The following is a 57,671-nucleotide window of genomic DNA, read 5'->3' on the forward strand; positions in this document are numbered from 1 at the left end:
GGCCCCCCCCCGCCCGCCCGCGCCCCCCCCGGCCGCAGCGGAGCCGAGCCGCGCGACGGTCCCGCACCACAGCGGCCCGCGGCGCAGCCCGCACCGCCCGCGGCGCAGCCGCCGAGCCCCGAACCCGGAATTGTCAGACCCCCGTGGGACCGTAGAGGTCGCAGGGGGAAAGCAGCAAAGGACAGGGGAGGACCCATGGCGTGGCACGCCGGCCGTCTCATCGGCTTCGATCTGGAGACCACGGGCACCGATCCGCGGACAGCGCGGATCGTGACCGCCGCGGTCGTCGAGGCCGTCGCGGGCACGCCGACGAGGCGCCGCGAATGGCTGGCGAACCCGGGCGTGCCCATCCCGGAGGAGACCGTCGCGATCCACGGGATCAGCGACGCCCGCGCCGGGGCGGAGGGCCGCCCCGCCGCCGAGGTCGCGGACGAGGTCGCCGACGAGCTGGCCCGCGCCTGGCGCACGGGCGCCCCGGTCGTCGCGTACAACGCCTCCTTCGACCTCAGCCTGCTCGCCGCCGAACTCGGCCGGCACGGCCTGCCCTCGCTCGCCGAGCGGATGGCGGGCGGCGAACCCGGCCCGGTGATCGACCCGCTGACGATAGACCGCGCGGTGGACCGCTACCGAAAGGGCAAGCGCACGCTGGAGGCGGTGTGCGTGGAGTACGGCGTGGTCCTGGACTCCGCACACGACGCCGGCGCGGACGCCCTGGCCGCGGTACAGGTCGCGCACGCGCTCGCGGAGCGCCACGAGCAGGTGGGCCGGGCCACGGCCTGGGAGCTGCACCGCTGGCAGGTCACGTGGTACGCCGACTGGGCCGCGGGTTACCGCCACTGGCTGCGCTCCCAGGGCCGCCCGGGCGACGACATCGACGCGATATGGCCGCTGCGGGAGCCGGTCGCCGAACGCTGAGCACACAAGCAGCGGGGCGGCGACCGGACATCGGCCGCCGCCCCGCTCACGTCACGCGAACCAGTCCGCGCTCAGACCGAGATCCGCTCCCCACCGTGACCGGGCACGTCCGCCTGCTCCAGGCGCTCCGGCCCAGAGGGCGCCTCGTCGTGCGTCATGTCCGGCAGCCACCGCAGCCACCGCGGCAGATACCAGTTCTTGTCGTCGAGCAGCGCCATCACCGCCGGCAGCAGCACCCCGCGGATGACCGTCGCGTCGATGAGCACCGCGGCCGCCAGGCCCACGCCCATCTGCTTCATCGACTGCATGGACAGCGTCCCGAAGATCGCGAACACCGCGACCATGATCACGGCGGCGCTGGTGACGACACCCGCCGTGGTGATGACGCCGTGCGCGATGGCCTCCCGGGTGGTGCGGCCCTGCGCCCTGGCCTCCCGGATCCGGGACACCACGAACACGTGGTAGTCCATCGACAGCCCGAAGAGGATCACGAACAGGAACAGCGGCAGCCAGGAGATGATCGCGCCCACACCCTCCGCGCCGACCAGCCCGGCCCCCCAGCCGTGCTGGAAGACGATGGTGAGGATGCCGTACGCGGCGCCCACGGAGAGCAGGTTGAGCACGATCGAGGTGATCGCGATCGTCAGCGACCGGAAGCACATCAGCATCAGCAGGAAGGCGAACACCACCACGAAGGCGAACACCGGCACCACGGCCCCGACGAGCTTGTCGTTGAAGTCCTTGGACGCCGCGACCTGCCCGCCGATCGGCGCCTGCACCCCGTCGATCTGCCCCAGCGTCGCGGGCCGGATCTCGTCGCGCAGCATGACCAGGCTCTTCTCCGCCCGGTCCTGGTCCGACCCGCCGACCAGCGGCACGTCGATGACGGCGATGTTCTCCCGGGCGTGCGTCACGATCTCGACCGGCCCCTTGGAGGCTCCGCTGTCCAGGGCCCGCTGCTTGAAGTCGGCGATGGCGCCCTGGACCTCGGGCGAGTCGATGTCGTCCGCCCTGACCACGACCTGCGCCGGATCCGAGCCGCCGGGGAAGGCCGCGTTGACCCGGTCGTACGTCTGCACGATCGGCAGCGAGTCGCCGAACTCCTGGTCCAGCGTGAGGTTCGCGGTGTTCATGCCGACAGCAGGCAGCGCGATGGCCAGCAGCACGCCCGCCGCCAGCGCCAGCGCGGTCTTCGGCGCCCGCAGCACGCGCGTCAGCACCGCCTTCCACACCCGGCTCTCGCCGTTGCCGTGGCCGTCGACGCGCTTGATCCGGTTCAGGAACGGCACCCGCCCCTTCTCCACCCGCTCGCCGAGCAGCGACAGCAGCGCCGGCAGCACGGTCACGGACCCGACCATCGCCACGGCCACGACCATCAGCGACGCGATACCCATCGCCTCGAACTCCGTCAGCCCCGTGAAGAGCATCCCGGACATCGCCACGATCACCGTGATCCCGGAGACGAGCACGGCCCGCCCCGAGGTGGCCGCGGCGATCTCCAGCGCGGTGCGCCCGTCGCGGCCCTTCTGCCGTTCCTCGCGCTCCCGGCGCAGATAGAACAGGCAGTAGTCCACGCCGACCGCCAGACCGACCAGCAGCATCACCGAGTTGGCGGTCTCGCTCATCGGCTGGACGTGGCTGACCAGCCCGACCAGCCCGAACGTCGCCATGATCGCCGTAATCGCGAGCATGACCGGCAGCAGCGCCGCGACCAGCGCGCCGAAGGCGATCAGCAGAATGCCGAACGCGACCGGAACGGCCGAGTACTCGGCCTTCTTGAAGTCGCTGCCGAAGGCGTCCTCGAAGGTCTTGTTCATGCTGGCGCTGCCGATCTCCTCGACCACCAGCTCGCCCTGATGCTGCTTCTGCACGCCCTCGACGGCCTCGAGCACCGGCTCGACCCGCTCGTACGCGGTCTCCGGATCGCCCTTCATCGAGAACTGCACCAGCGCGGAACGCCCGTCGTCGGAGACGGTCTCCGCCTCGTACGGCGAGACGACGTCAGTCACCGCACCGGTCTTGTTCACCGCGTCGATGACCTGCTGCACGGCCGCCCGGAACTCCGGCGCGGTCGCCTTCGGCCCCGACGCGGCGCTCTGCACCAGCACGGTCTCGCCGGCCGGTTCGTCGATGCCCGCGTCCTCGAGGATCTTCAGCGACTCGTGCACCTCGCCGGGCAGCTGATCGCTGTCCTTGACCTCGACGGTCCCGGCCGCCGAGCCCGCGAACATCGCCCCGACGACGAAGAGCACCCAGATGCCGACGGCCGCCCAGCGGTGGCGGACACTCCATCCTCCGACGCGCGCGGCGATTCCCTGCGGCCGTGGCCGGCCGCGTCCTGCGTGTGTACGGCGGTTGTCCGCCACGGTCCTGCCCCCTCGTACGGCGGCGAGGACCCCGTGCCCCCGCCTACCCCACTGACGCTAGGCGGGGGAAGGGCACGGTCCCATCGTGCTCCCTGGTGAATCGGCGGGGTGGAATCTCCACCCTCCGGCGGGGGGAAATCCCCACCCCGGATGACTCATGTCCCTTACACACATAGGGAGTCGCCCGCCGTACACGCAGGTGACCGGCCGCTACACGCACACGGATCCGGTCCGCCCCGCCCCCACCGGCGGGTCGACCGGCAGCCCCGCGCGCCGCCACGCCTGGAAGCCGCCGACCAGGTCCGTGGCCCGGCCGAGCCCGATCCACCGCAGCGACGCGGCGGCCAGGGACGAGGAGTACCCCTCGTCGCAGAAGACGATCCACCGCACGTCCCGGTCCACGGCCTGCGGCAGCGAGGCGCCGCTGGAGGGGTCGCACCGCCACTCCAGATGGTTCCGCTCGACGATCAGCGCCCCGGGCACGGTGCCGTCGGCGTCGCGCTGGAACGCAGGCCGGGTGTCCACCAGCACGGCCCCGTCGGCCACTTCGGCCGCCGCCTGCGCGGGGTTCAGCCGGTCCAGGCAGCGCCGCGCGGCGTCGAGCTTGTCGTCGATACCCATCAGATCACCGGGTTCCTTGAAGGATGCCCCGGCCTTTGGGCCGGGGAGGAAATCGGACTCCTGCGGAGTAGGGCAGGGAGGGCAGGATCGCCGCCGGGGCGGCCAGGTGTGTGGAGAGCGGATCGCATTGTCAGTGCCCTTCGGTAGGTTGCTCTGCATGACGGCAGCGGACGGTGGGCGGGCGCGGTACACGTTCCGGCTGCGTGTGTCGTCGACCGCCCGCACGGCGCTGCTGGCCGAGTGGGACCGGTGCCGGCGGGTCTGGAACGAGTGCGTGGCCAAGTCCCGTGCCGTGCACGCCCACAACCGTGCCCATCCGCACGACAGGCTGACGTGTGGTCCGGCGCAGTTGGACCGGATGCTGACCGGGGCCCGGGCGGTGACGCCGTGGCTGCGTGCGGGCGCCTCGGTGCCGCAGCAGCAGACCATCCGGGACTTCGCCACCTCCCGCACCAAGGCCCTGAAGGACGTCGAGAAGCGGCTGCCTGTGGCCCGGCGCGCCGGGATGCCGGGGTATCGGAAGAAGCGTGAGGCGGCGCCCACGCTGAACTACACCGCCCGGGGCTTTCGGCTGAAGGACGGACGCCTGCACTTGGCGGGCGGGATCGTGGTGAGGGTGGTGTGGTCCCGTGAACTCCCTGCCGCACCCTCTTCGGTACGGGTATATCGGGACGCGGTGGGGCACTGGTATGCCTCGTTCGTCGTCACCACCCAAGTCCAGCCGCTGCCGGAGACGGGCCGCGTGCTCGGCGTGGACTGGGGCGTGACGGAGACCGCCACCACCACCTCCGACGCGCACGACCTCCCCCACCCGCAGCACAGCAGGAGCGCCGCCCAGAAGCTGGCCCGCTACCAGCGGATGATGGCCCGCCGCAAGCCCGCGAAGGGGCAGCCCGCCTCGAAGGGCTACCGCACGGCCCAACGGCAGGCCGCCAAGCTGCACCGGAAGGTGGCCCGGCAGCGGACCGACACCGCCCGCAAGTGGGCCAAGCGCGTCGTGACCGACCATGACGTGATCGCGGTGGAGGACTTCCGGCCGAAGTTCCTCGCCAAGACCACGATGGCCCGCACCGCGGCGGACGCGGCGATCGGCGCCACGAAGGCGGCCCTGCTGGAGATGGGCCGCAAGCACGGGCGGGACATCCGCCTGGTCCATCCTGCGTACACCACGATGGACTGCGCGTCGTGCGGAGCGAGAACCAAGCACGCACTGCCCCTTTCCGAACGTATCTACACCTGCACCGCGTGCGGAGCCGTGTCCTCCCGGGACAAGAACTCCGCCCGCGTGATGCTGGTCCGGGCTGGTCTCGACCCGGCTGGTGCTGAGGGCGCAAGACCTGCGGGAGCGCCGCTCCCGCAGGCAGCCTGAGCCAGGAATCCCCACCCCCACCAGGGAGGGGAGGACGTCAATCCTCTTCCACAGCGTCGGTACGGGTCTTGAGCAGCCCGGCGGGCCGCTCGCGGTAGTAGGACATCGTGGTCAGCGGCGGCGAGTAGGCGTGGATGCTGACGGCGGGCAGCGTCGCGCGGTTGGCCACCTCGTGCACGTGCCGGGGGCCGAACGCGCGGATGGCGCCCGCCGGAAGCCCCCACGGCGTCGGCCGGATCACGCGCGGGCCGAACGCCCGCTCGGCGAGCTCCCCGGCGACGATCCCGAAAGCACCGGAGGAGCCGCCGTGATCATGCACCTCGGTGCCCTGGCCCGGCAGCCAGCTCAGCAGCCAGACCTCGTGGACGGCGGACTGCTCCAGCCGGGTGAACCACCGCTGCGCGGCGTCGAAGCGCACCCGCCCCCGCCACAGCTCCGGGGCACGGGCCCATCGTCGGACGTGGTCGGCGAGCAGGGTCGGGGTCAGTACGGAGACGGTGGCCGTCATGGATCCTCACGGGGGCTGTCGGGCGGTCGGTCGCGCTGGTCATGCAACCGCCCTGACACAGCGCGCCCGCCGTGCGGACGAGGTCCACGTGGATACGGCCGAAGAGCGCTTGATCGTGAGGCATAGCCTCACATTGGCAGGGAATGCGACACCCGTCAATTCCGATATCCGCAACACCACACGCCGACGAATAACCCCAGGTCACGGCCCCACGATAGGCCGTCACGGCGTTTTCATAAAGCTGCCACAAGTCTGTAACAAAACATCCCCGAACGCATTCCCATCCACAATTCACACACGCTCGCGAAGCCATTCGAAGCGAATGCCCCACGCAGCCCGCCGAGCGCCCGAGGACGGGGGGCGGCGCCGCCATACCGACCACCAGGCATGAGGGCGGAGGCCACCCCGAGCCCGTCCGGCGTTCGAGGCCGAGGCGCGCAGCGCCAATCCGCGTCAGCCGGCGCAAGGCGACCTCCAGCCCGTCCGGCGCTTGAGGACTGAGGCGCGAAGCGCCGAACCGCGCCGCAGGCGCCGAGGCGACCGGATGCTTGCAGCGTGACCGGACCACCCCCTAAGCCCGTCCGGCGTTTGAGGACTGAGGCGCGAAGCGCCGACAACGCCGGCCGCCAGGCAACACGGCGCAGGACCCACTCCCAGCCCGTCCGGCGTTTGAGGACGAGCGCCGCAAGCGCGATGCGGGCGCAGCCCGCAAGGGGGGCCCGGGGGCGCAGCCCCCGCAGCGTCACGCGACCAGCGGCCGGACGCAAAAGAAGAGCCGCGGAACTCGGCCCGCAGCGAACGCACCCCCACCCGAACCCCCACCGTGTAACGCTGTAATCACCCCACGCGAAAGGCAGAGACCGTGTCCGGCACAGTCTCCGAACCCGACCGCTCCGGCCAGGAGCGGACCGCCCCCCTCGACGCCTACTCCCGCGCCGTGACGTCCGTGGCAGCCGAGCTCACCCCGAAGTTGGCCGCGGTGAACGTTGCCCACCGCCGCCCCTGGGGCGACTTCGTCGCCGGCACCGGCTCCGCCGTGGTCTTCACGGACGACGGTTTCCTCCTCACGAACGCCCACGTCGTCGGCCACGCCGACGCCGGCACGGTCGACTTCGCGGACGGCACCACCGCGCCCTTCTACGTCATCGGCGCCGACCCGCTCTCCGACCTCGCGGTCATACGCGCCGACGCCCCGACCCCACCCCCCGCCCGCCTCGGCGAGGCGAACGCCCTGCGCGTGGGCCAACTCGTCGTGGCCGTGGGCAACCCGCTGGGTCTCACCGGCAGTCTCACCGCGGGCGTGGTGAGCGCCCTGGGCCGCTCACTGCCGACCAGTACGGGTTCGGCCGCCCGCGTGATCGACGACGTCATCCAGACCGACGCCACGCTCTACCCGGGGAGTTCGGGCGGCGCGCTGGCGAACGCCGATGGCGAGGTCGTGGGCATCAACACCGCCATCGCGGGCATCGGCCTGGGCCTGGCGATCCCGGTCAACGACACGAGCCGCCAGATCATCGCCGCCCTCCTCTCCGACGGCCGGGTCCGCCGCGCCTACCTGGGCCTGGCCGGCACCCCCGCCCCACTGCCGCCACCCCTGCGCAACCGCTTCGGCCAGCGCGCGGGCCTGCGCATCGTCCAGATCGTCCCGCGCTCCCCGGCCGCCCGCGCCGGCCTGCGCACGGGCGACCTCCTGCTGACGGCGGCCGGCGAGCCGACGGCGAGCGCCCAGTCCCTGCAACGCCTCATGCTGGCCGACGCGATAGGCCACCCCATGCCCCTGACGGCCCTGCGCGGCGAGGCGCTGGTGGACGTGATCGCGATCCCGGCCGAACTCTCGGCAGACGACTGACCCCCACCCGAACAAACACACCCCACCCGAACAGGAACACGAATAACAGGCCCCATGGCCCACCGCCGTACCGGGGCCGCCGCAGCCCGCACCGCGGTTGTCAGACCCGCCCGCTACCTTCGCCGCATGGTCGAACTGGGTCCACACGCACACGAGCTGCACACCGTCATGATGCGGCCGTTGGCAGACGCGGAGGCACGGCTACAGCCGCGCGTCCAGGAGCTGTCCCCCCAGGAGCTGGGGGCACTGCTTCCCTCGGCGTACAAGGCACTGAACGGTGACGAGAGTGATCCCGCCCGCTTCACGGCGTTCGCGCTCATCCACGCCGACTCCGACCCCGAGTTCACCCCCGCGCAGTGCGCGGAGCTGTTCAGGGCACTGGCCACCAGGAGCTGGGGAAGCGACGTACAGGTGGCGGCAGCGGCGCTGGCCCGCTGCCCCGAGCCCTACGACCGCGAGGCGCTGGCCGCGCCCGCCCGCACCCTCACCCGCAAGGCACTGGACAGCAGCGCCGGCCAGGCGGTCTGGGCCGCCTCACCGGAGGCGTTCCTCGCGGTCGCCGCGTGCGCACCACCGGAGCTCGCCGCCCAGGCCCTGGCCCGGATACGGGAGGAGTTCGCGACGAGCCCGCTGCGCCTGGCACTGCTGGAGGACGGCGCACGCGGCGGACCACGCACCCTGGCCGGCCTGGCCGAGCTGGGGCGTTCCGGAATCCCCGTGCGCTGGCCGGTGCGCCGTGACGAGACAACGCAGGACGACCCCGAGGGATCCCGCCACATCCGGCGGGTGCTCGAGGCGGGGGCCGCGCACCTCGCCGCCATCCACGAGGGCCGGGTCCCGTACGTGTCCGACAAGGCGTTCCCCCCGGCCGACTGCGAGGCCCTCGCCCGGGCAGCGTGCGCTGCGCTGAGCCGGGACGAGCCCTGGGCCGGTGAGCTGCTGGCCGAGCTGCTGCCGAGGGCGTCGGTGGCGCCGACGGCCGCGAAGACACTCCCGTCGCAGAGTGCCTGCATCCGACTGGCGCACGCGGTGGAGGAGTACCCCACCCCGGAGGCGGTGGACGTGCTGCGCGAGGCGCGCCGGGTCGTGCGGCACGCGGGGGTCGCGAAGAAGCTGGACCGCTCGCTGCGCCGCGCCGAACGCGCCCTCGGCAGAAGACCCGACGCGGCCATCCGCCTCCCGGACCTGGGCATCGCCCAGGACGGCACCGTGCGTACGCCCGTCGGCGCGTACGTCGCCGTCCTCACGGTGTCGGACACGGCGGACCTGGCCTGGGAACGCGCGGACGGCACCCGGCTGCGCTCGCTCCCGGCGCCCGCCCGCCGCCACCACGCGGACGTGGTGGCGGCCGCCCGCGACCTGCTGGGCAAGGTCCGCGCCCAGATCCGCACGCTGACCCGGGCGTTGGAGGGTACGTACACGGCCGCCACGACGTATCGCTACGGCCGCTGGCGGGAGGGACTGGCCGCGCACCCGGTGGGCCGGTCGGTGACCGCCCGGCTGATCTGGGAGTACGCCGACACCCCGGGCCGCTGGACGGCGTTCCTGCCCGCCGACGGCCTGCCCGCCCTGGACGACGCCACCGCGGTGCGGCTGTGGCACCCGGTGCGGGCCACGCCCGAGGAGCGGGCGTACTGGCGGGACCGGGTGGTCGCGGGGGAGATCGCGCAGCCGTTCCGGCAGGCGTTCCGGGAGAGTTACGTCCCGGAGGAGACGGGGGCGAGGACGGACGTCTTCGCGGGCTTCGCCGTGCAGTTGGGTCCTTTGCTCGGGGTGGCGAAGGGCGAGGGCTGGGACGGGGAGTACGACGGGATCGGCCGGAGTTTCGGTGGTACGGAGGTGTTCCTGGACACGGGCAGGGCGTATGCGGGGATGACGGGCTGGTCGACGGTGGGCCCGGTGATCTTCGGCCGGCCGATCGCCGAACTGGACGCGGTGTCGGTCTCGGAGGCGTTGCGGGCCGTCGATCTGCTGGTCAGTGTCGGTGCGTTCGCGGTGGAGGAGGAGTACCCGGCCGGGTCCCCCGCAGCCTGGCGTGAACTGGACCGGCTCGGTGCGATACCCCTGACGCAGACCACCCGGGTCCGCCGCGAGGCGCTGGCCCGGGTGCTGGCCCCGCACATATCCGCGGGCCGGATCGAGGTGACGGACCGGCAGGTCCGGGTCGCCGGCCATGACGTCCATCTGGCGACGGGCCGGGTGACGAAGGACGGTGAGCAGGCGGAGGTGGGGCTGCCGCGTCGGCGGGGTGTGGTGCCGCTGCCGTTCCTGCCGTACGACGAGAAGCTGCTGGAGCGTGTGCTGTACACGGTGGAGGCGCTGCTCGCGGACGGCGGGCCCCGTCCGGGAACGGCCCCGGAACGGTCGGCCGGGGCACCGGTACGATCATCGTCATGACCGCTCCCCAGCCCACGATCGTCGCCACCTCCGGCGGACACCGCGCCGCGGCGCGCACCATGGTCGAGTTCAACGCCCTGGTGCATCACGCCGTCGAGCTGTCCGGGGTCCACGGGAGGCGTCCGCGCGTGTGCTACGTCGGGACCGCGATCGGCGACGCGGAGCACTTCGCGGCCCGGATGGCGGACGCGGCGCGGGTGGCCGGGTTCGATCTGACGCCCCTGAAGCTGTTCCCCATGCCCAACGTGGAGGACGTCGAGGGCACGGTCCTCGACCACGACGTCGTCTGGGTCATGGGCGGCTCCGTCGCGAATCTGCTGGCGGTGTGGCGGGTGCACGGGCTGGACGGGATCATGCGCCGCGCCTGGCAGGCCGGGGTGGTCCTCAGCGGGGTCAGCGCCGGGTCCATCTGCTGGTTCCAGGGCGGCACCACCGACTCGTACGGGCCCGAGCTGCGGCCCGTCACCGACGGGCTGGGCCTGCTGCCGTACGGCAACGGCGTGCACTACGACTCGGACGAGGGCCGGCGCCCGCTCATCCACCGGCTCGTCGCGGAGGGCACCCTGCCGCAGGCCCACTGCAGCGACGACGGGGTGGGACTGGTCTACCGCGGCACGGAGCTGGTGGAGGCCGTGACCGAGGTGCCCGGCAAGGGCGCCTACCGGGTCACCCGTGACGGCGACAAGGCCGTCGAGGAGCGCATCGAGCCCCGCATGCTGCCCGGCGTGTAACGCCGCGCGGGCGGGTCACCGCCGCCGGGCCGCCGACGCGATCGAGGGTCCCGACACGATCGAGGGCCCCGACGCGACATCGGCCACCGACGCCGCCCCGTCGTACCGCCGCAGCACCAGCCGCGCCACCTCCGGCGCCGCGCCCAGCACCGGTGCCAGCGCGAGGCCGAGGACGCCGTGCGGTGCGCCCTCGACCGGCGCGGCATCAGCGCCCGCACCCTCGGCCAGGTCCAGGGCCGGCGCGCCGAACTGGCCCTGCTGCGCGGCGAGTACGACGACGCGCGGCGCTGGCTCGCGGCGTCCACCGAGAGCTTCGGCTCGGTGTACCCCGAGCACCAGCACACCCTGCCGTGCGCCCGCACCGCCATCGGGATCGCCGCGGCGGACGGCCGCATCCTCGACGTACGCACCCTCGCCGAGGAGGCGCTCGGCGACGGCATCCCGCCCGGCCACCAGCGCTACGGCTGGCCTCTGCTGTACGCCGCCGCGGCGGCCGAGGCGGCGGCGCGCGGACTGCCGGTGGCGGAACTCGGCCGCGAGGCCGCGGTCGCCCGCATCCGCGAGGCGATGCGGGGGCTGCCGCAGTTCGTGCCCCTGTGGGCGGCGCGGGCGCTGATGACGGAAGCCGAACTCCTCACCGCCACGGGCAAGGACGCGGTCCCCCGCTGGGAGGAAGCCGTAGCGGCAGCCGAACCGCTCGGCCACCCCTGGCTGTTGGCGACCGCCCGCCTGCGGCTCGCGGAGGCCCTGGTCACGTCGGGCGGCACGGAAGCCCGCACGCGGGCGGGCGAACTGCTGCGCCGGGCGGAGTCAACAGCACGCTCGCTGGGCGCGGAGCCGCTGCGACGCCACGCGGAACGCCTCGCGGGCCGCGCCCGCATCCCGCTCCAGGACCAGGCCCCCACCCCCGCGTCCCCGGCGGACTCCCTGGGCCTGACGGCCCGCGAACTGGACGTCCTGCGGCTGGTGGCGACGGGCCGCAGCAACCGCCAGATAGCGGAGGAGCTGTTCATCTCCCCGAAGACGGCAAGCGTGCACGTCTCCAACATCCTCGCGAAACTGGGCGCCTCAGGCCGCGGCGAAGCAGCAGCAACAGCGCACCGCCTGGGCGTGTTCGACGCGGCGGTCTGAGCCGCGCCAAGCAACACCCGCCGCGGGCGCCGGGGGTCCGGGGGCGGAGCCCCCGGAAGCGTCCCCCTACGACACCGTCACCAGCAGAATCCGATCATCCCCGTCCCCCGGCGACCCCCGCCCATCCGTCTCGCTGGTGACCAGCCAAAGATCACCCGTGTCCGTCGCGACGACCGTCCGCAGCCGCCCGTACTCCCCCTCGAGGAACGACTGCGGATCCGCCACCAGCGACGCCCCGTCGAGGGGGATCCGCCACAGCCGCTCGCCCCTCAGCCCGGCCATCCAGATGCTGCCCTTGGCGTACGCGACGCCGCTGGGGGAGGCCTCGTCCGTCGACCACTGGGTGAGCGGGTCGACGTACGAGTCGTCGCCGGCCTTGCCCTCCACCTCCGGCCAGCCGTAGTTGGCACCGGGCTCGACGAGGTTCAGCTCGTCGTACGTGTTCTGGCCGAACTCCGAGGCCCACAGCCGCTTGTCCGCGTCCCAGGCCAGCCCCTGCACGTTGCGGTGGCCGTAGGAGTAGACGACGGAGTCCGGATCGGGATTGCGCGGGGCCGGCTCGCCGTCCGGCGTCATCCGCAGGATCTTGCCGCCCAGCGAGTCCTTGTCCTGGGCCAGCCCCCGGTCACCCGTCTCGCCCGTCCCCGCGTACAGCATCCCGTCCGGGCCGAAGGCGATCCGCCCCCCGTTGTGGATCGAGCCGCGCGGGATGCCCCGCAGCACGACGTCCGGCGCGCCGAGCTGCTGCCCCGCCGGCTTCTCCGGCTCGTACACCATCCGCACGATCCGGTTGTCCGAGTCGGACGTGAAGTACGCGTACACCATCCGGTCCTGCGGACTGACGGCCAGCCCCAGCAGCCCGCCCTCCCCGCCGGGGGCGACCCCCGGCACCTCGCCGACCTCGGTCTTCGCCCCGTCCGACGCGCGGACCCGGAAGATCTTCCCGGTGTCCCGGGAGGAGACGAGGAGATCGCCGCCGGGCAGCGGTGCGAGGCCCCAGGGGCTGTCGAGGCCGGTGGCCACGGTCGCCTTGACGGAGACGTCCCCCTTCGCGGGGGCGGCGGGCGCGCCGCCCGGCGATGCGGAGTCGTCACGGCCCGGACTGCCCGACTTCGACCCCGCCGTTCCCGACTCCCCGGGATCGTCCCCACCCCCCTCCGACGTACAGGCGGACAGGGAGAGGCCGACAGCGACGAGCACGGCGGTCAGGGTGCGGCGGCGCACGGTTGTGTCCTTTCGGTCGGCGGTCACTATCAGGACATCACACCGGGAGTACGTCGGTAGAGCTCAGGAGGTTCCACGGGTGACACCCACCGCCCGGCCGAGGCCCTCCGCCCCCCGGCGGGCCCTCCGACCCCGACCCCTCAGTCCCACGACCCCTTGGCCGCAGGCAGCGCCCCGATCTCCCCGAGGTCCGAGGCCGTCAGGGACACCCCGGCCGCCCCCGCGTTCTCCCGGACCCACCGCTCCCGCTTCGTCCCCGGCAGGGCGACCACGTGATCACCCTGCGCGAGCACCCAGGCGAGCGCCACCTGCGCCGGCGTCGCCCCGTGCCGTGCGGCGACCCGCCGCAGGCCGGCGACGATGGGCTGGTTCGCCGCCATCATCTCCGCCGTGAAGCGCGGATGCCGGGCCCGTACGTCGTCGGGTTCGAAGCCCGAGCCGGGTGTCAGCGTGCCGGAGAGGAAGCCGTTGCCGAGGGGCATCGCCGCCAGGAACGTGACGCCGCGCGCCCCGCACCACGGCACCAGCTCCGCGAGGGCCTCCGGCGACCACACCGACAGCTCCGCCTGCACCGCCGTCACCGGGAACACCTGCTGGACGCGCCGCAGCTGACGGATCGTCGCGTCGTGCATCCCCGCGCCGGCGCGCCGCTGCGCCCGCGCGCCCACCGCGCACATGCCCAGCGCCCGCACCTTGCCGGCCGTCACCAGCTCCGCCATCGCGCCCCAGGTCTCCTCGACGGGGACCTCCGGGTCGGCCCGGTGCAGCTGGTAGAGGTCGATGACGTCCGTCTGCAGCCGCCGCAGCGACGCGTCGCAGGCGCGGCGTATGTACTGCGGGCGGCCGTTCGCGACGAGATGCTGCTCGCCCACCAGGAGCCCGGCCTTGGTCGAGACGAACGCCTGCGCCCGGCGGGACCGCAACACCCTGCCCAGCAGCAGCTCGTTGGTGAACGGCCCGTACATGTCCGCCGTGTCGAGCAGGGTCGTCCCGGTGTCCACCGCGGCGTCGAGGGCGCGCAGCGATTCCTCGCCGCTGCGCTGCGAGGCCGTGTACGCCCAGCTCATCGGCATACAGCCGAGGCCCACGGCGCCCACCTCGAGCGACCCCGCGCCCATCTTCCTGCGCTCCACGCGGCCGGATCCCCTCCCTCCACTCGTGCGTGAGCACCCTAACGCCTCTCCGCGACGGCCTTCACCTGGGAATCTCCGAGGGTGCCCCGGCCCTCGGGCCGGGGAGGAATCGGACTCCTGCAAAGCGGGGCAGGGGTGCCCGGTACACCTTCCGGCTCCGTGTGTCGTCGAGTGCCCGCACCGCCCTGCTGGCCGAGTGGGACCGCTGCCGGTGGCTGTGGAACGAATGCGTGGCCAAGTCCCGTCAGGTGCACCAGCACAACCAGGCGCACCCCGGGGACGGGCTGACGTGCGGCCCGGCGCAGCTCGACAGGATGCTGACCGATGCCCGCACCCGCACCCCGTGGCTGCGGGAGGGTGCGAGCGTTCCGCAGCAGCAGACCATCCGGGACTTCGCAAAGTCCCGCGCCAAGGTGGTCAAGGACGTCCAGGCGCGGCTGCCGGTGCGGCAGCGTGCCGGGACGCGGTGGGGCACTGGTACGCCCCGTTCGTCGTCGCCGCACAGGCTGAGACGCTGCCTGCGACCGGCCGGGCACTCGGCGTGGACTGGGGCGTGAGCCAGACCGCCACCACCACGAGCGATGCCCACGACCTGCCGCACGCCGAGCACGGCAGGGCGGCAGCGCAGAAGCTGGCGCGGTATCAGCGGATGATGGCCCGCCGCCGGCCCGCGAGGGGGCAGGCCTCCTCGGAGGGCTACCGCAAGGCACAGAAGCAGGCCGCGAGGCTGCACAAGAAGGTGGCCCGACAGCGGGCCGACACCGCCCGGAAGTGGGCCAAGAAGGCCGCAAGCACGGGCGGGACATCCGTCTGGTGCATCCCGCGCACACCACCATGGACTGCGCGTCGTGCGGAGCGAGAACCAAGCACGCACTGCCTCTTTCGGAACGTACCTACACCTGCACCGTGTGCGGAGCCGTGTCCCCGAGGGACAAGAACTCCGCCCGCGTGATGCTGGTCCGGGCTGGTCTCAACCCGGCTGGTGCCGAGGGCGCAAGACCTCCGGGAGCGCAGCTCCCGCAGGCAGCCTGAGCCAGGAATCCCCCGCGCTCACGAGGGGGAGGATTCAAATAGCCTCTGACCATGACTTCTTCTGGACAGGTATGGCTGCCGATTCCGCCCGCCGAGATCGACGGGCTGCCCCCGGAGCTCGACTACGTCCGCTGGGACGCCGAGCCCGACTTCCCCGCGGACCCGGCCGACTGCGTCTTCTACGTGGCGCCCTACATGCAGAAGGCGCCCGTGAAGGTGCACCCCCTGCCGTACATGCACAAGCTGAAGGTGCTGCAGACGCTCACTGCGGGCGTCGACGCGTTCCTGCCCGCGCTCGCGACCATGCACCCCGGCATCCAGCTGTGCAACGCGCGCGGCGTGCACGAGGCCAGCACCGCGGAGATGGCCCTCACCCTCGTGCTGGCCTCGCTGCGCGGCATTCCCCAGTTCGTACGACGGCAGGACAAGCACGAGTGGCGCTCCGGCTTCCACCCCGCGCTCGCCGACAAGACGGTGGCGATCGTGGGCTACGGGGCCATCGGCAGCGCGGTCGAAGACCGGCTCGCGGGCTTTGAGTGCGCGCGGGTGCTGCGCTTCGCGCGCTCCTCTCGCGCAACACCGCGCGGGCCCGTCCACGCGATGGACGAGATCCCGGCGCTGCTGCCCGACGCCGACGTGGTCGTCCTCGTCACGCCGCTCACCGACGAGACGAGGGGCCTGGCAGACGCCGAGTTCCTCGCCCGGATGAAGGACGGCGCGCTGCTCGTCAACGTCGCCCGCGGCCCCGTCGTGGACACGAAGGCCCTGCTCGCGGAGGTGGAGTCGGGCCGGCTGCGGGCCGCCCTCGACGTGACCGACCCCGAACCGCTGCCGCCGGGCCACCCGCTGTGGGATGCTCCCGGCGTACTCATCAGCCCTCATGTCGGCGGCCCCACCTCCGCGTTCCTGCCCCGCGCCAAGCGGCTGCTGGCCGGCCAGCTGCAGCGCTTCGCGGCGGGGGAGCCACTGCACTACGTCGTCGCCGAGAGCTGACCGGCGCCGCCTCCCCGGCGGCCCGTTTCGCCGGGTGCCGGGTACCCCGGCGGCCCGTATCCGCAGGTGCGGCCGGGCCCCGTCGGCCCCGGCCCCCGGGCGCGGCCGGGCCCACGCGGCTCCGGCCCCTCCCGCCACGGGAACACCGCCCGGACGCCCGCCAGTTACGCTGCGTAGAAGAAGTATGTCCCTGAGTGACGGAACTGGTGTATCGTCCGGAACCGGGGGGTGCTCTCGATGAAGGCTGCGTGAATGCCGTGGGCGAATGGAACTCGAGGGGGGCGATGGGCGTGCACGGACAGTGGACCAGCTATCCGATTCCGAACCGGAGCAAGCGCTTCACCCTGGGCGCGCACGCGGGCCGCGGCGCCCGCCCTCGGTGGGAGGCGCGGTGAGTACGCTCGTCGGGACGGCCTTGCCGGCACAGCCCCGCCCGCCGCTGCGTGACCGGGCGGGCGTCCTGCCCCAGTTGGTGCTCGCGATCCTGTGCGGAGGGTATGCCTCGGGCGCCGCCCTGGGCTGGGGCTCGCCCCGCGCCGCCCTGATCATGGGCGACTTCGGGCTGAGCGCCGCTGCCTTCGCAGCGGCCTTCTCCTGTCTGCTGTACGCCCGTACGCAGCGCAGCCGGTTCCGCCCCGCGTGGCTGATGTTCGGCGTCTCGTCCTGCATGGCGGGCCTGGGGAACGGGATCTGGGGCTGGTACGAGGTGGTCCTCGGCCGGGACGTGCCGTCGCCGTCCCCGGCCGACTTCTGCTTTCTGCTCTTCGCGCCGCCCGCCGTCGTCGGCCTGCTGATCCTCGCCCGGCGTCCCGTCACCCGGGCCGGCTGGGTCTGCCTGGGCCTGGACACCTGGCTGATCGGCGGCTCGCTGCTGACCATCTCGTGGAGCGTCGCGCTGGCCCACGCCGCCGAGCGCAAGGGCGAGTCCGTCGCGGGGGTCGCCCTCTCCCTGGCCTATCCGCTGCTGGACATCGCGCTCGTGTCGATAGTGCTGGTCCTGCACTTCCGCCGGTCCGCCGCCAACCGCTCCGCGATCAACACCGCGATCGGCGCGCTGGCGCTGACCGTGCTCTGCGACGCGCTCTTCACCTCGCCGCTGCTCCACGACAACTACCGCTCGGGGCAGATGCTCGACGCCGGCTGGTTCGCAGGCTCCCTGCTGCTGGCGTACGCGCCCTGGGTGAGCCGGGTGTCCGCCGCCCGGTCGGCACAGGACCGGGACGCGGACCCGGGCGGTGAACGGCAGCCGCCGGGCGCCGACACCGCCGGCCGCGGGCGCCGTCCGATGGCCGGCCAGATCAGCGCCCTGGCCCCGTATCTGGCGGCGGGCGTGTGCACACTCGGCATCCTCTACAACGTGCTGAGCGGGCGGCGTATCGACCGGGTCGTGCTCTTCACCGCCTGCACGGTGGTGCTCGCGCTGGTGGTCCGGCAGGCGATCATGCTCCTCGACAACATCAGCCTCACCCAGGAACTCGCCCAGAAGGAGAACCACTTCCGCTCCCTGGTCCAGGGCTCCAGCGACGTGATCATGATCGCGGCGCCCACCGGGGTGCTGCGCTACGTCAGCCCGGCCGCCTCGGGGGTCTACGGCGTACGGGCGGAGGAGCTCGTCGGCTCCGAACTCGCCTCACTCATCCACCCGGAGGACCTCGGCCGGGTGCTGCACGAGGTGCGGAGATTCCTCGCCGCGCCGCCGGGGGAGGTGAGTTCGACCCGGATCGAATGCCGGTTCAAGGCCGGAAACGGCCGAGGCGGTGACGACGGCTGGCTCAATGTGGAGTCCACCGTCAACCGGCACCACGGCGGCCTGATCTTCAACAGCCGCGATGTCACCGAACGGGTGCGGCTCCAGGCGCAGCTGCAGCACAGCGCCTCGCACGACGCGCTCACCGATCTGCCGAACCGGGCCCTGTTCACCGAACGGGTGACCCAGGCGCTGGGCGGCCGCCGTACCACCGACCGCGTCGCCGAACGCGGTACGGCGGTGCTCTTCATCGACCTCGACGGCTTCAAGTCCGTCAACGACACGGTGGGCCACCAGGCCGGGGACGAGCTGCTGGTGATCGCCGCCCGCCGGCTGCAGGAGGCCGTGCGCGCGATGGACATCGCCTCCCGGCTCGGCGGCGACGAGTTCGCGGTGCTGATCCACGGCCAGGGCGACCGCGCGGCCCGCCCGGACCCCGGGCGGGCGGGTGACGCCGAGTACGACCGCGAGGTACGGATCTACGAGATCGCCGACCGGATCCGCGCGCGGCTCTCCGAGCCGTATCCCGTCGGCGGGGGAGTGGTGCGGGTGACGCCGAGCATCGGCGTCGCCTTCGCCGAACCGGGCATCACCCCGGCGGAGCTGATGCGCAACGCGGACCTCGCGATGTACCGGGCCAAGCAGGCGGGCAAGGCGCGTGTCGAGCTCTACGCCCCGCAGATGCAGGCCGACGTGGCGCGCCGTACGGAGCTCGCCAACCGGCTGAGCGCCGCGCTGCACGACGGCCAGTTCACGCTCTTCCACCAGCCCGTCGTGGAGCTCGCCACCGGCCGGCCCGCCGGGGTGATCGCGCTGCCCCGCTGGCGCTCGGCGCAGGGCATCGTGCACACGCCGGCGGAGTTCCTGCGGACGGTCGAGCGGGGCGCGGGCCAGGACGCTGCCCGTACGGCCGAGCTGGGCCGCTGGATGCTGGAGGAGGCAGTGCGGATGGCCGCCGAGCGGCACCGCGACGGCAGTCCGCTGCCCGTCACGGTCCGCATCCCGGCGCTGCGGCTCACCGACCAGGCGCTGCCGCCGCAGACCATCGCCTCGATGCTCTCCCGGCACGGGCTGCCGCCGGCCGTCCTCATGCTGGAGGTCTGCGACCACGACCCGCGAGCCGGTCTGGACGAGCTGGAGCGGCGCATCGTCGCCCTGCGCCATCTCGGCATCCGGATCTCCCTCGACGGCTTCGGCAACGGCCACGCCGCGATCGGCGCGCTGCGGCGGCTGCCGGTCGACGCGCTCAAGCTGGACCGCAGCCTGGTGGAGGGGCTCGACGAGTCGACCCGGCTCCGCAAGATCACCTCGGGTCTGCTGCGGATCGCCGGGGACCTGGGCCTGGACTCGGTGGCCGACGGGGTCGACCGCCCGGAGCAGATCGAGGTCCTCCGCGACCTCGGCTGCCGCCACGGCCTGGGCCTCGCCTTCTCCCCTCCCCTCGACGAACCCCAACTCCACCGCGCCCTGTCCAGCGGCCCGTTCACGGTCCCCACCCCCGTCCGACAGGGCGACACCTCAGAACCGGCCCTGAGGTAGCGGAACGACTCCCGAGCGGCCCCCGTCCCCGGGGAGGCCGCGAGCTCCCGCTCCCGCCGCGGGTCTCCCGCCGTGCCCCGGAGGCCGCAAGGCCTCCAGCCGCGCCCCCGCCCGCGGGCCGGCGCACCCGGACGGCCCGCCTCCGCCCCGGCAGGGGCGTCCGTTCGGGGTACCCCGCGGCGCCGTGCGGGGTTCGGGGTGTCGCCCCGTGGGGGGTGGTCGGGGTGGGGCGCGGTGCGGCGGGTGCGGTGGAGTGGTTGCGTGGGGGCGCGTGTGGGGCGCGCCGTACGACCCGGGCCGTGGGGACGGACAGCTGCTCGACCGGCGGCCGGGGCAGAGCCAGGGAGGTGGACCGGCGGTGACGCGGCGCGACGAGGGAAAGCCCACCGGAACGGGTGACCTCACCGCCCACATGGTGAGATACGCGTCCCATCCACTTGACACCCCGCAGAGGGCAGAGGCAAGGTCGTGGCCATGCGCACCCGAATTCTCGTACTTGGACAGCGCGTCGGCTGACTGCAACACACCGACGCGCTCCCCTCGCTTGCCACCCGGCACGAGGGGTTTTTTGTTGCACGGGCACCGTCCCGCCCCTCCCCGGTTCGAACCCTCACCGCACCATCGAGCAGACGAGAAGAGAAGCCGATGACCGAGCAGGCTCCCCCCAGGAGCGAGCCCCATCCGCAGCCGCCGCGAGCGCGCACCGCGGCCGGCTCGCAGCCCACCCCGATCTCCGAGGCCATGACGGGCGCGCAGTCCCTCATCCGGTCCCTCGAGGCCGTAGGGGTCGACACGGTCTTCGGTATCCCGGGCGGCGCGATCCTCCCCGCGTACGACCCGCTGATGGACTCGGTCAAGCTGCGGCACATCCTCGTCCGCCACGAGCAGGGCGCCGGCCACGCGGCCACCGGCTACGCGCAGGCCACCGGCAAGGTCGGCGTCTGCATGGCCACCTCCGGACCGGGCGCCACCAACCTGGTCACCCCGATCGCCGACGCCCACATGGACTCCGTCCCGATCGTCGCGATCACCGGCCAGGTCGCCTCCAAGGCGATCGGCACGGACGCCTTCCAGGAGGCGGACATCTGCGGCATCACGATGCCGATCACCAAGCACAACTTCCTGGTCACCAAGGCCGAGGACATCCCGAAGACGATCGCCGAGGCCTTCCACATCGCGGCCACCGGCCGCCCCGGCCCGGTCCTGGTCGACATCGCCAAGGACGCCCTGCAGGCCAAGACCGTCTTCACCTGGCCGCCGAAGAACGACCTGCCCGGCTACCGCCCGGTCACCAAGCCGCACTCCAAGCAGATCCGTGAGGCCGCCCGCCTGATCACCGAGGCGAAGCGCCCCGTGCTGTACGTCGGCGGCGGCGTGCTGAAGGCCCGCGCCACGGCCGAGCTGAAGGTGCTGGCCGAGCAGACCGGCGCCCCGGTCGTGACGACGCTGATGGCGCTGGGCGCCTTCCCCGACACCCACGGACAGCACCTGGGCATGCCCGGCATGCACGGTTCCGTCGCCGCGGTGACCGCCCTGCAGAAGTCGGACCTGATCGTCGCCCTCGGCGCCCGCTTCGACGACCGCGTCACCGGGAAGCTGGACTCCTTCGCCCCGTACGCCAAGATCATCCACGCGGACATCGACCCCGCGGAGATCGGCAAGAACCGCGAGGCGGACGTGCCGATCGTCGGCGACGCCCGCGAGGTGATCGCCGACCTGATCGTCGCCCTGCAGGCCGAGGCGGGCCAGGGCAACAGCGGCGACTACACCGAGTGGTGGGAGCAGCTCGACCGCTGGCGCAAGACGTACCCGCTGGGCTACGAGAAGCCGGCGAACGGCCAGCTCTCCCCGCAGCAGGTCATCCAGCGCCTCGGCCAGCTGGCCCCGGCGAGCACCATCTACGCGGCGGGCGTCGGCCAGCACCAGATGTGGGCCGCCCACTTCATCGACTACGACCGGCCGGGCACCTGGCTCAACTCCGGCGGCGCCGGGACCATGGGCTACGCGGTCCCCGCGGCCATGGGCGCGAAGGCCGGGCAGCCGGACCGCACCGTGTGGGCGATCGACGGCGACGGCTGCTTCCAGATGACCAACCAGGAACTGACCACCTGCGCCCTGAACAACATCCCGATCAAGGTCGCCATCATCAACAACGGCGCCCTCGGCATGGTCCGCCAGTGGCAGACCCTGTTCTACAACCAGCGCTACTCCAACACCGTGCTGCACTCCGGCCCCGAGGCCGACGGCAAGCAGCCCAGCGCCGGCACCCGCGTCCCGGACTTCGTGAAGCTGTCCGAGGCCATGGGCTGCGTCGCCATCCGCTGCGAGTCCCCGGACGAGCTGGACAAGGTGATCGAGGAGGCGAACGCGATCAACGACCGCCCGGTCGTGATCGACTTCATCGTCCACGAGGACGCCCAGGTCTGGCCGATGGTCGCGGCCGGCACCTCCAACGACGAGATCCTGGCGGCGCGCGGCGTCCGTCCGGACTTCGGCGACGGCGAAGACGACTGAGAGCGAAAGGTACGTACAGACCATGTCCAAGCACACGCTCTCCGTCCTGGTGGAGAACAAGCCCGGCATCCTCGCCCGGATCTCCGCCCTGTTCTTCCGCCGCGGCTTCAACATCGACTCCCTCGCCGTGGGCACCACCGAGCACCCCGACATCTCCCGCATGACCATCGTGGTGAATGTCGAGGACCAGCCGCTGGAGCAGGTCACCAAGCAGCTCAACAAGCTGGTCAACGTGCTGAAGATCGTCGAACTCGAGCCGACCGCTGCGATCCAGCGGGAGCTCGTCCTGGTGAAGGTCCGCGCCGACAACGAGACCCGCAGCCAGGTCGTCGAGATCGTCCAGCTGTTCCGCGCCAAGACCGTCGACGTCTCCCCGGAGGCCGTCACGATCGAGGCGACGGGCAGCGCCGACAAGCTGGAGGCGATGCTGAAGATGCTCGAGCCGTACGGCGTCAAGGAACTCGTGCAGTCCGGCACGATCGCCATAGGGCGCGGCGCCCGGTCCATCACGGACCGCTCGCTGCGGGCCCTCGACCGCAGCGCGTAACCCGCCACCCGCGGCGGCTGTTAACCCCCGTCAACAACCCCCAGAAGTCCCCCGCCGTACCCCGCGTACGGTGGGGGCAGCCCGCAAGATTCAAGGAGAGACCCGAAGTGGCCGAGCTGTTCTACGACGACGATGCCGACCTGTCCATCATCCAGGGCCGCAAGGTCGCGGTTCTCGGCTACGGCAGCCAGGGCCACGCCCACGCCCTGTCCCTGCGCGACTCGGGCGTCGACGTCCGCGTCGGTCTGCACGAGGGCTCGAAGTCCAAGGTCAAGGCCGAGGAGCAGGGCCTGCGCGTGGTGACCCCCGCGGAGGCCGCCGCCGAGGCCGACGTGATCATGATCCTGGTCCCGGACCCGATCCAGGCCAAGGTCTACGAGGAGTCCGTCAAGGACAACCTGAAGGACGGCGACGCGCTGTTCTTCGGCCACGGACTGAACATCCGCTACGGCTTCATCAAGCCCCCGGCCGGCGTCGACGTCTGCATGGTCGCCCCGAAGGGCCCGGGCCACCTCGTGCGCCGCCAGTTCGAGGAGGGGCGCGGCGTGCCGTGCATCGCGGCGGTCGAGCAGGACGCCACCGGCAACGCGTTCGCGCTGGCCCTGTCCTACGCCAAGGGCATCGGCGGCACCCGGGCGGGCGTCATCAAGACGACCTTCACCGAGGAGACCGAGACCGACCTCTTCGGCGAGCAGGCCGTCCTCTGCGGTGGCGCGTCCGCGCTGGTCAAGGCGGGCTTCGAGACGCTGGTCGAGGCCGGTTACCAGCCGGAGATCGCGTACTTCGAGTGCCTCCACGAGCTGAAGCTCATTGTGGACCTGATGTACGAGGGCGGCCTCGAGAAGATGCGCTGGTCGGTCTCGGAGACCGCGGAGTGGGGCGACTACGTCACGGGTCCGCGGATCGTGAACGACCAGACCAAGGCCGAGATGAAGAAGGTCCTCGCGGAGATCCAGGACGGGACCTTCGCCAAGGACTGGATGCAGGAGTACGCGAACGGGCTGCCGCGCTACAACGAGTACAAGAAGCGCGACGCGGACCACCTCATCGAGACCACGGGCAAGGAGCTGCGCAAGCTCATGTCGTGGGTGGACGACAAGGACGCGTAACCCGCGCAGGGGCGCCCCCGCACGGTTCGTCGTGTCACGCTGCGGGGGCCCCGCCCCCGGCCCCCCATCCGCTTCCGCGGAGCGCGCGTCCCCGCCGAACGCTGCGGGGGCCTCGCCCCCGGCCCCCCATCCGCTTCCGTGGTGCGTGCGTTCGCGCCGAATGCTGCGGTCCGCTGCGCCCACCCGTGCCGCCCTGCGGCACGCCTGCCCGCAGCTAGCACGACGCTCGCCCCCGTGCCCGAACATCCCACCACCCGCACAAGCCTGCGCCCGGTAGCATCCGCACACCGTCGCAAGCCTGCGCCCGGTCGCGCCCGTGCACCGTCGCAAGCCTGCGCGCGGTCGCATCCGCGTGCCAGCGCAAGCCTTCGGGGCGGTCGCGCCCGTGTGCCTGCGCAAGCCTGCGGGGCGGTCGCGCCCATGCACCAGCGCAAGCCTGCGGGCAGTCGCGCCCGCGCACCGTCGCAAGCCTTCGGGGCGGTCGCGCCCGCGCACCGTCGCAAGCCTTCGGGGCGGTCGCGCCCATGCACCGGCGCAAGCCTGCGGGCAGGCGTGCCGCAGGGCGGCACGGGTGGGCGCAGGCGAACCGCAGCGGTCGGCGCGAACGCAAGCACAGCACACGCCCGCCGCAGGCGAACCGCAGACAAGGGGGCGGAAACCGCCGGCCCGCCGCAGGCGGCTCGTACGGGTGATCCCGTGCCAACCCTGGCGGAACAGGGACCCCACCCCGATACACTGCGAAGCACAAGCGCGTGCCAGGCCCACAGCGTCGTGTGTCCTCGGGGCCGACAAGGCCCCATTGCGCTGCCACCAACCTCCACCGCCGCGGCCGTCGGGACGGCCGTCCGCAATGGACCTGTGAGGACCACGTGAGCGTTACCAGCACGAATCGTCCCAAGCCCGTCGTACTCATCGCCGAAGAACTGTCCCCGGCGACCGTGGACGCGCTCGGCCCCGACTTCGAGATCCGCCACTGCAACGGCGCGGACCGCGAGGAGCTGCTCCCCGCGCTGAAGGGCGTCGACGCCATCCTCGTGCGCAGCGCCACCAAGGTGGACGCCGAGGCGATCGCCGCCGCCGACCGGCTGCGGGTCATCGCCCGCGCCGGCGTGGGCCTCGACAACGTCGACGTCTCCGCCGCGACGAAGGCCGGCGTGATGGTCGTCAACGCCCCGACGTCGAACATCGTCACCGCCGCCGAGCTGGCCTGCGGCCTGATCATCGCCTCCGCCCGCAACATCCCGCAGGCCAACACCGCCCTGAAGAACGGCGAGTGGAAGCGCAACAAGTACACCGGCGTCGAGCTGAGCGAGAAGACCCTCGGCGTCGTCGGCCTCGGCCGGATCGGCGTGCTGGTCGCCCAGCGCATGTCCGCGTTCGGGATGAAGATCGTCGCGTACGACCCGTACGTCCAGCCCGCCCGCGCCGCGCAGATGGGCGTGAAGCTGCTGAGCCTCGACGAGCTGCTGGAGGTCGCGGACTTCATCACCGTGCACCTGCCGAAGACCCCCGAGACCCTCGGCCTCATCGGCGACGAGGCGCTGCACAAGGTCAAGCCGCACGTGCGGATCGTCAACGCCGCCCGCGGCGGCATCGTCGACGAGGAGGCCCTGGCGGCCGCCCTGAAGGAGGGCCGCGTCGCCGGCGCCGGCCTCGACGTGTACGCCGTCGAGCCCTGCACGGACTCGCCGCTGTTCGAGTTCGACAGCGTCGTCGCCACCCCGCACCTCGGCGCCTCCACCGGCGAGGCGCAGGAGAAGGCGGGCATCGCCGTCGCCCGGTCCGTGCGCCTCGCGCTCGCCGGCGAGCTGGTGCCGGACGCGGTCAACGTCCAGGGCGGCGTGATCGCCGAGGACGTACGCCCCGGCCTGCCGCTCGCCGAGAAGCTCGGCCGGATCTTCACCGCGCTGGCGGGCGAGGTCGCCGTCCGGCTCGACGTCGAGGTCCGCGGCGAGATCACGCAGCACGATGTGAAGGTGCTGGAGCTCTCCGCCCTCAAGGGCGTCTTCGAGGACGTCGTCGACGAGACCGTCTCGTACGTCAACGCCCCCCTGTTCGCGCAGGAGCGCGGCGTCGAGGTGCGGCTGACCACGAGCAGCGAGTCCCCGGAGCACCGCAACGTCGTCACCGTGCGCGGCACGCTGTCCGGCGGCGAGGAGGTCGCGATCTCCGGCACGCTGGCCGGGCCGAAGCATCTGCAGAAGATCGTCGGCGTCGGCGAGCACGACATCGATCTGGCGCTGGCCGACCACATGGCCTTTTTCCGCTACGCCGACCGCCCCGGCGTCGTCGGCACCCTCGGCCGCATCCTCGGCGAGGCCGGTATCAACATCGCCGGCATGCAGGTCTCCCGGGCCGAGGAGGGCGGCGAGGCGCTGGTGGCGCTCACCGTCGACTCGGCGATCCCGGCGAACGTACTCGGCGAGATCGCGGGCGAGATCGGCGCCACCTCGGCGCGCGGTGTGAACCTGACGGACTGACGCCGGACGGGACGGCACGGGACGGCGGCTGCGGGCCCGGTCCGGTGGGGTGCACCACCCCACCGGACCGGGCCCGTGGCGTCGGTGCGGGGGCAGGACGGGCGCTCCGCCGTACGAAGTGGAGGATCACCCCGCCTCCGCCTCTCACTTCCCCCCGGAGAGATGAGATCTCCCCACCTGGTCCTTACGGTGGGAGCAACTGGAGGAAATCCCTACGGCTGGGGAGAGTCATGAGCGGCGGGACACGGATGCGGTCGGACGCGCAGCGCAACCGCGCGCAGCTGATCCGGGCCGCGCGCGAGGTCTTCGTCGGCGTCGGGCCGGACGCCCCGCTGGAGGAGATCGCCCGCCGGGCCGGAGTGGGCATCGCCACCCTCTACCGGCGCTTCCCCACCCGCGAGGACCTGATCCGGGGCGTAGCAGTGGACACGCTGACGGATCTGCTGACGGCGCTGGACAAGCTGCGCGCCCTCGGACTCGACCCGTACGAGGTGCTGCGCCGCTTCATGCACACCGCCCTCGACATGCGGATCGGCGCGGTGATGCCCGCCATCGCCGGCCGGTTCGCGATCGAGGAGGTGCTGCGCGGCGTCGGGCGCGACGCGATGCTGCCGCTGCACGAGCAGCTGGTCGAGGCCCAGGCCGAGGGGCTGATCCGCAAGGACGTGGTGCTCGGCGACATCACGCTGATGATCATCAGGCTGAGCCGGCCGCTGCCCGGTGACGACATCCCCGAGGACCGGGGTATCGCGCACCGGCAGCTGGAGGTCTACCTCGACGGCCTCCGCCCGGCCGCGGCCCGCGAACGCACCACCCGGCTGCCGAGGCCGGCGGTGGGACCCGGCTGGTTCGCGAAGATCCGCGACCGGATCGCCCGCGGCGGCGGCGCGGAGTCCCCGCCGGCCGCCTCCTAGCAGGGACGCCCACCTCCGTACACCCGCATACGCGCACGACACGCATGACCGCACGGGAAAGGTTATGTCATGAGCACTTCACAACCCTCGATCTCGAAGAGTGGCGGTCCCCCCGACCGCTGGCTCGCCCTCGTCTTCATCGGGCTCGCCCAGCTGATGATCGTCCTCGACGTCACGATCGTGAACATCGCCCTCCCCTCCGCCCAGCGCGACCTGGGCATCTCCGACGGGGACAAGGCGTGGGTGATCACCGCGTACACCCTGGCCTTCGGCGGGCTGCTGCTGCTCGGCGGGCGCGTCGCCGACTACGCCGGGCGCCGGCGGGCGTTCCTCGTCGGGCTGGTGGGCTTCGCCGGCGCCTCGGCGCTGGGCGGAGCGGCACCCGGCTTCGGGACGCTGCTCGCCGCGCGCGGGCTGCAGGGTGCGTTCGCCGCGCTGCTGGCGCCGGCCGTCCTCTCCCTGCTCACCGTGAACTTCACCGAACAGCGGGACCGGGCCAAGGCGTTCGGGATCTTCGGCGCGATCGCCGCGGGAGGCGGCGCCGTCGGACTGGTGGTGGGCGGCTTCCTCACCGAGTATCTGGACTGGCGCTGGTGCCTGTACGTCAACGTGCCGATCGCCGTGGTCGCCGCCCTCGGCTGGCGCTTCCTGCCCGCCGACACCCCCCGCGAGGGCGCGCGCGGCCGGATCGACGTCCCCGGCGCCCTGCTCGCCGTGACCGGACTGGTCGCGGTTGTCTACGCCTGCAGCGAGGCCGAGTCGGAGGGCTGGGGCTCCGGCCCCGTCACCGGTCTGCTGGCCCTGGGCGCGCTGCTCCTGGCCGGGTTCGTGCTGGTGGAGCGGCGTGCGCGGCAGCCGCTGCTGCCGCTGGGCGTGGTCGCCAGCCGGACCCGGGGCAGCGCCTATCTGGCGGTGGCGCTGGCGGTGGTCGGCATGTTCGGCATGTTCCTCTTCCTCACCTACTACATGCAGGTCGTGAAGGGCTATTCGGCCGTCCTGACCGGCACCGCCTTCCTGCCGCTGACCGCCGGTGTGCTGGTCGGCGCCGGCGGGATCGCCACCCGGCTGCTGCCAAGGGTCCCGCCGCGGGTGCTGCTGGTGCCCGGCCTGCTGCTGGCCGCCGCCGGTACGGGCTGGCTGACCCGGATCGAGGCGTCCACGTCGTACGCGGCCGGGGTGCTGCCCGCGGAGCTGCTGGTGGGCGTGGGCATGGGCCTGGTGATGGCCCCCGCGATGAACTACGCGACCCACGGCGTACGGGACGAGGAGGCCGGCATCGCCTCGGCCACGGTCAACACCTCGCAGCAGATCGGCGGTTCGATCGGCACGGCGGTGCTCAACACGGTGGCCACCAGCGCCGCCGCGGACTTCCTCGCCGGGCGGCGGCCGACGCCGGAGCTGGTGAACGACGCGCTGGTGGACGGCTTCGCCGCGGCGTACGGGGTGGCGAGCGTGGTGCTGGTCGGCGCGGCGGTCGTGATCGCGGTGCTGATGAACACGCCGCGCCCCGACGCCTCGAAGGCGGCGGCGGGTGCGCACGGGGCGGCGGTGCACGTGGGTTAGCGCCGACGGCCGAGGGCCCGGCCCCGTCCCGCGGTGTACGCGGGTGGGGCCGGGCCCTCGGCGTGCGCGGGGCTCACGCCCGTACGGGCTCGAGCTCCGGCTCGGGTGCCGTGTCCGGCGCCGGCGACGCCTCCCGCAGGTGGCGCAGGGTCGCCGTGGCGACCGCCGCGCCGAGCAGCAGGACCAGCGCCCCGCCGACCGCGGCCCAGTGCATCCCGTTCGTGAACGCCTCGCGGGCCGCGGCCAGTACGGAGTCACCGGTGGGGCCGGGCAGGCCGGCGGCGGTCTGGGTGGCACCGCCGAGGGTCTCGCGGATGCCGTGCAGGGCCTCGGCCGGCAGCCCGGTGGGGGCGTTCGCCTCGACGTCCGCCCGGTAGACCGCGGTGCCGATCGACCCCAGCACCGCCATACCCAGCGCGCCGCCGAACTCGTGGCCGGTCTCCATCAGCGAGGACGCCGAACCGGCCTTCTCCGCCGGGGCCAGGGCCAGGGCGAGGTCGTTGACCAGGGCGATGACCGCCACGATGCCGCTCGCCAGCACCGCCGCGCCGACCAGCACCAGCCACAGGGAGTCCGTGCCGACCAGGGCGAGGATGCCGTAGCCCGCCGCGCCGACGACGAAGCCGCCGGTCACGACGTACGCCCGGTTGACCCGCTGCGCCAGGACCGTCGAGGCCGGAGCGGCGAAGCCCACCGCCACCGACGGCGCCAGCGACCACAGCGCGGCCTCGAGCGGGCCCATCCCCAGCACGGACTGCAGATACTGCGTGGTGAAGAACGCGGAGCCCATCATGGCGAACGTGGCCAGCGTGGTGAGCGAGATGGCGGCGCCGAACCCCTTGCGGCGGAACAGCTCGCGGCTGATCATCGCGTCGGTACGGCCGCGCTGCCGCCGTACGAACAGCGCCCCGAAGACCGCGCCCGCCGCGAGCGACACGGCGGAGAGCGTGCTGTAGCCGTCCGCGGCGAACTCCTTCAGCCCGTAGATCAGCGGCAGCACCGCCGCCATCGACAGCGGCACGCTCACCCAGTCGAAGCGGCCCGGAGCCGGGTCCCTGAACTCGGGCACCAGCACGGGCGCGAGGACCAGGAGCATCACCATCGCGGGGACGTTGACGAGGAAGACCGAGCCCCACCAGAAGTGGTTCAGCAGGAAGCCGCTCATCACGGAGCCCAGGGCGATGCCGCCGGCCATCACGCCGGAGAAGATCCCGATCGCCGTGGAGCGCTGCTTGTCGTCCCGGAACATGTTGCGGACCAGGGCCATCGTCGAGGGCATCAGCGTGGCGCCGCCGATCCCCAGCACGGCGCGGGCGGCGATCAGCATCTCCGCGCTCTGCGCGTACGCCGCGGCGACCGACGCCGCGCCGAAGGCCAGCGCGCCGAGGAGCAGCAGCCTGCGGCGGCCGATCCGGTCGCCCAGCGAGCCCATCGTGATGAGCAGGCCGGCGAGGGCGAAGCCGTAGACGTCGAAGATCCACAGCTGCTGGGTGGCGCTGACGTCGAGGGTCCGGCTGATCTCCGGGATCGCGAAGAACAGGACCGAGACGTCCATGGAGACGAGGAGGAGGGGGAGCAGCAGGACGGCCAGTGCGGTCCATTCCCTGCGTCCGGCGCGGGCGTTGGGCGTCGAGTTCGTCGTCATGGCTGCGACTGTACACACGTCTTAAACGAGTGTCTAGTACGTACGTCTAATACGTCCGTACGCTACTCTCTGCCCATGGGACACCGCGAAGACCTGCTTCAGGGCGCGAAGCGCTGCCTGCTCGAAAAGGGCTGGACGCGCACGACGGCCCGCGACATCGTCGCCGCCTCCGGGGCGAACCTCGCCTCGATCGGCTACCACTACGGCTCGAAGGACGAGCTGATGGGCCAGGCGTATCTGGCCCTGATGGAGGAGTGGGGCCAGCGCGTCGCCGCGCTGACCAAGGAGACCGGCCTGCCGGACGATCCGGTGGCCCGGCGCGCGGCGATGTGGGACGCGATGCTGCGGGGCGTCGGGGAGAACCCCGGCTTCTGGCAGGCGCAGTTGGAGGTCATCAGCCAGCTGGGGCACCACGAGAAGCTCAAGGACTTCTTCGTCAAGGCGATGCCGATGGGCTGGGAGGGGATGCTCGAACTCTTCGAGGACATCCCCGAGGGCGCGGCGTCCCAGGAGCTGATCGACAGCGTCGGCTGGCTCTACAGCGCCCTCTTCGCCGGGATGTGGGTGCAGCACCTCATCTCACCCGACCGGACCCCGTCGGGCGCGGTGATCGAGGAGAGCCTGCGGCGGATCGTGGAGGGGAAGGTGGCGCGGGGGTAGGCGGGCCCGCCGTGGGGCGCTACAGCCGCGCGGCCTTCAGCGCCATGTGCAGCAGCAGGCGGTCCTCGCCGGAGTCCAGGTCGAGGCCCGTGAGTTCGGTGACCCGGCGCAGACGGTAGTACAGCGTCTGGCGGTGGATCGCCAGCTCCGACGCCGCCCGTCCCGCCTGGCCCGCGCAGTCGAGGAACACCTCCACCGTGCGCGCCAGCTCCGCGTGCGCCGGCGCCAGGAGCACCCGTACCGCCGGATCCGGTGACGCCGCCGCGGGGAGCCAGGTGAGCAGGCGGTACGGGCCCGCGTCCGCCCAGCGCAGCACCGGGCCCAGCGCCGGGTCCGCCCGGCCCGCGCGGGCCGCGGCCAGCGCCTCGTGCCAGGCCGCGGCGAGGTCCGCGACCCCGACGCGTACATCCCCGATCCCCGCCCCGGGCCTGGCGGCGCCGCCCGCCGCCCGCGGCGACTCCAGCAGCCGCAGCGCCGCCTTGACGGCCGGCTCCGGCGCCCCGGCCGTGCGCAGCCGGACCAGCGCCGCCAGTGCGGAGGCGTGCCCCGCGCCCGCCCCGGCAGGGCGCACGGCGCACGCCGCCACCACCCCGGGCGCCGACGGCGCCGACAGCGCCTCGCCGTCCCCGCCCTCGTCCCACGGCGCCACCGCCACCAGCGCGAGCGGACCGTCCGCCGCCGGTCCGAGGGCCGCGCGCAGACCGGCCTGTGCCGCCGTACGCCCGGTCGCCGGGCCGGTGACGAGGTCCCGCAGCAGCGCGCCGGTCTCCGCGCCCGAGCGGACCTCCGCCGCCAGCAGCGCGCCGATCCGGGTGGCCGTCTCCATCGCCTGGGCGATCCGCGGGTCGGCCGGGACGCCGGGACCGCCGAGCTCCACGTCCGCCAGATGGCCGTCGTCGAGCACCCAGACGTACCCCTGGACCACCCCGCCGTGCCGGGCGGGCAGGCAGATGCGGCCCCGTATCACTCCGGCGGAGGGATCCGGCGGGATCCGCAGCGGGCCCGTCGCCCGCGCGATGCCGAACGCCTCGAACCACGCCCGTACCGCCGCCGTCGAGCGGCGCTGCAGGATCGAGCGGGTGCGTACGGGGTCCATCAGCGAGGTGTCGTCGTCGCCCGTGTCGTGCGCGCCGAAGGCGATCAGGCCGAAGTCGCGGTCCTCCAGGGTGGCCGGTGCCTCGAGGGCGGACGAGATCTCGTCGACCAGTGGCTGATAGTCCCCGCGCATACCGGAAACCCTCTCATACATATGTATGAGGCGGTGGCAGCGGATGCGTGACAGGTGTCGATGGCTCAGGATCGGAGCGATCCTTAGATTTCACGGTGGCTTTCCTTGCGCGTCCCACAGGCGTGCTCACCACAGCCGGCGCCGCCACCCGCGGCGTCGTTCGGTCAGGCGCCGCGACCAGCGGCTCCGACGACACCGGCGCCGGTACCCCCGGCGCCACCACAAGATCTCTGGGAGGTGCCCCGTGCTGGGTCCCGTGCTTCTCGCTGCGTCGCGCAGCGACCGTATGCGCAAGATCGTCGCGGCCGCCCCGGTCACCAAGCCCGTGGTGAACCGGTTCGTCGCGGGTGAGCAGCTGGACGACGCGGTCGGCGCCGTGCAGGACCTCGACGCACGCGGTATGGAGGTCACCCTCGACTTCCTCGGCGAGGACATCACCGACCCCTCCGAGGCCCTGCGCACCCGGGACAACTACCTCCGCCTCGCCGAGGCACTCAAGGACGCCGGCCTCGGGCCGCGCGCCGAGATGTCCGTGAAGCTGTCCGCCTTCGGCCAGGCGCTGACCGGCGGCCACGACATCGCCCTGGCGAACATCCGGCCGGTCGTCGAGGCCGCCGCCGCCGCGAACACCACGGTCACCCTCGACATGGAGGACCACACCACCGTCGACTCGACGCTGGCGATCCTCGAGGAGCTGCGCCGCGAGCACCCGCAGACCGGTGCCGTCGTCCAGTCGTACCTCTTCCGCACCGAGGAGGACTGCCACCAGCTGGCGACCTCCGGCTCGCGGGTGCGGCTGGTGAAGGGCGCGTACAAGGAGCCCGCCACCGTCGCCTTCCAGGACAAGCGCGAGGTCGACCGGGCGTACGTGCGCTGCCTGAAGATCCTGATGGCCGGCGAGGGCTACCCGATGATCGGCTCGCACGACCCGCGCATGATCGCCATCACCCAGGAGATGGCGCGCCGGTTCGGCCGCAAGCTCGACGAGTACGAGTTCCAGATGCTGTACGGCATCCGCGAGAGCGAGCAGGAGCGGCTGGTCGCCGAGGGCCACCGGATGCGCGTGTACGTGCCGTACGGCACCGACTGGTACGGCTACTTCATGCGCCGCCTCGCGGAGCGCCCCGCGAACCTGGCGTTCTTCCTCCGCTCGCTCGTCAGCCGCGGCTGAAGTCCCTCAACCCGTAAGGAGCTACGGCAACCATGGACGCTGTGACCCAGGTCCCCGTACCGGTCAACGAGCCGGTCCACTCGTACGCCCCGGGCAGCCCCGAGCGGGCCCGCCTGGAGGCCAAGCTCAAGGAGCTGGCCGAGAACCCCATCGACCTGCCGATGACCATCGGCGGCGAGAAGCGCATGGCCGGCGGCGAGAGCTTCACCGTCGTCCAGCCGCACGACCACAAGTCGGTGCTCGGCACCTCCGCGCACGCCACCCAGGCCGACGCCCAGGCCGCCGTCGACGCGGCCCTGGCCGCCGCCCCGGCCTGGCGCGCGATGTCCTTCGACGACCGCGCCGCGATCATCCTGAAGGCCGCGGACCTGCTGGCCGGCCCGTGGCGCGAGACGCTCGCCGCGTCCACCATGCTCGGCCAGTCGAAGACCGCCCAGCAGGCGGAGATCGACACCCCGTGCGAGCTCGTCGACTTCTGGCGCTTCAACGTCCACTTCGCCCGGCAGATCCTCGCCGAGCAGCCCCTGGCCCAGTCGCCGGGCGTGTGGAACCGCTCCGACCACCGTCCCCTCGAGGGCTTCGTCTACGCGATCACGCCGTTCAACTTCACGGCCATCGCGGGCAACCTGCCCACCGCCCCCGCCCTGATGGGCAACGTGGTGGTCTGGAAGCCGTCGCCGACGCAGACGCACGCCGCGGTGCTGCTCATGCAGCTGCTGGAGGAGGCGGGCATGCCTCCGGGCGTGATCAACCTCGTCACCGGTGACGGCATCGAGGTCTCCAAGGTCGCCCTGGAGCACCCGGACCTCGCGGGCATCCACTTCACCGGTTCCACCAAGACCTTCCAGTACCTGTGGAAGACGGTCGGCAACAACATCGAGAAGTACCGCACGTACCCGCGGCTCGTCGGTGAGACCGGCGGCAAGGACTTCCTCGTCGCCCACCCGTCGGCGGACCACGCGGTCCTCAAGACGGCCATCACCCGCGGTGCGTTCGAGTTCCAGGGCCAGAAGTGCAGCGCGCTGTCGCGGGCGTACGTCCCGGCGTCGATCTGGAACGCGGGCTTCAAGGAGGAGCTGGCGGCCGAGGCCGAGGGCCTGTCGATGGGCCCGACGTCCGACCTGTCCAACTTCATGTCGGCCGTGATCGACGACCGCTCGTTCGCCAAGAACAAGGCGGCCATCGACCGCGCCGCGGCCGACCCGTCCTGCACGATCGTGGCGGGCGGCTCGTACGACGACTCCGTCGGCTACTACGTCCGCCCGACGGTCATCGAGTGCTCGGACCCGGAGAACGAGGTCTTCAGGACCGAGTACTTCGGCCCGATCGTCGCGATCCACGTCTACGAGGACGAGGCGTACGACGCGATGCTCGCGCAGATGGAGTCGGTGTCGGAGTACGGCCTGACCGGCGCCGTCATCGCGCAGGACCGGGCGGCGGCGGCCCACGCCGCCGAGGTGCTGCGCTACGCGGCGGGCAACTTCTACATCAACGACAAGCCGACCGGCGCGGTCGTGGGCCAGCAGCCGTTCGGCGGCGGCCGGGCCTCCGGTACGAACGACAAGGCCGGCGCGAAGCAGAACCTGATGCGCTGGACGTCGACCCGTTCGATCAAGGAGACGATGGTCCCGCCCACGGACTACCGCTACCCGCACATGGGCTGACGCCCCGGTCCCGGGCCACCGGCCCGGACCCCTTCTTCCGCCCCTGGCCGGTTTCACACCCCTCCCGGCCGGGGGCGGACTCCATTCCCGGCACGGCGCTCACCCCGCGAGCAGCGCCCGCAGCGCCGCCGCCTCCCCGGGGTCGCGCAGCCGCAGCGCGATCCCCGATCCGGTCGTCGCGCACGGCCAGGACCAGCCGCCGCCTGCGCAGCCGCGCCCGCTCCCACCAGTTGCCGTACACGGCGACGGCGAACCGTCCGGCGTCGCTGTCCCAGCCGCCGCTCCACACCCGCCCGTTCCGGGGGCGGTGCCACGCGTAGCGCAGCGCCGCCCTGACGCCTTCCAGCGTGCCGTCCAGCACGGCCTCCCCGGGGTCCGAGACGACGTACGCAGCCAGGAGCAGGACGCCGCGCTTGCCGCCCTCGGCGCCTTCGGCATCAGGCGCCGCGGCGCCCGGCGCACGTACGGGTTGAGGTGTGCGGGGAAGTCGACGCGGCGCACGGTCGCGGGCTCGGGGGGCGGCACGCCGCACATCCTGGGGCATCGCCCCTGCGGGGGGAAGGCCCCGGGTTACGGGCGGCGCGGGCCCAGGACGCAGAACTCGTTGCCCTCCGGGTCCTGGAGGACCGTCCAGGGGACGGCGCCCTGGCCCACGTCCGCGCGGCGGGCGCCGTGGGCCAGGAGGCGGGTGACCTCCGCGTCCTGGTCGTCGGGGCGGAAGTCGAGGTGGAGGCGGTTCTTGCGGCGCTTCTCCTCGGGGACCGGCACGAAGAGCAGGCCCGGCAGGCGGTCCGGCTCGGGGCGGATCTCGTACTCCTGGGGGGAGTCGCACACCACGACCCACCCGAGGGCCTCGGCCCACCACCGCCCGAGGGCCGCCGCATCCGCGCAGTCGACGCTTACCTGCTCCCATTCCAAGGCCATGCCGGGATCATAGGCAGCGGCCGCCGCGCGCCCTACGACCCCACCCGGACGATCATCTTCCCCACGTTCCCGCCCCGCAGCATGCCCAGGAACGCCTCCACGGTGTGCTCGAAACCGTCGACCACCGTCTCCTGCGGGACCAGCGTGCCCGAGCGGATGTGGGGGACCGCGAAGTCCTCCAGCGACGCCTGCGCGTCGAGGTGGTTGCGGACCATCACCCCCTCCAGGCGGAGGGACCTGCCGACCACGTCGAAGAGGTTGCGCGGCGCCGGGGGAGGCGTGGAGCGGGAGTTGTACTGGGCGACCGCGCCGACCCACGCCACCCGGCCCCCTTCCCGCAGGGAGGCGATCGCCGCCTCCAGATGGTCCCCGCCGACGTTCTCGACCACCGCGTCGACCCCGTCGGGAGCCGCCTTCGCCAGCAGGTCGGCGACCGGCCCGTCGTGGTAGTCGAACGCCGCGTCGAAGCCCAGCTCCGACACCAGCCGGTCGACCTTCGCCGGCGACCCCGCGCTGCCCACGATCCGGCCCGCGCCCAGCAGCCGCGCGAACTGGCCGGCCGCCGTGCCGACGCCTCCCGCGGCGGCGGAGACGAACAGGTCGTCGCCGGGGGCGAGCCGCAGCGTACGGGTCAGGGCCACCCACGCCGTCAGGCCCGTACCGCCGAGGACCGAGAGGAACGAGGTGAGCGGGACGCCGCCGTAACGGGGCAGGACACGGACCTCCGAGGCGCGGACCAGGGCGTGCGTACGCCAGCCGTGGCGGTGGTAGACCAGGTCGCCGGGCGTGAGGGACGGATCGGCCGAGGTCAGGACGCGGCCGATGGAGCGGCCCTCGAGCGGCGAGTCGAGACCCCACACGGTCGCGCCGCTGGTCAGGCCCGCCTCGTCCATCAGCTCGCGGTGGTACGGGTCGACGGAGAGGAGGAGGTTCTCCACCAGGGCCTCACCCGGGCCCGGCGCGGCGAGGTGCTGCTCCCGGAAGGCGAAGTCGGACGGGGACGGGAAACCGGAGGGGCGGGCCACCTGGTGGACCACCTGTGCTGTGATCGTCATGGCAACGACGCTAGGGAGGAATCCCGGGGCCGGGCAGACCGTTCCATCGATGGATCCACCTGCAGACATGAGAGGCGTTCATGACCGAGCGGACACCGCGGGACGGGCACGCCCCGCGCGCCGAACTCACCCCTCCCGAGCTGCGCGTCCTCCTCGCCGTCTGCGACGCACACGGCTTCACCGCCGCCGCGGACGCCCTCGGCCTCACCCAGTCCGCGGTCTCGCACGCCGTCCGCGGCATCGAGCGCAAACTCGGCGCCGTCCTCTTCGAACGCGGCCGCAAGGGCGCCACGCCCACCCCCGCCGGGGAGCGCGCCGCCGCCCACGCCCGCCGGATCCTGCGCCTGTACGAGGCGATGGCCGCCGAGGTGCGCGGCGCCCCGGACGGCTCCCTCACCGGCCCGCTCCGTGTCGCCGCGTTCCGCAGCGCCGCCCTGCACCTGCTGCCCGACGCGCTGGAACGGCTGGCCCGGCGGCATCCGGGGCTCGCGCCCGAGGTGCGGGTCGTACGGGACGTCGGCCGCGGCACCGCCGGCGAGGTCGCCGACGGGCGCGCCGATCTGGCCATCGCGACGCTCGGCGGTACGACGCCGCTGCCGGAGGGGCTGGTCACCGGGGACCTCGCGGAGGAGGCGTACTCCTTCGTGCACCCGGCCGGCCATCCGGATCCCCGCAGCCTACCGTTCGTCGACTGGACGGAGAACTGCTCCGCGTACACCGCCGGCTGGTGGTCCGCCCAGGACTGGCTGCCGCGCGCCACGGTCACCGCCGAGGACGACGGCACCGTGCTGGCGCTCGTCGCGCGGGGACGGGGGATGGCGGTGATGCCCGAGCTGTCGCTGCGGGACGCCCCGCCCGCCGTCCAGATCGCCGATCTGGGCCCCGGCCGCCCCACCCGCCGCATCGGCTACGCCACAACGCCCGAGCTGGCCCGCACGGCAGCGGTGCGCGCCCTGATCCGGGAACTACGGGCGGGGCGGATCACGGGGCCCTGACCATGGACTTCGCCGCCGCCCTGACCCGGATGCGTGATCTGCTGCGCCCCGGCGGCACGCTGGTCGTGCTCTCCCTCGCCCGCAACGCGTCCGTGCGCGACTGGGCGTACGAGCCGGTCACCGTCCCCTGGGCGCTGCTCAACCGCCTGCTGCGGGAGAAGGCCGACCCTTCCCCAAGCTCTCGGCTTCGCTCGAGCAGGGGATACCCCAACGGGATGCCGATGGCGGACCCGGAGATGTCCTACGGCGAGGTACGGGAGGCCGCCCGCCGCATCCTGCCCGGCGTGCGCTACCGGCGGCGCCCGCTGTGGCGGTATTCGCTGGTGTGGTGCAAACCCGGGGGCGTAGCGTCGGTGGTATGACGATCACCGCGGTGCTGTGGGACGTGGACGACACGCTGTTCGACCACCGGGGCGCCGAGCGCCACGGGGCGCTGGCGCACATGGCGGCGGAGGGGCTGCTCGGGCGCTACGCCTCGGCGGACGAGGCGGCCGCCCACTGGCACGAGGTGGCCGAGCACTACGTCGACCGCTATCTCGCGGGGGAGTTCGGCTTCCAGGACCAGCGCCGCGAGCGCGCGCGGGCCATGCTCGGCAAGCCGCTGACGGACGAGCAGGCGGACGAGTGGTTCGCCCGGTACGTCGACGCCTACCGGCGCCAGTGGCGGGCCTTCCCGGACGTCGTACCCGCGCTGCGCGGCCTCACCCCGCGCTACCGGCACGGGGTGCTGTCCAACAACCAGGCCGCCCAGCAGGAGCTCAAGCTCGCGGCGGTCGGCATCCGGGCGCACTTCGAGGTGCTGGTCTGCTCCGAGGAGCTCGGCGTCGCCAAACCGGACCCGGCCGCCTTCCACGCCGCGTGCGAAGCCCTGGGGCTGTCGCCGCGGGAGGTGGCGTACGTCGGGGACCGCCACGACGTCGACGCCGCGGGTGCGGACGCCGCGGGACTGACCGGCGTGTGGCTGGACCGCGTGGGCGGCATCACGCCGCAGCCCGGCGTCCGGCGGATCACCGGCCTGGGGCAGCTGGCGGCGCTGCTGGAGGGCTGAGCGGGCGGCTCAGTGCCCGGTCACGCCGCCGTTGTCGCGGCGGTCCAGCGCCCGCTGGAGCGCGTCCGCGGCCTTGCGGCGGTCGACGGCGTCGGCGCCGCGCGTGGCGTGGCGGTGACGGCGGGTGGTGGCGGTGGCGGTGATGGGGGCCATGGTTCTCTCCTCGATGGCACATGAGAAGCAGGGGGATGGCCGTTACGGCGGGAGGCGGGCGCCGCAGGGGGTGACCTGCTCGGGCGCCTGCGCTCGACCGCGGTCGCTGGTCGGCGACGAAGCATTCCGGCACCTACAAAAGTAGGGCGTCCAAGCATTTCTGTCTCGCCAAATACTCGGGCTTCCTACTATGTGAGACGGCCACTGCGCTGACCTGGGGTTCTCCCTCCCCTGATCGGCGGCGACCCCGCCCCGGACCCCGGGAGGTACGGGGGTGCGCAGGGGTTGCGCCCGGCACGTTCGTACGAGGGACGGTGTCCGAATCGCGGACAGCGGATGTCAACCCATGGACGGAGGCGTAAGGTTCCGACCATGTCTCAGCGTATTCGGCTCGCAGTGATCCCCGGTGACGGCATCGGCAAGGAGGTCGTCGCCCAGGGCCTCAAGGTCCTCTCCGCCGTCTTGCCCCAGGACGTGAAGCTGGAGACCGAGACCTACGATCTCGGCGCGCAGCGCTGGCACGCCACGGGAGAGACCCTCCCGGACGCCGAACTGGAGCGGCTGAAGGACCACGACGCCATCCTGCTGGGCGCCATCGGCGACCCGTCGGTGCCGTCCGGCGTCCTGGAGCGCGGCCTGCTGCTCAAGCTGCGCTTCGCCTTCGACCACTACGTCAACCTGCGCCCGTCGAAGCTCTTCCCGAACACCCCGACCCCGCTGGCCGGCCGCCCCGACATCGACTTCGTCGTGGTGCGTGAGGGCACCGAGGGCCCGTACACCGGCAACGGCGGCTCCCTGCGCACCGGCACCCCGGCCGAGGTCGCCACCGAGGTCAGCGTGAACACCGCCTACGGCGTGGAGCGCGTCGTGCGCTACGCCTTCGAGCAGGCGAACGCCCGCCCGCGCAGGAAGCTCACGCTCGTCCACAAGAACAACGTGCTCGTCTACGCCGGCCACATGTGGAAGAACATCTTCGACCGGGTGGCCGCCGAGTACCCCGAGGTCACCACGGACTACCTGCACGTCGACGCCGCCACGATCTTCCTCGTGAACGACCCGGCCCGGTTCGACGTGATCGTCACCGACAACCTCTTCGGCGACATCCTGACCGACCTCGCCGCCGCCGTCACCGGCGGTATCGGGCTCGCCGCCTCCGGCAACATCAACCCGGACGGCGCCTTCCCGTCGATGTTCGAGCCGGTCCACGGCTCGGCCCCGGACATCGCCGGCACCGGCAAGGCCGACCCGACGGCCGCGATCCTCTCGGTCGCCCTGCTGCTGCGCCACCTCGGGTATGAGGACCGCGCCGTGCGGATCGAGGGGGCGGTCGCCGCCGACCTCGCCGAGCGCGACGCCGCGGCCCCGCGTACGACGGACGAGATCGGCGACGCGCTCGCCGCGCGAGTAGCCGGCTGACCGCCGGGAAACCCTCGCAATCACAGCCGCCCGGACGGTCAGGCCTGCTAAAGCCCGGCTGAGCTGACCCTGCCGCTACCCGGCAGTCAGTGCGACGATGACCCACGGGCCGCGCCACCCGCTTTTCCCGCGCGCCCCACCCCGGTAGATAATCGAGGTGGGGCCGCGGTACGAGGGAAAGCTCGGACGTCCTAGTACTGGGGCGCGGTCCGCCACAGACGCAACGGTGAAGGACACCTGACTATGACGACCGCGATCGAGCTGAAGCCCTCCTCCCATCCGCTGCCCGCCGCGGAGCGCGAGGCGATCCTCGCCAACCCCGGGTTCGGACGGCACTTCACCGACCACATGGTCACCATCAAGTGGACGGAAGGGCGGGGCTGGCACGACGCGCAGCTCCAGCCGTACGCGCCGCTGTCCATCGACCCGGCGAACGCCACCCTGCACTACGCGCAGTCGATCTTCGAGGGCCTGAAGGCCTACCGCCAGCCCGACGGGACGGTCGCCACCTTCCGTCCGCAGGCGAACGCCGAGCGCTTCCAGCGCTCCGCGCGCCGGCTGGCGATGCCGGAGCTGCCGGTCGAGACGTTCATCGCGGCGATCGACGCGCTGGTCAAGCAGGACGAGGCGTGGGTGCCCAGCGGCGGCGAGACGTCCCTGTACCTGCGGCCGTTCATGTTCGCCTCCGAGGTCGGCCTCGGAGTGCGCCCCGCCAACGAGTACCTGTTCATCGTGATCGCCTCCCCGGCCGGCGCGTACTTCGCCAAGGGCGTCAAGCCCGTCTCCGTCTGGCTCTCCGAGGAGTACGTGCGCGCCGCGCCCGGCGGCACCGGCGAGGCCAAGTGCGCGGGCAACTACGCCGCGTCCCTCGTCGCCCAGGCGCAGGCCGCCGAGCAGGGCTGCGACCAGGTGGTCTGGCTGGACGCCATCGAGCGCCGCTGGATCGAGGAGATGGGCGGCATGAACCTGTACTTCGTCGAGGGGACGGGCCAGGACGCCACCATCGTCACGCCGGAGCTGACGGGCACGCTGCTGCCGGGCATCACCCGCGACTCGCTGCTGCGGATCGCCTCCGACCTCGGCTACCAGACGGCGGAGCGCCGGATCTCCAAGGAGGAGTGGGAGCAGGGCAACGCCGACGGCGCGATCTCCGAGGTCTTCGCCTGCGGTACGGCCGCGGTGATCACCCCGGTCGGCTCGGTGAAGTCGACGCGCGCGTCCTGGACGGTCGGCGACGGCGGCACGGGCCCGATCACCGCCCAGCTGCGCAAGGCCCTGCTGGACGTCCAGACGGGCCAGGCCGCGGACCCCCACGGCTGGATGCACCCGCTGGGCTGAGCGCCACCGAAGCCGAAGCCGAAGCCGGGGTCGCTCCACGCGGCCCCGGCTTCCGCATCCTGAGACGCGGAAGCCGGTCGCGGTGAGATGTGCAAGACTGCGCCCGTGCCCTTCGCCACGATTATTGGCAGCAGGCGCGCCGGTCCGCAGTGACCGCCAGGCCCGTACCCACCCCGTACGGCAGGTGGACACCGTGTCCCAGACCCGCGCGCAGACCTCTCGCGACCAGCGAGGGGTCTTTTCGTTTACCGGCCTACCGTCACCGGCGGACGAAGCAGGCGGGGGCCTGGGATGCGGACCAGCCTCGACGGACGCAGTAGCCCTGTTTGGAGCCCGACATGAACGCCACCCACGAGCAACCGGACGACACCTTCCACGTCTTCGACACCACGCTGCGCGACGGAGCACAGCGTGAAGGCATCAACCTCACCGTGGCGGACAAGCTCACCATCGCCCGCCATCTGGACGAGTTCGGAGTCGGCTTCATCGAGGGCGGCTGGCCCGGCGCCGTACCCCGGGACACCGAGTTCTTCCGCCGGGCGACGGACGAGATCGACTTCCGGCACGCCCGGCTGGTGGCCTTCGGCTCCACCCGCAAGGCGGGTGTCGCGGTCGAGGACGACCCGCAGGTCGCCGCGCTGCTGGAGTCCAAGGCGCCGGTGGTCTGCCTGGTCGCCAAGTCCCACGACCGCCATGTGGAGCTGGCGCTGCGCACCACGCTCGACGAGAACCTCGCGATGATCCGCGACACGGTCGCCTTCCTGCGCGGGCAGGGCCGCCGGGTCTTCGTCGACTGCGAGCACTTCTTCGACGGCTTCAAGGCCAACCCGCAGTACGCCAAGGACGTCGTCCGCGCGGCGTCCGGGGCGGGCGCGGACGTCGTCGTGCTGTGCGACACCAACGGCGGCATGCTGCCCGCCGGCGTACACGCCGTGGTCTCCGAGGTGCTCGCCGACACCGGCGCGCGCCTGGGCATCCACGCCCAGGACGACACCGGCTGCGCGGTGGCCAACACCCTCGCCGCGGTGGACGCGGGCGCCACGCACGTGCAGTGCACGGCCAACGGCTACGGCGAGCGCGTCGGCAACGCGAACCTCTTCCCGGTCGTCGCGGCCCTGGAGCTGAAGTACGACCGCCGCGTGCTGCCGCCCGGCGCGCTGCAGGAGATGACCCGCATCTCGCACGCCGTCGCCGAGGTCGTCAACCTCACGCCCTCCACGCACCAGCCGTACGTCGGCGTCTCCGCCTTCGCCCACAAGGCCGGCCTGCACGCCTCCGCGATCAAGGTGGACCCCGACCTCTACCAGCACATCGCCCCCGAACTCGTCGGCAACACCATGCGGATGCTGGTGTCCGACATGGCCGGCCGCGCCTCGGTCGAGCTGAAGGGCAAGGAGCTGGGCGTCGACCTCGGCGGCGACCGCGAGCTGGTCGGCCGGGTGGTGGACCGGGTCAAGCAGGCGGAGCTCAACGGCTACACGTACGAGGCGGCCGACGCCTCCTTTGAGCTCCTTCTGCGGGAGGAGGTCGCGCGCCAGCCGCTGCGGTACTTCCGTACGGAGTCCTGGCGCGCCATCACCGAGTACCGGCCGGACGGCACGCACGCCATCGAGGCCACCGTGAAGCTCTGGGCCAAGGGCGAGCGGATCATCGCCACCGCCGAGGGCAACGGTCCGGTGCACGCCCTCGACCGGGCCCTCAAGGTGGCGCTGGAGCGTCTGTACCCGCAGCTGGCGGGCTTCGAGCTGGTCGACTACAAGGTCCGCATCCTGGAGGGCACGCACGGCACGGAGTCCACCACCCGGGTGCTCGTCACCACCAGCGACGGCCGCACCGAGTGGTCCACGGTCGGTGTCGGCGACAACATCATCGCCGCGTCGTGGCAGGCGCTGGACGACGCGTACGCCTACGGTCTGCTGCGGGCGGGCGTCGAACCGGCGGACGCCGCGCGGTAACGGTTCGGTGACGCCTGCAGCGGGCACGGCCCCCGCCCCGTCTGGATGGGTGACGTCGAGACGGGGGAGGGCCTGTGGCGCAGGCGGCACGGCGGAGGGCGCCCGATGCGGGCCGCTGACGCCGAGGACTTCACGGTGTTCGTGCACGCGCGGTCCGCGGCGCTCTTCCGTACGGCGCTGCTGCTGACCGGCGACCGGGACCGGGCCGACGACCTGGTGCAGGCCACGCTGGAGAAGGTGTGCCGGCAGTGGCGGAAGGTGGCCGCCGCGGACGCGCCGGAGGCGTACGCGCGGCGGATGCTCGTCAATCTGGCCCGGGACGGCTGGCGGCGCCAGTCCCGGCGCGCCGAGCCGCTGCCGCTGCGGGCCGATCCCGCGCCGCCCGTCGACGATCCGGCGGGCCGCATCGCCCAGCGGGACGAACTGCTGCGCGCGCTGCGGCGGCTGCCCGCCGGGATGAGGGCGGTGCTCGTCCTGCGGTACTTCGACGATATGCCGGACGAGTCGATCGCCGACCTCATGGGCGTCGCCCCGGCGACGGTGCGCTCCCAGGCGGCGCGCGGGCTGGCCAAGCTGCGGGAGGCGGCGCGCGACGACGCGGACGTGCTCCGGCCGGACTTCGGGGGTGCGGCGTGAACCGGCCGGGAGGCTTCGACGTCGAGGCGGAACTGAGCGCCGCGCTCGCGGAGTTCGCGCGCACCGAGCCGGTGCCGGCGTACCGGCCGCAGGAGATGGTGCGGGCCGCGCGGCGCCGTACCCGCCGGTCGGCGGCGGCCTTCACCGTCGCGGCCGTGGGCGTGGCCGTCGCGGTGCTCGCGGTGCTGCTGCCGGGGGCCGGAGCGCGCGAGGAGCCGCGCCCGCTGCCCGCGGTGGATTCGACGCCGACGCCCGTCGCGCGCGAGCCGCTGGACGGCTCCGAGGCCGTACGCGCCCTGCTGGAGGCCGCCGTGCGGTACCGGATCGCCCGGCTGCGGCCCCTGGTCCGGCCGGCGGAGGTCGCCGGCCTGTTCGCGGACCGGGCGGCGTACACGCGTGTCTGGGGAGCGGACGGGCTGGGGGTCACCTGCGGCGGCCCCGCCGACGGGTTCGTCCTCGGCTCGCACGAAGCCGTGACCATGTACGACGGCACGCGCAGGCGGGTGGACGCGGCGTTCGTCCTGACGGACGACGGCAGGGTGGCCGGGGTGCGCTGCTCGCCGAGCACCGACACCGCGGGCGACGACGCGCTGGGCCCGTACTTCGGCGGACTGACCGTGATCGGCGACGCGGGCGGCCGGGCGGAGGACGAGGTCGACGTCGAGGCGGCCCGGGCGCTGGAGGCCCAGTACGCCACGGCGGCGGTGCTGCGCGGTCCGGACTTCGCGGGGCTGTGCGGCGGGATCCTGCCGCATGTGTGGATCGCGGAGACCCCGGCCGGGGCCGGCTGGACGGTATGGGTCAACGGCGGTCCCCCGGCGCAGGTGGCCTTCGACGAGCACGGACTTATCACCTCCGTCCGCTGCGGCTCCTGAACCTCCGCCGGTTGCACGGCGGTTGCGGGACCGGCGTAGACCAATCGCGGAGGAGTGGCGCTCTGGCGTGTGAGCCCGCGATCCGAACAATCCAGGGACATGACGATCAGATGGAAGTCCCTCACCTCGGTCCTCGCTCTCCTCCTCTCCCTGCTCGGCGTCTCGCTCACCACCGCCACCCCCGCGCACGCCGTCACGAAGATCACCCACTCCCAGGCGACCACGATGTTCCGCAACGCGGGGATCACCTGGTCCTCCTCCGGCGGCTGCTCCGACCGCTACAACTCCACCTGTACGTCCTTCGAGCAGTTGAACCTCGCCACGGCCCAGGGCGCCGTCACCCTGAAGCAGGCCAGCGGCTGCGCGCTGAACATCACCGGCGGCACCGAGACCGGCCACGCCAGCGGCACGTACAGCCACTGGAACGGCTACAAGCTGGACTACAGCAAGTACACCTGCGTCGGGAACTACATCAAGAACAACTTCAGCTACATCGGCCTGCGCGGCGACGGCGCCCCGCAGTGGAAGTCCGGCGCCGGCAACATCTACGCCGACGAGGGCAACCACTGGGACGTCCTGTACTACAACTGCGGCGGCTGCTGACCCGCTTGGACTTCCGGAGCCGGGCACTTGGACTGCCCGGCTCCGGAGGGGACCGATCCGTTGACGGTCCTTCGGCGGCGCGGATAGTCAGGGCGCATGTCACGAAGATTCGCTACGGCGTGCGCTGTCGCCGCCGTCATGACCATGGGGCTGCCCGCGCTCCCGTCGGCCGCCGCCGACGGGGTGCAGGGCGGCGTGATCTCCTCCGACCGGCTGTCGGTCGAGGTGGCCTCGGACTTCCCCCGCGTCGTGTCGTACACCGACCTCGGCACCGGCGCCTCACTGGCCGGCAGCACCGCCGCCGTCACGAAGGTGACGCTGGACGGCAAGGCGTACGACGTACAGCTCGCGGGCGCTCCGGAGCTCACCGGGGACACCGCCCGCTACACGCTGACCTTCCCCGCCCTCCCCGGTGTCGAGATCGACGCGCACCTCGCCGTCTCCGGCCGTACGACGACCTTCAAGGTCGACGCCGTCCGCGACACGGACGCCTTCCGCGTGCACACCATCGACATCCCCGGCCACGACCTGGTCTCCGTGGCCAGCACGGACCAGAGCGCCGAGACGGCGTTCACCCGGCTGGACCCGAACTCCACCACGACCGCCGACGTGTTCGGCAAGGTCACCGGGAGCACGGCGGCCGAGGCGAACCCGGTCGGCGCCTCGTACGCCATCGTCAACACCGGGCAGCTGGCCGCGGCCGTCGAGTCCAACTCGTCGTACGACAAGCCCAGCGGCGCCACCGGCGGCGACGACGCCCGCTTCTGGCACCAGGCCCGCAAGGCGGCCGACGGCACCGTCCGCGTCGGTGTCTGGTCCGGCCAGTGGACCTACCGCGGCGACGGCGCCCCGCAGCCGGAGAGCGGCGCCGACCTGCCCTGGGCGAAGGTCGTCGTCACGCCCGACGCCAACGGCGACGGCGCCGTCGACTGGCAGGACGGCGCGGTCGCGTTCCGCGGCATCGGCATCCAGGCACCCGGCGGCGACGACACCGCGAACCAGGTGATCACCCACATCCCGTTCAACTTCGCCAGCCAGGCCACGCACCCCTTCCTGCGCACCCTGGACGACGTCAAGCGGATCTCCCTGGCGACCGACGGGCTCGGCCAGCGGGCGGTCCTCAAGGGCTACGGCTCCGAGGGGCACGACTCCGCCCACCCCGACTACGGCGGCAACTACAACAAGCGCGCCGGCGGTCTCGCCGACCTCAACACCCTGGCGAAGCAGGGCAAGCAGTGGGGCGCCACGTTCGGCGTACACGTCAACGCCACCGAGTCGTACCCCGAGGCGCACAACTTCGACGAGAACCTCGTCAACAAGAACTCGCCCGGCTGGAACTGGCTCAACCAGAGCTACTACATCAACCAGCGCTACGACATCAACAGCGGCCGGCTCGCGGACCGCTTCCAGCAGCTGCGCGACGAGGCCGACCCGAACCTGTCGTTCCTCTACATCGACGTCTACTACACCCACGGCTGGATCGCCGACAAGACGATCCAGGCCGTGCAGCGGCAGGGCTGGAACGTCGGCACCGAGTGGGCCGACAAGTTCGAGCACGCCTCGCTGTGGTCGCACTGGGCGAACGACGTCAACTACGGCGGCGCCACCAACAAGGGTCTGAACTCGCAGATCATCCGGTTCATCCGCAACGGCGAGAAGGACGTCTGGAACAGCCACCCGCTGCTGGGCAACGCCCGGATCGAGGAGTTCGAGGGCTGGACCGGCGAGACGAACTGGAACGTCTTCTACAAGAACATCTGGCAGAACAACCTGCCCGCCAAGTACCTGCAGCACTACGCCATCACCGACTGGGACGCCGACAGCGTCGACTTCACCGGCGGCGTCCGCGCCCTGGAGGAGAACGGCAAGCGGACCTTCTACGCCGGTGACGCGAAGGTCCTCGACGGCGAGGCGTACCTGCTGCCGTGGAAGAAGGGCTGGGGCGACGCGGCGAGTGCCGACAAGCTCTACCACTACAACGACAAGGGCGGCCGCACCACCTGGACCGTGCCCGCCGACTACGCCTCCGCCGGCCAGTTCGAGGTCTACGAGCTGACCGACAACGGCCGCAAGCGCGTCGGCACCGTCAAGCCGTCCGGCGGGAAGATCACACTCACCGCCGAGGCGGGCAGGCCGTACGTGCTGTACCCGGTGAACACCACGCCCGCCGCGGTGGACCCGCAGTGGGGCGAGGGCTCCAAGGTCTCCGACCCCGGCTTCAACGACGAGGGCCTGGACACCTGGGACAAGACCGGCGCCGTCGCCAACGACACCGACAACCAGGGCCGCCGCACCGCCGTCCTCAGCGGCAACGACGCCGCCGCGCTGGAGCAGCGGATCACCGGCCTGGAGGCCGGCAAGCGCTACACGGCCTCGGTGAACGTCGAGATCGAGCCCGGCAAGGAGCGCACCACCACGCTGTCCGTCAACGGCAGGCAGCTGGACGCCAAGGTGAGCCTCGACCGCTCCACGCTCCTCAACAAGGTGGCGGCGGACGAGAAGCACGACACCTACTTCCAGCGGGTGAAGCTCAACTTCACCGCCCCGTCCGACGGCGCCCTCACCCTGCGCCTGGAGGCGGCGGCCGGCAGCTCCGCGAAGGTCCGCGCCGACGACGTACGCATCGTGCGCAACGCGCCCGCCACGAAGGCCGGCGCCCTCGTCTTCGACGACTTCGAGGACGTCGACCAGGGCTGGGGCCCGTTCGTGAAGGGCGGCGCCGGCGGCTCCACCGACCCGCGCACCCATATCGCCCAGCTCAACGCCCCGTACACCCAGGCGGGCTGGAACAACAAGCTGATCGACGACGTCATCGGCGGCGCCGAGACGCTGAAGGCGCACGACGAGAACGCGGGTCTGGTGTACCGCACCGCGCCGTGGACCGTGCCGATGAAGGACGGCCGCGCGTACAAGGTGGAGTACGACTACCAGTCCTCGCACGCCGGCGCGTACGAGTGGGTCACCGGCTACGACCAGATCGCGGGCGGCAAGCCCGAGTCGGTCGAGACGCGGCTGACCCCGGTCGGCCAGCAGCGCACCACCGCCCACTTCACCGAGACGGTCACGGCCGGCTGCGGTGACACCTGGGTCGGTCTGCGCAAGCGGTCCGACGCGCCGGACAACGCGGACCTCGTGCTGGACGACTTCACCGTCACGGACCTCGGACCCGCGTCCGAGCCGCGGGCCTGCGCGAACATCGCGCTGTCCGCGCCGCCGGCGCTGGAGCCCGGTCAGGCCAACGAGGTCAAGGCCGTCTTCAGCAACTACGAGGCCGCGCAGGCCGCGGGCGTCACGCTCGACCTGGCCCTCCCGGCCGGCTGGACCGCCGAGCCGGCGGGCAGGGTCTCGCTGGGCGACGTCGCCGCGGGCGGCAAGGCGACCGCCACCTGGTCGGTGACCCCGCCGGTGGACGCCGCGTACAAGCCGTACACGCTGTCCGTGGCCGGCGCGTACACGGTCGGCGGGGCGGCCCGCTCCCTCGACCAGACGCTGGCCGTGCGGACGCTGCAGCCGCCGCCGACCACCGACACCTGGACCAGCGACATGGACTGGGTCTCGGCGGAGAACGGCTGGGGGCCGGTGGAGAAGGACATGTCCAACGGCGGTACGGCCGCCGGTGACGGCACCCCGATCACCATCGCGGGGACGGTGTACGCCAAGGGCATCGGCAGCCACGCCCCGGCCCGGATCCGGTACTACCTGGGCGCGCAGTGCACCTCGTTCACGGCGACCGTGGGCGTCGACGACGCCCAGCCGACGCGGGGCTCCGTGCAGTTCAGCGTGGAGGCGGACGGTACGCGCAAGGTGCAGAGCCCGATCCTGCGGGCTACCGACGCGGGCTGGTCCCTGACAGCGGACGTCAGCGGGGCGAAGTACGTCGACCTGGTCGTCGGTGACGGCGGCGACGGGAACGGCAACGACCACGCCTCGTGGGGCGGCGCGAAGTTCCACTGCGGGGGCTGACGACCCCGGGTGAACGCGAGGCGCCCCCCGGCCGGGAACTCCGGCCGGGGGGCGCCTCTTTCGCACTCAGACCGCGGCGGGCTCCGTCTTGGGGGCGTCGTTCGCGGGGGCCGGCTTCAGGACCGTCACGGTCAGGACCACCGCCGCGACGATCAGCGCCGTACCGATGCCGAAGGCCAGGTGGAAGCCGCCGGTCAGGGCCTCGGCCCGGTCGTCGCCCGCCGCCAGCAGGTTCTCGGAGCGGCCCGCGGCCAGCGTCGACAGCACGGCCACGCCCAGCGCCGAGCCGATCGACTGGCCCGTGTTGAACAGGCCCGAGACGACGCCCGCGTCGTCCGGCCGGGCACCCGACATGCCGAGCGTCATCATCGCCGGGAGCACCAGGCCGCCGCCGCTGATCAGCAGCATCGTGGGGAGCAGATCCCGGACGAAGACCGCGTCCGTCGAGGGCGTACGGACCAGCAGGCCGAGGGCCGCCGTCAGCAGGACCAGGCCCGCCAGCAGGACGGCGCGCTCACCGAAGCGGTTCATCAGCCGGGCGGCCAGGCCCAGGGAGACGACGCCGATCATCAGCGCCGCGGGGAGCATCGCCAGGCCGGTCTTCATGGCGCTGTAGCCCAGCACCTGCTGCATGTACAGGGCGACGATCACCTGGAAGGCGAACATCCCCGAGATGACCAGGAGCTGGATGACGTTGGCCCCGGAGACGTTGCGGGAGCGGAAGACGTGCAGGGGGAGCAGCGGGTTCGCGACCCGGGACTGGCGGCGTACGAAGGCGGCGATCAGCAGGACGGAGAGGGCGCCCAGCGCCAGGGTGTGGGCGGAGGCCCAGCCGTACTCCTCGGTCTTGACGATCGTGTAGACGCCGAGCATCAGTCCGGCGGTGACCAGGGCGGCGCCGAGGGTGTCCGCGCCGGCCCGCAGGCCCGCGCCGCGGTCGGTGGGCAGGACGCGGATCGCGAGGAGGGCGGTGGCCAGGCCGATCGGCAGGTTGATGGCGAAGATCCAGTGCCAGCTCAGGGCGTCGGTGAGCACCCCGCCGAGGACCTGGCCGATGGAGGCGCCGGCGGCGCCGGTGAAGGCGAAGACACCCATGGCCTTGGCGCGTTCGGCCGGGTCGGGGAAGAGCGTGACGACCATGCCGAGGCCCACGGCGGAGGTCAGGGCGCCGCCGACGCCCTGCAGGAAGCGGGCCGCGATGAGGATCCACGGCTCCGTGGCCGCCGCGCCGAGCAGGGAGGCGAGGGTGAAGAGGGCGAGTCCGGCGACGAAGACGTTCTTACGGCCGACGAGGTCGCCCAGCCGTCCCGCCAGGAGCAGCAGACCGCCGAAGGCGATCATGTACGCGTTCAGCGTCCAGGTCAGATTGGCGGGGGAGAAGCCCAGGTCCTGCTGGATGGCGGGCAGGGCGACGGTGACGATGCTGCCGTCGAGGATGATCATCAGCGCTCCGGCGCTGAGGATCGCCAGGGCCAGCCAGCGGGAGGAGGCAGCAGTGGTCGGCGCTATGCCGTCGGTTGCGGTCATGGGATGACCGTAGCAGATAATCCGGTAGCGGACTATCTCTTGTCGTCCCTTCTGTTTTCGGATCGTCCCGTGCGGTACCTTGGTGGTATGACCGAAGGAGCGCCGAACCGCGCCGTACTGGATCTGACCGGCAATCTCATGCACGCCGGCCATGTGCTGAACACCAAGCTCACCGCCGCCCTGGCCGAGGCCGGCATCTCGCAGCGCGAGCAGTGCGTGCTCATCCACGCGCTCGAGGAGGAGCGGACGCAGATCCAGCTGGCGGAGATCGCCCATCTCGACAAGACGACGATGGTCGCGACCGTCGACCGGCTGGAGAAGGCGGGCCTCGCCGAGCGCCGCCCGTCCACCACCGACCGCCGGGCGCGGATCATCCACGTCACGCCGACCGGCCGGGACACGGCCGAGCGCGGGCAGGAGATCGTCGACCGGGTGCACGGGGAGGTGCTGAGCGCCATCCCCGAGGCGGAGCGCGAGATCTTCCTCAGCGTCCTGGGGCGGCTGACCGAGGGTGTGCTGGCCCAGCCGGAGCCGGCGGCCACGGGCGTACGGCGGGCGCGCGCGGCGCGGGCGTGAACCCGAGCGCCGCGCGCGGGTGAGCGTGGGCGCCGGACCCGGGCGCCGCCCGCAGCGGGGTGGGGGCAGGATGGGCGGTCCCGGGTCCGGCGGTCTGCGGGCCGGGCCCCGAAGGGCCCGGCGCCTCGGTCACGACGTCTGCAGCGTCCACTTCTGGTTCGCCGCACCGGTGCAGGACCAGATCTGGGTCGGCGTGCCGTTCGCGGAGTTGTTGCCCGTGACGTCCAGGCACTTGTCCGCCGGGACGTTCACGATGTCGTGCGAGGTCGAGTTGTACGTCCAGGACTGCGCGCCCGTGCCGTTGCAGTCGTACAGCTGGACCTTCGCGCCGTTCGCCGTCGAGCCGGCCGCCACGTCGAGGCACTTGCCCAGCGCCCGGATCGTGCCGTCGGTGCCCACCGTCCAGGTCTGGGCGGCGGTGCCGTTGCAGTCGTAGAGCTGGACGGGGGTGCCGTTGGCGGAGCTGGCGCCCTGCACGTCCAGGCACTTGCCGGCCAGGCCCGTGATCCGGCCGGTCTGGCCGCCGCCCCCGCCGGACTGGGTGCCGGACCAGGTGAAGGTCGCGGAGGTCTTCACGGGAAGGGTGTACGCGACGTTCTGGCCGCCCCAGTTGATCCGCACGGTCTGCGCCGAGGACGTGTCGTTGTAGGCGATCAGGGCCTTCGAGCCGTCCGGGTTGCGCCAGGCCACGTTGGGCACGGACGAGCTGGCCGTGGAGGAGATGCGCTCGGCGCCGGGCTTCACGAACTTCGTGAGGTGGCCCATCGTGTAGTACTCGACCGTGTAGTCGACCTGGCCACTGCGTGCGTCCCCGTTGTGCACCGTGATCAGCCCGGTGCAGGTGCCGCAGCCGCCGCTGTGCGGACCCATGTTCTGGTCGACGCCCAGACTCCACTTGGTCACCGTGCGGCCCCAGTTGCGGGTGTAGTCGACGATGTTGAGCATGTCCTCGCGCTGCTGGTTCGCGATCCAGGTGCCGCCCGAGTGCTCGGTGTCGAAGGCGTCCACAGACGGGTACTGGTTGTGGATCGTCGTCTGCAGCCCGACGTCACCGCCGTAGCCGTGCCAGGCGATACCGCCGAACAGCGGGTCGGAGCGGACGGCCGGGTCGGCGAGGACCGTCGAGCCCAGGTCGTTGTAGTTGCCCCAGTTGTAGTCCAGGGCCAGCACCTTGGTGCCGGAGATCCCGGCGTTCCGCATGGCCGGGAAGAGGTGGTTCTTGGTGAACTCCAGCAGGCCGGAGCCGTTCCAGTTCATCGACGCGTAGTTCGTGTCGTCCGTGCCGCAGCACGTCGGCTCGTTCTGCACGGAGACGTAGTCGATGTTCACGCCCTGCGCCGCGTACGCCTGCAGGTACTTCACGAAGTACTGGGCGTACGCCGGGTAGTACTGCCACTGCAGCCAGCCCCGGTTGGTGATCTTGCCGTTGTCCTTCATCCAGCCGGGCGAGCTCCAGGGTGAGGCCATCACCTTCAGCTGCGGGTTGAGCTGCCGGGCCTGCTTCGTCAGCGGCAGTACGTCGGCCAGGTCGTGTGCGATCGAGAACTGCGACAGCGAGGGGTCGGTCTGGCCGGCCGGGAGATCGTCGAAGGTGTACTGGAAGCGGGCCAGGTCCGAGCCGCCCAGCGGATTGCGTACGAAGCTCAGCCCGATGCCGTTCACCGGGTCGAACAGCGCCCGCATGGTGGCGTCGCGGGTGGTCTGGGTCAGGGCGCCGCTGCTGTTCATCAGCCACGCCGTGGTGTCGGTGAAGGAGGCGCCGCCGCCGACGAAGGACTGGTAGCGGGTGTTCTCGTCGACGGTGATGTTCACGCCGCTGCCGCCGTTCCCGGCTGTGAACGCGACGGGTGACTGGGGCTGCAGACCGCGGGTGACGTGGCGGCCGACGGAGTCGTCGGTGGTGGTCAGCCAGACGCTCACGGGCTCGGCCGCGGCGTGGGCGGTGGGGGCGTTGGACAGGGCGGCCAGTCCCGAGAAGGCCAGAGCGGCGGCTGTGACCGCGCTCAACGTCCGCTTGCGCATGCTCGAATCGCCTTTCGTGGGGAGGCGGTCGGGTGGGGGTGGGGCATGGTGCGGCTCGTGTTGCACTGAACTCCCGCTGGTCGTTGACGTCAAGAGTTGAACGCAGTTCCGGAACTCGCAGAAGTTCGGTGCGAAGTATTGACGCTCTTGTTGCGGCGGAGTTAACTCCGTCCTCGAAACCGGTCCCGGTACCGGTTCCGGAAGCGGTACCAGGTGCGGTGACGGCAGGTGTCCCGGGCCCGGTACGGCCCCTGCGGCGGGGTGTCGCCGCGCGCCTTCGCACGCTTTTGTGTGCCTTACGCCGAGGAGGACGGATGCGCGTGACGATCGCGGACGTCGCCCGCGCCGCGGGGGTCAGCAAGACCACCGTCTCGCGTGTCCTGAACGCCAAGGGCGAGGTCGACTCGCTCACCCAGGAACGGGTGCGGCGGGTCATCGCCGAACTCGGTTACGTGCCCAGCGCGCGGGCCGTCGGGCTCGCCCGGGGCAACACCCGCACGGTGGGGATGCTCGTGCCCTCGCTCACCTGGCCGTGGATGGGCGAGGTGCTGCAGGGCGTCGTGGACACCGTGGAGGCCGCCGGCTACGGGCTGCTGCTGTTCACCGCGAACCGCGGTGAGGAGTCGATGGCCCAGTTCGCGGGGCAGGTCTCGGCCCGTGCCTTCGACGGGCTGCTGGTGATCGAACCGGAGAACACCCTGGACTCGATCACCGCGTTCCACCGGCGGGGGCTGCCGGTCGTGCTGATCGACGACCGCGGGCACCATCCGGAGTTCCCGTCCGTGGCCACGACGAACCGGGCCGGCGCGGCGGCCGCGGCGCGGCATCTGCTGGCCGCGGGGCGGAGTGCGCCGCTCGTCGTCACCGGACCGGGCCGGTTCGGCTGCGTGCAGGACCGCCTGGTCGGCTTCCGTTCAACCTTCGAAGACGCGGGCCGCCAGGTGAAACTCGTGTACGAGGGCGACTTCACGGAGGACGGCGGCCGGCGCGCGGTCGAGGAGGCGCTGGCCGCGGGGGTCCGCTTCGACGCGGTCTTCGCCCACAACGACCTCAGCGCGGCCGGCGCGCTGCGCGCCCTGCGCGACAAGGGCGTCGCGGTCCCGTCGGACATCGCGGTGGTCGGCTTCGACGACATCCCCCTGGCCGCCCACACGGAACCGGCCCTGACGACGGTCCACCAGCCCCTGCGCGAAATGGGCGAATCGGCGGCATCGATGCTCCTCGCCCAACTGACCGGCACCACCCCGCCGGACGAACCCCTGACCCTCCCGACCCACCTCGTCCTCCGAGGCTCGGCCCCACAGGCGCAGGCCCAGGCAGACGCAGAACCCGACCAATCAGGCGCCGAACCCGACCCCACAGAGGTCGACCCCCGCCCCGCAGGCGTCTGACCCGGCCTCGCAGGGGCCGGACGCGGGGCCGCAGGCAGACCCGCCGCAGGCTGCGGGCAGTCGTGCCGCTGGGGCGGCACGGGTGGGCGCAGCCGAACCGCAGCCACAGCCGCAGAACCCGACCACAGCACACCGCCGCACGACGCGCACCGCACCGCACCGCAGAACTCCGCGCAACCGCGCAAGCGAAACGCGACACCGCCCGGAGTCGCTCACCCGTACCCGCAAACCGCCCCGTACGTCACCAGGGAGTCACCGAGATGCACCCCAGACGACGCACCACAACCGCCGCCATAGCCCTGACCGCCTCGCTCGCGCTGGCAGCGAGCGCCTGCAGCGGCAGTGACAGCGCCGGCGGCAACAAGGCCGGCGCCGGCACCGGCGTCCTGACCGTGGGCATGCCCAACGGCGTCCAGGCCAACAACTCCAACCCGTTCCTGGGCACGTCCGCCGGCGCCTCGCTGGGCTACCGGCACATGATCTACGAGCCGCTGGCCATGGTGAACATGATCCGCCCCGACCAGAAGCCGAAGCCCTGGCTGGCCGAGGGCTGGGAGTGGACCCCGGACTTCAAGAAGCTCACCCTCACCGTCCGCAAGGGCCCGAAGTGGTCCGACGGCAAGGAGCTGACGCCGGACGACGTGGCGTACACCTTCGAGCTGCTGAAGAAGTACCCGGCGCTGAACCCCGACGGCATCGCCTACGACGGCATCACCGTCAACGGCCAGAGCGTCGAGCTGACCTTCCAGCAGTCGCAGTACGTCAACCAGGCGAAGATCATCGACAACTTCATCGTGCCCAAGCACATCTGGGAGAAGGTCTCCGACCCGACCACCTTCACCAACGAGAAGCCGGTCGGTTCGGGCCCGTACACGCTGAAGACCTTCACCCCGCAGACCATCACGCTGACCCGGACCAAGACCTACTGGCAGGATCTGCCGAAGGTCTCCGAGCTGCGCTACACCTCGTACAACGACAACAACGCGCAGACCACGGCGCTGGCGAGCGGCAAGTGCGAGTGGAGCTTCGTGTTCATGCCGAACCACGAGAAGCTGTTCATCGCCAAGGACCCCGAGAACAACAAGCTGTGGTTCCCCAGCGGCATCGGCATCCACGGCGTGTGGTTCAACACCGCCCAGGGGCCGTTCAAGGACGTGGCGCTGCGCAAGGCCGTCAACATGGTCATCGACCGGGAGAAGATCTTCACGGTCGCCGAGGCGAAGCTCTACCCGAAGATCGAGAACGTCACCGGTCTGCCGCTGCCCGCCGCCGACGCGTTCATCGCCGACCCGTACAAGGGCAAGAACCTCGAGGTCGACGTCGAGGGCGCGAAGAAGGTCCTCTCCGACGCCGGCTACACCACCAAGGGCGACAAGCTGTACGACCCCGCCGGCAAGCAGGTGAAGTTCACGCTCACCGACCCGGCCGGCTGGAACGACTACCTCACCGGGCTCTCCCTGATCCGCGACGCGGTCAAGGACCTCGGCATCGAGGCCAAGGTCACCACGCAGACCGTGGACGCCTGGAGCAAGAACGTCAACGAGGGCAAGTTCGACGCCACCCTGCACTGGACCAACACGGGCGCCACGCCGTACGACACCTACGACCACATCATGAGCGGCAAGCACTACCAGCCCGTCGGCACCGCCGCGCCCGGCGGCAACTTCGGCCGCTTCCAGTCCGACGCCGCGACCAAGGCGCTGGAGGACTTCGCGAACGCCACGGACGAGGCGGCCCGCAAGACGGCCATGGACGAGCTGCAGCGGATCATGGTCGAGGAGGTCCCCGTCGCCCCGACGTCGGCCGGACCGATCGGTGCCGAGTACTCCACCAAGAACTGGGTGGGCTGGCCCGACGAGTCGAACCCCTACGGCCCGCCGCAGCCGACCCAGCACAACGCGCTGGACGTCGTGATGCACCTCAAGCCGGCCAACTGACCGTGACCCCTTAAGGGACGGAAGACCGACCATGCACGATGAGAAGTCCGCGGTGACACCCGAGGACGGCTCCGCGGCCCCCCGGGACGCGCGCCCTGCGGTCAGGCAGGACGCGCGCCCGGCGGGCGCGGGGGAGGAGGACCGCGCCGCGGTCCTGCTGGAGGCGCGGGACGTGACCAAGCACTTCCGGGTCCGGCGCACCGGACG

The 57,671-nt window shown here is 72.3% G+C and carries 42 protein-coding genes and 3 pseudogenes (1 of these 45 running past the window's edge); 32 read left to right on the forward strand and 13 right to left on the reverse strand.

Features of this window, described 5'->3' with window-relative positions; all coding sequences use genetic code 11:
- Positions 1–195 precede the first annotated feature (195 nt).
- Positions 196–915: a 3'-5' exonuclease gene (locus tag AB0M28_RS18580; protein ID WP_365405501.1), complete on the forward strand. Its 720-nt coding sequence runs from the start codon at positions 196–198 to the stop codon at positions 913–915.
- Between the two features lie 71 nt (positions 916–986).
- Here AB0M28_RS18580 and AB0M28_RS18585 read toward each other — a convergent pair whose 3' ends face one another.
- Together AB0M28_RS18585 and AB0M28_RS18590 are read right to left on the reverse strand one after the other, a co-directional pair.
- Positions 987–3,167, reverse strand: coding sequence for an MMPL family transporter (locus tag AB0M28_RS18585; protein WP_365405504.1), 2,181 nt, complete (start codon positions 3,165–3,167; stop codon positions 987–989).
- Positions 3,168–3,491: 324 nt separating this feature from the next.
- Complete coding sequence (locus AB0M28_RS18590; RefSeq protein WP_365405507.1) at positions 3,492–3,902, reverse strand: rhodanese-like domain-containing protein; 411 nt, start codon at positions 3,900–3,902, stop codon at positions 3,492–3,494.
- Between the two features lie 157 nt (positions 3,903–4,059).
- Between AB0M28_RS18590 and AB0M28_RS18595 the strand changes: the two genes are divergently transcribed.
- Positions 4,060–5,271 (forward strand): transposase, encoded by a 1,212-nt coding sequence (locus AB0M28_RS18595; protein WP_365405510.1) that lies wholly within the window; start codon positions 4,060–4,062, stop codon positions 5,269–5,271.
- Positions 5,272–5,308: 37 nt separating this feature from the next.
- Here AB0M28_RS18595 and AB0M28_RS18600 read toward each other — a convergent pair whose 3' ends face one another.
- Entirely contained in the window at positions 5,309–5,779 is a 471-nt protein-coding gene (locus tag AB0M28_RS18600) for a cysteine dioxygenase family protein (protein WP_365405513.1), read from the reverse strand.
- Between the two features lie 55 nt (positions 5,780–5,834).
- Positions 5,835–6,152, reverse strand: a pseudogene (locus tag AB0M28_RS18605) (putative leader peptide); the annotation flags it as partial.
- A 489-nt stretch (positions 6,153–6,641) separates the two neighbouring features.
- Here AB0M28_RS18605 and AB0M28_RS18610 point away from each other — a divergent pair.
- The 4 genes from AB0M28_RS18610 to AB0M28_RS18625 all read left to right on the forward strand — a co-directional run bounded on the left by AB0M28_RS18610 (position 6,642) and on the right by AB0M28_RS18625 (position 11,887).
- Positions 6,642–7,628, forward strand: a complete 987-nt coding sequence (locus tag AB0M28_RS18610) for a trypsin-like peptidase domain-containing protein (RefSeq protein WP_365405516.1) — start codon at positions 6,642–6,644, stop codon at positions 7,626–7,628.
- A gap of 126 nt (positions 7,629–7,754) precedes the next feature.
- Positions 7,755–10,025 carry a DUF4132 domain-containing protein gene (locus tag AB0M28_RS18615; protein WP_365405519.1) on the forward strand — a complete coding sequence of 757 codons (2,271 nt, stop codon included), beginning with the start codon at positions 7,755–7,757 and terminating at the stop codon, positions 10,023–10,025.
- Entirely contained in the window at positions 10,022–10,756 is a 735-nt protein-coding gene (locus tag AB0M28_RS18620; RefSeq protein WP_365405522.1) for a peptidase E, read from the forward strand. The genes AB0M28_RS18615 and AB0M28_RS18620 overlap by 4 nt, the downstream gene beginning before the upstream one ends.
- Before the next feature lie 177 nt (positions 10,757–10,933).
- Complete coding sequence (locus AB0M28_RS18625; RefSeq protein WP_365405524.1) at positions 10,934–11,887, forward strand: response regulator transcription factor; 954 nt, start codon at positions 10,934–10,936, stop codon at positions 11,885–11,887.
- A gap of 66 nt (positions 11,888–11,953) precedes the next feature.
- Here AB0M28_RS18625 and AB0M28_RS18630 read toward each other — a convergent pair whose 3' ends face one another.
- Both AB0M28_RS18630 and AB0M28_RS18635 read right to left on the reverse strand, forming a co-directional pair.
- Positions 11,954–13,111: a PQQ-dependent sugar dehydrogenase gene (locus AB0M28_RS18630; RefSeq protein ID WP_365405527.1), complete on the reverse strand. Its 1,158-nt coding sequence runs from the start codon at positions 13,109–13,111 to the stop codon at positions 11,954–11,956.
- Between the two features lie 140 nt (positions 13,112–13,251).
- The gene (locus AB0M28_RS18635) at positions 13,252–14,244 is read right to left on the reverse strand and encodes an aldo/keto reductase (RefSeq protein ID WP_365405530.1); all 993 of its coding nucleotides are present in this window, start codon (positions 14,242–14,244) and stop codon (positions 13,252–13,254) included.
- A 188-nt stretch (positions 14,245–14,432) separates the two neighbouring features.
- Here AB0M28_RS18635 and AB0M28_RS18640 point away from each other — a divergent pair.
- From AB0M28_RS18640 to AB0M28_RS18680, 9 genes and pseudogenes are all read left to right on the forward strand, one after another.
- Positions 14,433–15,276: pseudogene (locus AB0M28_RS18640) on the forward strand (transposase).
- Positions 15,277–15,327: 51 nt separating this feature from the next.
- On the forward strand, positions 15,328–16,269 hold the full coding sequence (locus tag AB0M28_RS18645) for a 2-hydroxyacid dehydrogenase (RefSeq protein ID WP_365405533.1): 942 nt from the start codon (positions 15,328–15,330) through the stop codon (positions 16,267–16,269).
- Between the two features lie 415 nt (positions 16,270–16,684).
- Positions 16,685–19,555, forward strand: coding sequence for an EAL domain-containing protein (locus tag AB0M28_RS18650; protein WP_365405634.1), 2,871 nt, complete (start codon positions 16,685–16,687; stop codon positions 19,553–19,555).
- Positions 19,556–20,200: 645 nt separating this feature from the next.
- Entirely contained in the window at positions 20,201–22,069 is a 1,869-nt protein-coding gene (locus tag AB0M28_RS18655; protein ID WP_365405536.1) for an acetolactate synthase large subunit, read from the forward strand.
- A 22-nt stretch (positions 22,070–22,091) separates the two neighbouring features.
- Positions 22,092–22,616, forward strand: coding sequence for an acetolactate synthase small subunit (ilvN, locus tag AB0M28_RS18660; RefSeq protein WP_365405539.1), 525 nt, complete (start codon positions 22,092–22,094; stop codon positions 22,614–22,616).
- Between the two features lie 107 nt (positions 22,617–22,723).
- Positions 22,724–23,725, forward strand: a complete 1,002-nt coding sequence (ilvC, locus tag AB0M28_RS18665) for a ketol-acid reductoisomerase (protein WP_365405542.1) — start codon at positions 22,724–22,726, stop codon at positions 23,723–23,725.
- A gap of 869 nt (positions 23,726–24,594) precedes the next feature.
- Positions 24,595–26,205 carry a phosphoglycerate dehydrogenase gene (gene serA / locus AB0M28_RS18670; RefSeq protein ID WP_365405545.1) on the forward strand — a complete coding sequence of 537 codons (1,611 nt, stop codon included), beginning with the start codon at positions 24,595–24,597 and terminating at the stop codon, positions 26,203–26,205.
- Positions 26,206–26,435: 230 nt separating this feature from the next.
- Positions 26,436–27,119, forward strand: coding sequence for a helix-turn-helix domain-containing protein (locus AB0M28_RS18675; protein ID WP_365405548.1), 684 nt, complete (start codon positions 26,436–26,438; stop codon positions 27,117–27,119).
- A 69-nt stretch (positions 27,120–27,188) separates the two neighbouring features.
- Positions 27,189–28,682, forward strand: coding sequence for an MFS transporter (locus tag AB0M28_RS18680; RefSeq protein WP_365405551.1), 1,494 nt, complete (start codon positions 27,189–27,191; stop codon positions 28,680–28,682).
- A 73-nt stretch (positions 28,683–28,755) separates the two neighbouring features.
- On the opposite strand, the gene AB0M28_RS18685 is transcribed toward AB0M28_RS18680, so the two are convergent.
- Complete coding sequence (locus AB0M28_RS18685; protein ID WP_365405554.1) at positions 28,756–30,327, reverse strand: MFS transporter; 1,572 nt, start codon at positions 30,325–30,327, stop codon at positions 28,756–28,758.
- A gap of 75 nt (positions 30,328–30,402) precedes the next feature.
- Between AB0M28_RS18685 and AB0M28_RS18690 the strand changes: the two genes are divergently transcribed.
- Entirely contained in the window at positions 30,403–30,987 is a 585-nt protein-coding gene (locus AB0M28_RS18690) for a TetR/AcrR family transcriptional regulator (RefSeq protein WP_365405557.1), read from the forward strand.
- 19 nt (positions 30,988–31,006) lie between these two features.
- On the opposite strand, the gene AB0M28_RS18695 is transcribed toward AB0M28_RS18690, so the two are convergent.
- The gene (locus AB0M28_RS18695) at positions 31,007–32,215 is read right to left on the reverse strand and encodes a helix-turn-helix domain-containing protein (protein ID WP_365405561.1); all 1,209 of its coding nucleotides are present in this window, start codon (positions 32,213–32,215) and stop codon (positions 31,007–31,009) included.
- A 244-nt stretch (positions 32,216–32,459) separates the two neighbouring features.
- Between AB0M28_RS18695 and AB0M28_RS18700 the strand changes: the two genes are divergently transcribed.
- Both AB0M28_RS18700 and pruA read left to right on the forward strand, forming a co-directional pair.
- Positions 32,460–33,386: a proline dehydrogenase family protein gene (locus tag AB0M28_RS18700; protein ID WP_365405564.1), complete on the forward strand. Its 927-nt coding sequence runs from the start codon at positions 32,460–32,462 to the stop codon at positions 33,384–33,386.
- A 32-nt stretch (positions 33,387–33,418) separates the two neighbouring features.
- Positions 33,419–35,050, forward strand: a complete 1,632-nt coding sequence (pruA, locus tag AB0M28_RS18705) for an L-glutamate gamma-semialdehyde dehydrogenase (RefSeq protein WP_365405567.1) — start codon at positions 33,419–33,421, stop codon at positions 35,048–35,050.
- Between the two features lie 570 nt (positions 35,051–35,620).
- Here the strand turns inward: pruA and AB0M28_RS18710 are convergent.
- Positions 35,621–35,974 (reverse strand): VOC family protein, encoded by a 354-nt coding sequence (locus AB0M28_RS18710; protein ID WP_365405570.1) that lies wholly within the window; start codon positions 35,972–35,974, stop codon positions 35,621–35,623.
- Between the two features lie 32 nt (positions 35,975–36,006).
- Entirely contained in the window at positions 36,007–37,029 is a 1,023-nt protein-coding gene (locus AB0M28_RS18715; RefSeq protein ID WP_365405573.1) for an NADP-dependent oxidoreductase, read from the reverse strand.
- An 80-nt stretch (positions 37,030–37,109) separates the two neighbouring features.
- On the opposite strand from AB0M28_RS18715, the gene AB0M28_RS18720 reads away from it, so the two are divergent.
- The 3 genes from AB0M28_RS18720 to AB0M28_RS18730 are packed head-to-tail and all read left to right on the forward strand — an operon-like array spanning position 37,110 to position 39,072.
- Positions 37,110–38,024 (forward strand): LysR family transcriptional regulator, encoded by a 915-nt coding sequence (locus tag AB0M28_RS18720; RefSeq protein WP_365405576.1) that lies wholly within the window; start codon positions 37,110–37,112, stop codon positions 38,022–38,024.
- A gap of 2 nt (positions 38,025–38,026) precedes the next feature.
- Positions 38,027–38,386: a hypothetical protein gene (locus AB0M28_RS18725; protein WP_365405579.1), complete on the forward strand. Its 360-nt coding sequence runs from the start codon at positions 38,027–38,029 to the stop codon at positions 38,384–38,386.
- Positions 38,383–39,072, forward strand: coding sequence for an HAD family hydrolase (locus tag AB0M28_RS18730; protein WP_365405582.1), 690 nt, complete (start codon positions 38,383–38,385; stop codon positions 39,070–39,072). The genes AB0M28_RS18725 and AB0M28_RS18730 overlap by 4 nt, the downstream gene beginning before the upstream one ends.
- A 9-nt stretch (positions 39,073–39,081) precedes the next feature.
- Here the strand turns inward: AB0M28_RS18730 and AB0M28_RS18735 are convergent, their stop codons facing one another.
- A complete protein-coding gene (locus AB0M28_RS18735; RefSeq protein WP_365405585.1) occupies positions 39,082–39,225 on the reverse strand; it encodes a hypothetical protein in 144 nt (47 codons plus the stop codon).
- Between the two features lie 372 nt (positions 39,226–39,597).
- On the opposite strand from AB0M28_RS18735, the gene AB0M28_RS18740 reads away from it, so the two are divergent.
- From AB0M28_RS18740 to AB0M28_RS18770, 7 genes are all read left to right on the forward strand, one after another.
- On the forward strand, positions 39,598–40,641 hold the full coding sequence (locus AB0M28_RS18740) for a 3-isopropylmalate dehydrogenase (protein ID WP_365405588.1): 1,044 nt from the start codon (positions 39,598–39,600) through the stop codon (positions 40,639–40,641).
- A 243-nt stretch (positions 40,642–40,884) separates the two neighbouring features.
- Complete coding sequence (locus tag AB0M28_RS18745) at positions 40,885–41,979, forward strand: branched-chain amino acid aminotransferase (RefSeq protein ID WP_365405591.1); 1,095 nt, start codon at positions 40,885–40,887, stop codon at positions 41,977–41,979.
- Between the two features lie 338 nt (positions 41,980–42,317).
- On the forward strand, positions 42,318–43,934 hold the full coding sequence (gene cimA, locus AB0M28_RS18750) for a citramalate synthase (protein ID WP_365405594.1): 1,617 nt from the start codon (positions 42,318–42,320) through the stop codon (positions 43,932–43,934).
- Positions 43,935–44,039: 105 nt separating this feature from the next.
- Positions 44,040–44,570: a SigE family RNA polymerase sigma factor gene (locus AB0M28_RS18755; protein ID WP_365405598.1), complete on the forward strand. Its 531-nt coding sequence runs from the start codon at positions 44,040–44,042 to the stop codon at positions 44,568–44,570.
- On the forward strand, positions 44,567–45,445 hold the full coding sequence (locus AB0M28_RS18760) for a hypothetical protein (protein ID WP_365405601.1): 879 nt from the start codon (positions 44,567–44,569) through the stop codon (positions 45,443–45,445). Before AB0M28_RS18755 ends, AB0M28_RS18760 begins: the two co-directional genes overlap by 4 nt.
- A 99-nt stretch (positions 45,446–45,544) precedes the next feature.
- Positions 45,545–46,048, forward strand: a complete 504-nt coding sequence (locus AB0M28_RS18765) for a hypothetical protein (protein ID WP_365405604.1) — start codon at positions 45,545–45,547, stop codon at positions 46,046–46,048.
- A 96-nt stretch (positions 46,049–46,144) separates the two neighbouring features.
- Positions 46,145–50,011 carry an endo-alpha-N-acetylgalactosaminidase family protein gene (locus tag AB0M28_RS18770; protein ID WP_365405607.1) on the forward strand — a complete coding sequence of 1,289 codons (3,867 nt, stop codon included), beginning with the start codon at positions 46,145–46,147 and terminating at the stop codon, positions 50,009–50,011.
- A gap of 66 nt (positions 50,012–50,077) precedes the next feature.
- Here the strand turns inward: AB0M28_RS18770 and AB0M28_RS18775 are convergent, their stop codons facing one another.
- Complete coding sequence (locus AB0M28_RS18775; RefSeq protein WP_365405610.1) at positions 50,078–51,538, reverse strand: DHA2 family efflux MFS transporter permease subunit; 1,461 nt, start codon at positions 51,536–51,538, stop codon at positions 50,078–50,080.
- Positions 51,539–51,625: 87 nt separating this feature from the next.
- Here AB0M28_RS18775 and AB0M28_RS18780 point away from each other — a divergent pair, with 87 nt between their 5' ends.
- Positions 51,626–52,114 (forward strand): MarR family transcriptional regulator, encoded by a 489-nt coding sequence (locus AB0M28_RS18780; RefSeq protein ID WP_365405613.1) that lies wholly within the window; start codon positions 51,626–51,628, stop codon positions 52,112–52,114.
- Between the two features lie 129 nt (positions 52,115–52,243).
- Here the strand turns inward: AB0M28_RS18780 and AB0M28_RS18785 are convergent, their stop codons facing one another.
- Positions 52,244–54,136 carry a lectin gene (locus tag AB0M28_RS18785; protein ID WP_365405616.1) on the reverse strand — a complete coding sequence of 631 codons (1,893 nt, stop codon included), beginning with the start codon at positions 54,134–54,136 and terminating at the stop codon, positions 52,244–52,246.
- Positions 54,137–54,450: 314 nt separating this feature from the next.
- On the opposite strand from AB0M28_RS18785, the pseudogene AB0M28_RS18790 reads away from it, so the two are divergent.
- The 3 genes and pseudogenes from AB0M28_RS18790 to AB0M28_RS18800 all read left to right on the forward strand — a co-directional run.
- Positions 54,451–55,437: pseudogene (locus AB0M28_RS18790) on the forward strand (LacI family DNA-binding transcriptional regulator); the annotation flags it as partial.
- A gap of 350 nt (positions 55,438–55,787) precedes the next feature.
- The gene (locus AB0M28_RS18795) at positions 55,788–57,464 is read left to right on the forward strand and encodes an ABC transporter substrate-binding protein (protein WP_365405619.1); all 1,677 of its coding nucleotides are present in this window, start codon (positions 55,788–55,790) and stop codon (positions 57,462–57,464) included.
- Positions 57,465–57,495: 31 nt separating this feature from the next.
- Positions 57,496–57,671: the start of an ABC transporter ATP-binding protein gene (locus AB0M28_RS18800; protein ID WP_365405622.1), read on the forward strand. Its footprint extends 988 nt past the window's final position; the window shows 176 of its 1,164 coding nt (coding positions 1–176); the start codon lies at positions 57,496–57,498; its stop codon lies beyond the right edge, outside the window.

This window comes from Streptomyces sp. NPDC051940, from assembly GCF_040680895.1.
Lineage (GTDB): Bacteria > Actinomycetota > Actinomycetes > Streptomycetales > Streptomycetaceae > Streptomyces.

What these genes read in the sequence shown, in the direction of transcription:
- AB0M28_RS18780 (WP_365405613.1), top strand. Translation starts at nt 51,626, where the DNA reads ATGACCGAAGGAGCGCCGAACCGCGCCGTACTGGATCTGACCGGCAAT.
- AB0M28_RS18600 (WP_365405513.1), bottom strand. Translation starts at nt 5,779, where the DNA reads ATGACGGCCACCGTCTCCGTACTGACCCCGACCCTGCTCGCCGACCAC.
- AB0M28_RS18595 (WP_365405510.1), top strand. Translation starts at nt 4,060, where the DNA reads ATGACGGCAGCGGACGGTGGGCGGGCGCGGTACACGTTCCGGCTGCGT.
- AB0M28_RS18620 (WP_365405522.1), top strand. Translation starts at nt 10,022, where the DNA reads ATGACCGCTCCCCAGCCCACGATCGTCGCCACCTCCGGCGGACACCGC.
- AB0M28_RS18655 (WP_365405536.1), top strand. Translation starts at nt 20,201, where the DNA reads ATGACCGAGCAGGCTCCCCCCAGGAGCGAGCCCCATCCGCAGCCGCCG.
- ilvN (WP_365405539.1), top strand. Translation starts at nt 22,092, where the DNA reads ATGTCCAAGCACACGCTCTCCGTCCTGGTGGAGAACAAGCCCGGCATC.
- AB0M28_RS18695 (WP_365405561.1), bottom strand. Translation starts at nt 32,215, where the DNA reads ATGCGCGGGGACTATCAGCCACTGGTCGACGAGATCTCGTCCGCCCTC.
- AB0M28_RS18725 (WP_365405579.1), top strand. Translation starts at nt 38,027, where the DNA reads ATGGACTTCGCCGCCGCCCTGACCCGGATGCGTGATCTGCTGCGCCCC.
- AB0M28_RS18720 (WP_365405576.1), top strand. Translation starts at nt 37,110, where the DNA reads ATGACCGAGCGGACACCGCGGGACGGGCACGCCCCGCGCGCCGAACTC.
- AB0M28_RS18745 (WP_365405591.1), top strand. Translation starts at nt 40,885, where the DNA reads ATGACGACCGCGATCGAGCTGAAGCCCTCCTCCCATCCGCTGCCCGCC.
- AB0M28_RS18765 (WP_365405604.1), top strand. Translation starts at nt 45,545, where the DNA reads ATGACGATCAGATGGAAGTCCCTCACCTCGGTCCTCGCTCTCCTCCTC.
- AB0M28_RS18580 (WP_365405501.1), top strand. Translation starts at nt 196, where the DNA reads ATGGCGTGGCACGCCGGCCGTCTCATCGGCTTCGATCTGGAGACCACG.
- AB0M28_RS18675 (WP_365405548.1), top strand. Translation starts at nt 26,436, where the DNA reads ATGAGCGGCGGGACACGGATGCGGTCGGACGCGCAGCGCAACCGCGCG.
- cimA (WP_365405594.1), top strand. Translation starts at nt 42,318, where the DNA reads ATGAACGCCACCCACGAGCAACCGGACGACACCTTCCACGTCTTCGAC.
- AB0M28_RS18685 (WP_365405554.1), bottom strand. Translation starts at nt 30,327, where the DNA reads ATGACGACGAACTCGACGCCCAACGCCCGCGCCGGACGCAGGGAATGG.
- AB0M28_RS18690 (WP_365405557.1), top strand. Translation starts at nt 30,403, where the DNA reads ATGGGACACCGCGAAGACCTGCTTCAGGGCGCGAAGCGCTGCCTGCTC.
- AB0M28_RS18740 (WP_365405588.1), top strand. Translation starts at nt 39,598, where the DNA reads ATGTCTCAGCGTATTCGGCTCGCAGTGATCCCCGGTGACGGCATCGGC.
- AB0M28_RS18735 (WP_365405585.1), bottom strand. Translation starts at nt 39,225, where the DNA reads ATGGCCCCCATCACCGCCACCGCCACCACCCGCCGTCACCGCCACGCC.
- AB0M28_RS18590 (WP_365405507.1), bottom strand. Translation starts at nt 3,902, where the DNA reads ATGGGTATCGACGACAAGCTCGACGCCGCGCGGCGCTGCCTGGACCGG.
- pruA (WP_365405567.1), top strand. Translation starts at nt 33,419, where the DNA reads ATGGACGCTGTGACCCAGGTCCCCGTACCGGTCAACGAGCCGGTCCAC.
- AB0M28_RS18730 (WP_365405582.1), top strand. Translation starts at nt 38,383, where the DNA reads ATGACGATCACCGCGGTGCTGTGGGACGTGGACGACACGCTGTTCGAC.
- AB0M28_RS18710 (WP_365405570.1), bottom strand. Translation starts at nt 35,974, where the DNA reads ATGGCCTTGGAATGGGAGCAGGTAAGCGTCGACTGCGCGGATGCGGCG.
- AB0M28_RS18770 (WP_365405607.1), top strand. Translation starts at nt 46,145, where the DNA reads ATGTCACGAAGATTCGCTACGGCGTGCGCTGTCGCCGCCGTCATGACC.
- AB0M28_RS18785 (WP_365405616.1), bottom strand. Translation starts at nt 54,136, where the DNA reads ATGCGCAAGCGGACGTTGAGCGCGGTCACAGCCGCCGCTCTGGCCTTC.
- AB0M28_RS18775 (WP_365405610.1), bottom strand. Translation starts at nt 51,538, where the DNA reads ATGACCGCAACCGACGGCATAGCGCCGACCACTGCTGCCTCCTCCCGC.
- AB0M28_RS18795 (WP_365405619.1), top strand. Translation starts at nt 55,788, where the DNA reads ATGCACCCCAGACGACGCACCACAACCGCCGCCATAGCCCTGACCGCC.
- AB0M28_RS18645 (WP_365405533.1), top strand. Translation starts at nt 15,328, where the DNA reads ATGACTTCTTCTGGACAGGTATGGCTGCCGATTCCGCCCGCCGAGATC.
- AB0M28_RS18715 (WP_365405573.1), bottom strand. Translation starts at nt 37,029, where the DNA reads ATGACGATCACAGCACAGGTGGTCCACCAGGTGGCCCGCCCCTCCGGT.
- AB0M28_RS18755 (WP_365405598.1), top strand. Translation starts at nt 44,040, where the DNA reads ATGCGGGCCGCTGACGCCGAGGACTTCACGGTGTTCGTGCACGCGCGG.
- AB0M28_RS18615 (WP_365405519.1), top strand. Translation starts at nt 7,755, where the DNA reads ATGGTCGAACTGGGTCCACACGCACACGAGCTGCACACCGTCATGATG.
- AB0M28_RS18680 (WP_365405551.1), top strand. Translation starts at nt 27,189, where the DNA reads ATGAGCACTTCACAACCCTCGATCTCGAAGAGTGGCGGTCCCCCCGAC.